The 56,850-nt window shown below is 72.4% G+C and carries 51 protein-coding genes and 1 pseudogene (2 of these 52 only partly in view); 25 read left to right on the forward strand and 27 right to left on the reverse strand.

Annotation, left to right across the window (positions count from 1 at the left end):
* Positions 1-855, forward strand: partial view of a phosphotransferase gene (locus ACN27G_RS14530; protein WP_421493353.1) — the 3' portion only. The gene continues 183 nt to the left of window position 1, outside the view; only the last 855 of its 1,038 coding nucleotides appear in the window; its start codon lies beyond the left edge, outside the window; the stop codon is at positions 853-855.
* 151 nt (positions 856-1,006) lie between these two features.
* On the opposite strand, the gene ACN27G_RS14535 is transcribed toward ACN27G_RS14530, so the two are convergent.
* Positions 1,007-1,378: a GDSL-type esterase/lipase family protein gene (locus tag ACN27G_RS14535; RefSeq protein WP_421497323.1), complete on the reverse strand. Its 372-nt coding sequence runs from the start codon at positions 1,376-1,378 to the stop codon at positions 1,007-1,009.
* Between ACN27G_RS14535 and ACN27G_RS14540 the strand changes: the two genes are divergently transcribed.
* A complete protein-coding gene (locus ACN27G_RS14540; RefSeq protein WP_421497621.1) occupies positions 1,289-1,876 on the forward strand; it encodes a hypothetical protein in 588 nt (195 codons plus the stop codon). The two genes, ACN27G_RS14535 and ACN27G_RS14540, sit on opposite strands and share 90 nt — an antisense overlap.
* 48 nt (positions 1,877-1,924) lie before the next feature.
* Here the strand turns inward: ACN27G_RS14540 and ACN27G_RS14545 are convergent, their stop codons facing one another.
* The 7 genes from ACN27G_RS14545 to ACN27G_RS14575 all read right to left on the reverse strand — a co-directional run bounded on the left by ACN27G_RS14545 (position 1,925) and on the right by ACN27G_RS14575 (position 9,949).
* A complete protein-coding gene (locus tag ACN27G_RS14545) occupies positions 1,925-2,926 on the reverse strand; it encodes a twin-arginine translocation signal domain-containing protein (RefSeq protein ID WP_421493354.1) in 1,002 nt (333 codons plus the stop codon).
* A gap of 130 nt (positions 2,927-3,056) precedes the next feature.
* Positions 3,057-4,301, reverse strand: coding sequence for an SGNH/GDSL hydrolase family protein (locus ACN27G_RS14550; protein ID WP_421493355.1), 1,245 nt, complete (start codon positions 4,299-4,301; stop codon positions 3,057-3,059).
* Positions 4,302-4,430: 129 nt separating this feature from the next.
* Complete coding sequence (smpB, locus tag ACN27G_RS14555) at positions 4,431-4,949, reverse strand: SsrA-binding protein SmpB (protein ID WP_421493356.1); 519 nt, start codon at positions 4,947-4,949, stop codon at positions 4,431-4,433.
* A 134-nt stretch (positions 4,950-5,083) separates the two neighbouring features.
* Positions 5,084-6,016 carry a diacylglycerol/lipid kinase family protein gene (locus ACN27G_RS14560; protein WP_421493357.1) on the reverse strand — a complete coding sequence of 311 codons (933 nt, stop codon included), beginning with the start codon at positions 6,014-6,016 and terminating at the stop codon, positions 5,084-5,086.
* A gap of 42 nt (positions 6,017-6,058) precedes the next feature.
* A complete protein-coding gene (gene htpG, locus ACN27G_RS14565) occupies positions 6,059-7,972 on the reverse strand; it encodes a molecular chaperone HtpG (protein ID WP_421493358.1) in 1,914 nt (637 codons plus the stop codon).
* 131 nt (positions 7,973-8,103) lie between these two features.
* Positions 8,104-9,477 (reverse strand): helix-turn-helix domain-containing protein, encoded by a 1,374-nt coding sequence (locus ACN27G_RS14570; RefSeq protein WP_421493359.1) that lies wholly within the window; start codon positions 9,475-9,477, stop codon positions 8,104-8,106.
* 232 nt (positions 9,478-9,709) lie between these two features.
* Positions 9,710-9,949 carry a hypothetical protein gene (locus ACN27G_RS14575; RefSeq protein ID WP_421493360.1) on the reverse strand — a complete coding sequence of 80 codons (240 nt, stop codon included), beginning with the start codon at positions 9,947-9,949 and terminating at the stop codon, positions 9,710-9,712.
* A 175-nt stretch (positions 9,950-10,124) separates the two neighbouring features.
* Between ACN27G_RS14575 and ACN27G_RS14580 the strand changes: the two genes are divergently transcribed.
* The 4 genes from ACN27G_RS14580 to ACN27G_RS14595 all read left to right on the forward strand — a co-directional run bounded on the left by ACN27G_RS14580 (position 10,125) and on the right by ACN27G_RS14595 (position 17,659).
* Positions 10,125-11,339 (forward strand): helix-turn-helix domain-containing protein, encoded by a 1,215-nt coding sequence (locus ACN27G_RS14580; protein ID WP_421493361.1) that lies wholly within the window; start codon positions 10,125-10,127, stop codon positions 11,337-11,339.
* A 229-nt stretch (positions 11,340-11,568) separates the two neighbouring features.
* Entirely contained in the window at positions 11,569-13,314 is a 1,746-nt protein-coding gene (locus tag ACN27G_RS14585) for an N-6 DNA methylase (protein ID WP_421493362.1), read from the forward strand.
* A complete protein-coding gene (locus ACN27G_RS14590) occupies positions 13,311-14,522 on the forward strand; it encodes a hypothetical protein (RefSeq protein ID WP_421493363.1) in 1,212 nt (403 codons plus the stop codon). Before ACN27G_RS14585 ends, ACN27G_RS14590 begins: the two co-directional genes overlap by 4 nt.
* Entirely contained in the window at positions 14,522-17,659 is a 3,138-nt protein-coding gene (locus ACN27G_RS14595; RefSeq protein ID WP_421493364.1) for a type I restriction endonuclease subunit R, read from the forward strand. The genes ACN27G_RS14590 and ACN27G_RS14595 overlap by 1 nt, the downstream gene beginning before the upstream one ends.
* Positions 17,660-17,819: 160 nt before the next feature.
* Here the strand turns inward: ACN27G_RS14595 and ACN27G_RS14600 are convergent, their stop codons facing one another.
* Entirely contained in the window at positions 17,820-19,106 is a 1,287-nt protein-coding gene (locus ACN27G_RS14600) for an alpha/beta hydrolase family protein (protein WP_421493365.1), read from the reverse strand.
* A gap of 315 nt (positions 19,107-19,421) precedes the next feature.
* Between ACN27G_RS14600 and ACN27G_RS14605 the strand changes: the two genes are divergently transcribed.
* The 7 genes from ACN27G_RS14605 to ACN27G_RS14635 all read left to right on the forward strand — a co-directional run bounded on the left by ACN27G_RS14605 (position 19,422) and on the right by ACN27G_RS14635 (position 25,912).
* Positions 19,422-19,649 (forward strand): hypothetical protein, encoded by a 228-nt coding sequence (locus ACN27G_RS14605; protein ID WP_421493366.1) that lies wholly within the window; start codon positions 19,422-19,424, stop codon positions 19,647-19,649.
* Between the two features lie 10 nt (positions 19,650-19,659).
* The gene (locus ACN27G_RS14610) at positions 19,660-20,847 is read left to right on the forward strand and encodes an AAA family ATPase (RefSeq protein WP_421493367.1); all 1,188 of its coding nucleotides are present in this window, start codon (positions 19,660-19,662) and stop codon (positions 20,845-20,847) included.
* Positions 20,844-21,821, forward strand: coding sequence for a DUF58 domain-containing protein (locus ACN27G_RS14615; protein ID WP_421493368.1), 978 nt, complete (start codon positions 20,844-20,846; stop codon positions 21,819-21,821). The genes ACN27G_RS14610 and ACN27G_RS14615 overlap by 4 nt, the downstream gene beginning before the upstream one ends.
* Positions 21,822-21,837: 16 nt before the next feature.
* Positions 21,838-22,797: a VWA domain-containing protein gene (locus ACN27G_RS14620; protein WP_421493369.1), complete on the forward strand. Its 960-nt coding sequence runs from the start codon at positions 21,838-21,840 to the stop codon at positions 22,795-22,797.
* Positions 22,798-22,877: 80 nt separating this feature from the next.
* On the forward strand, positions 22,878-23,792 hold the full coding sequence (locus ACN27G_RS14625; RefSeq protein WP_421497324.1) for a S1C family serine protease: 915 nt from the start codon (positions 22,878-22,880) through the stop codon (positions 23,790-23,792).
* Between the two features lie 9 nt (positions 23,793-23,801).
* The gene (locus ACN27G_RS14630) at positions 23,802-24,482 is read left to right on the forward strand and encodes a response regulator transcription factor (RefSeq protein ID WP_421493370.1); all 681 of its coding nucleotides are present in this window, start codon (positions 23,802-23,804) and stop codon (positions 24,480-24,482) included.
* A 92-nt stretch (positions 24,483-24,574) separates the two neighbouring features.
* Positions 24,575-25,912 (forward strand): HAMP domain-containing sensor histidine kinase, encoded by a 1,338-nt coding sequence (locus ACN27G_RS14635; protein ID WP_421493371.1) that lies wholly within the window; start codon positions 24,575-24,577, stop codon positions 25,910-25,912.
* Positions 25,913-26,017: 105 nt separating this feature from the next.
* Here ACN27G_RS14635 and ACN27G_RS14640 read toward each other — a convergent pair whose 3' ends face one another.
* Positions 26,018-26,758 (reverse strand): D-Ala-D-Ala carboxypeptidase family metallohydrolase, encoded by a 741-nt coding sequence (locus tag ACN27G_RS14640; RefSeq protein ID WP_421493372.1) that lies wholly within the window; start codon positions 26,756-26,758, stop codon positions 26,018-26,020.
* Positions 26,759-26,937: 179 nt separating this feature from the next.
* Here ACN27G_RS14640 and ACN27G_RS14645 point away from each other — a divergent pair, with 179 nt between their 5' ends.
* From ACN27G_RS14645 to fmdA, 3 genes are all read left to right on the forward strand, one after another.
* Positions 26,938-27,222, forward strand: a complete 285-nt coding sequence (locus ACN27G_RS14645; RefSeq protein WP_421493373.1) for a DUF427 domain-containing protein — start codon at positions 26,938-26,940, stop codon at positions 27,220-27,222.
* A gap of 101 nt (positions 27,223-27,323) precedes the next feature.
* A complete protein-coding gene (locus tag ACN27G_RS14650; protein WP_421493374.1) occupies positions 27,324-27,605 on the forward strand; it encodes a zinc ribbon domain-containing protein in 282 nt (93 codons plus the stop codon).
* A gap of 20 nt (positions 27,606-27,625) precedes the next feature.
* Complete coding sequence (gene fmdA, locus ACN27G_RS14655) at positions 27,626-28,879, forward strand: formamidase (protein WP_421493375.1); 1,254 nt, start codon at positions 27,626-27,628, stop codon at positions 28,877-28,879.
* A gap of 6 nt (positions 28,880-28,885) precedes the next feature.
* On the opposite strand, the gene ACN27G_RS14660 is transcribed toward fmdA, so the two are convergent.
* The 5 genes from ACN27G_RS14660 to ACN27G_RS14680 form a co-directional block, all read right to left on the reverse strand.
* Positions 28,886-29,887, reverse strand: a complete 1,002-nt coding sequence (locus ACN27G_RS14660; RefSeq protein WP_421493376.1) for a hypothetical protein — start codon at positions 29,885-29,887, stop codon at positions 28,886-28,888.
* A gap of 28 nt (positions 29,888-29,915) precedes the next feature.
* Positions 29,916-30,971, reverse strand: coding sequence for an SPFH domain-containing protein (locus tag ACN27G_RS14665; RefSeq protein WP_421493377.1), 1,056 nt, complete (start codon positions 30,969-30,971; stop codon positions 29,916-29,918).
* A gap of 91 nt (positions 30,972-31,062) precedes the next feature.
* Positions 31,063-31,818 (reverse strand): ABC transporter permease, encoded by a 756-nt coding sequence (locus ACN27G_RS14670; protein ID WP_421497325.1) that lies wholly within the window; start codon positions 31,816-31,818, stop codon positions 31,063-31,065.
* 158 nt (positions 31,819-31,976) lie between these two features.
* Entirely contained in the window at positions 31,977-32,969 is a 993-nt protein-coding gene (locus tag ACN27G_RS14675) for an ATP-binding cassette domain-containing protein (protein WP_421493378.1), read from the reverse strand.
* A 371-nt stretch (positions 32,970-33,340) separates the two neighbouring features.
* Positions 33,341-36,730 (reverse strand): AfsR/SARP family transcriptional regulator, encoded by a 3,390-nt coding sequence (locus ACN27G_RS14680; RefSeq protein ID WP_421493379.1) that lies wholly within the window; start codon positions 36,728-36,730, stop codon positions 33,341-33,343.
* Between the two features lie 135 nt (positions 36,731-36,865).
* On the opposite strand from ACN27G_RS14680, the gene ACN27G_RS14685 reads away from it, so the two are divergent.
* From ACN27G_RS14685 to ACN27G_RS14695, 3 genes are all read left to right on the forward strand, one after another.
* Positions 36,866-37,441 carry a 2Fe-2S iron-sulfur cluster-binding protein gene (locus ACN27G_RS14685; protein ID WP_421493380.1) on the forward strand — a complete coding sequence of 192 codons (576 nt, stop codon included), beginning with the start codon at positions 36,866-36,868 and terminating at the stop codon, positions 37,439-37,441.
* Positions 37,438-38,427 carry an FAD binding domain-containing protein gene (locus ACN27G_RS14690; RefSeq protein ID WP_421493381.1) on the forward strand — a complete coding sequence of 330 codons (990 nt, stop codon included), beginning with the start codon at positions 37,438-37,440 and terminating at the stop codon, positions 38,425-38,427. The genes ACN27G_RS14685 and ACN27G_RS14690 overlap by 4 nt, the downstream gene beginning before the upstream one ends.
* A 131-nt stretch (positions 38,428-38,558) precedes the next feature.
* Positions 38,559-39,398 carry an aldo/keto reductase gene (locus ACN27G_RS14695; RefSeq protein ID WP_421493382.1) on the forward strand — a complete coding sequence of 280 codons (840 nt, stop codon included), beginning with the start codon at positions 38,559-38,561 and terminating at the stop codon, positions 39,396-39,398.
* Between the two features lie 11 nt (positions 39,399-39,409).
* Here the strand turns inward: ACN27G_RS14695 and ACN27G_RS14700 are convergent, their stop codons facing one another.
* The 3 genes from ACN27G_RS14700 to ACN27G_RS14710 form a co-directional block, all read right to left on the reverse strand.
* Positions 39,410-39,877: a hypothetical protein gene (locus ACN27G_RS14700; protein ID WP_421493383.1), complete on the reverse strand. Its 468-nt coding sequence runs from the start codon at positions 39,875-39,877 to the stop codon at positions 39,410-39,412.
* A 275-nt stretch (positions 39,878-40,152) separates the two neighbouring features.
* Entirely contained in the window at positions 40,153-40,767 is a 615-nt protein-coding gene (locus ACN27G_RS14705) for an FMN reductase (RefSeq protein ID WP_421493384.1), read from the reverse strand.
* On the reverse strand, positions 40,764-41,882 hold the full coding sequence (locus ACN27G_RS14710; protein ID WP_421493385.1) for an LLM class flavin-dependent oxidoreductase: 1,119 nt from the start codon (positions 41,880-41,882) through the stop codon (positions 40,764-40,766). Before ACN27G_RS14710 ends, ACN27G_RS14705 begins: the two co-directional genes overlap by 4 nt.
* A 221-nt stretch (positions 41,883-42,103) precedes the next feature.
* Between ACN27G_RS14710 and ACN27G_RS14715 the strand changes: the two genes are divergently transcribed.
* From ACN27G_RS14715 to ACN27G_RS14730, 4 genes are all read left to right on the forward strand, one after another.
* Positions 42,104-43,459, forward strand: coding sequence for a sensor histidine kinase (locus ACN27G_RS14715; protein WP_421493386.1), 1,356 nt, complete (start codon positions 42,104-42,106; stop codon positions 43,457-43,459).
* Positions 43,456-44,172 carry a response regulator gene (locus ACN27G_RS14720; protein ID WP_421493387.1) on the forward strand — a complete coding sequence of 239 codons (717 nt, stop codon included), beginning with the start codon at positions 43,456-43,458 and terminating at the stop codon, positions 44,170-44,172. Before ACN27G_RS14715 ends, ACN27G_RS14720 begins: the two co-directional genes overlap by 4 nt.
* 231 nt (positions 44,173-44,403) lie before the next feature.
* Complete coding sequence (locus ACN27G_RS14725) at positions 44,404-45,288, forward strand: ABC transporter ATP-binding protein (protein ID WP_421493388.1); 885 nt, start codon at positions 44,404-44,406, stop codon at positions 45,286-45,288.
* A gap of 92 nt (positions 45,289-45,380) precedes the next feature.
* The gene (locus tag ACN27G_RS14730) at positions 45,381-46,430 is read left to right on the forward strand and encodes an ABC transporter permease (RefSeq protein WP_421497326.1); all 1,050 of its coding nucleotides are present in this window, start codon (positions 45,381-45,383) and stop codon (positions 46,428-46,430) included.
* 18 nt (positions 46,431-46,448) lie between these two features.
* Here the strand turns inward: ACN27G_RS14730 and ACN27G_RS14735 are convergent.
* From ACN27G_RS14735 to ACN27G_RS14760, 6 genes and pseudogenes are all read right to left on the reverse strand, one after another.
* Positions 46,449-47,386 (reverse strand): annotated as a pseudogene (locus ACN27G_RS14735) (CapA family protein).
* Positions 47,387-47,525: 139 nt separating this feature from the next.
* A complete protein-coding gene (locus tag ACN27G_RS14740; RefSeq protein WP_421493389.1) occupies positions 47,526-48,149 on the reverse strand; it encodes a bifunctional 4-hydroxy-2-oxoglutarate aldolase/2-dehydro-3-deoxy-phosphogluconate aldolase in 624 nt (207 codons plus the stop codon).
* Complete coding sequence (locus ACN27G_RS14745; RefSeq protein ID WP_421493390.1) at positions 48,146-48,961, reverse strand: IclR family transcriptional regulator; 816 nt, start codon at positions 48,959-48,961, stop codon at positions 48,146-48,148. The genes ACN27G_RS14740 and ACN27G_RS14745 overlap by 4 nt, the downstream gene beginning before the upstream one ends.
* 17 nt (positions 48,962-48,978) lie before the next feature.
* Positions 48,979-50,151: a sugar kinase gene (locus ACN27G_RS14750; protein WP_421493391.1), complete on the reverse strand. Its 1,173-nt coding sequence runs from the start codon at positions 50,149-50,151 to the stop codon at positions 48,979-48,981.
* 83 nt (positions 50,152-50,234) lie between these two features.
* The gene (locus ACN27G_RS14755; protein ID WP_421493392.1) at positions 50,235-50,591 is read right to left on the reverse strand and encodes an ArsR/SmtB family transcription factor; all 357 of its coding nucleotides are present in this window, start codon (positions 50,589-50,591) and stop codon (positions 50,235-50,237) included.
* A 165-nt stretch (positions 50,592-50,756) separates the two neighbouring features.
* Complete coding sequence (locus ACN27G_RS14760) at positions 50,757-51,821, reverse strand: DUF2332 domain-containing protein (protein ID WP_421493393.1); 1,065 nt, start codon at positions 51,819-51,821, stop codon at positions 50,757-50,759.
* A gap of 332 nt (positions 51,822-52,153) precedes the next feature.
* On the opposite strand from ACN27G_RS14760, the gene ACN27G_RS14765 reads away from it, so the two are divergent.
* Entirely contained in the window at positions 52,154-53,377 is a 1,224-nt protein-coding gene (locus tag ACN27G_RS14765) for a multidrug effflux MFS transporter (protein WP_421497327.1), read from the forward strand.
* 136 nt (positions 53,378-53,513) lie between these two features.
* Here ACN27G_RS14765 and ACN27G_RS14770 read toward each other — a convergent pair whose 3' ends face one another.
* The 3 genes from ACN27G_RS14770 to ACN27G_RS14780 form a co-directional block, all read right to left on the reverse strand.
* Entirely contained in the window at positions 53,514-53,900 is a 387-nt protein-coding gene (locus ACN27G_RS14770; protein ID WP_421497328.1) for a VOC family protein, read from the reverse strand.
* Positions 53,900-54,205 carry an ArsR/SmtB family transcription factor gene (locus tag ACN27G_RS14775; protein ID WP_421497329.1) on the reverse strand — a complete coding sequence of 102 codons (306 nt, stop codon included), beginning with the start codon at positions 54,203-54,205 and terminating at the stop codon, positions 53,900-53,902. Before ACN27G_RS14775 ends, ACN27G_RS14770 begins: the two co-directional genes overlap by 1 nt.
* 75 nt (positions 54,206-54,280) lie before the next feature.
* Complete coding sequence (locus tag ACN27G_RS14780) at positions 54,281-55,138, reverse strand: pentapeptide repeat-containing protein (RefSeq protein WP_421497330.1); 858 nt, start codon at positions 55,136-55,138, stop codon at positions 54,281-54,283.
* 372 nt (positions 55,139-55,510) lie between these two features.
* Between ACN27G_RS14780 and ACN27G_RS14785 the strand changes: the two genes are divergently transcribed.
* A protein-coding gene (locus ACN27G_RS14785) for an Hsp70 family protein (RefSeq protein ID WP_421493394.1) crosses the window boundary here: on the forward strand, positions 55,511-56,850 show its 5' portion. It continues 883 nt past the right edge of the window; the window shows 1,340 of its 2,223 coding nt (coding positions 1-1,340); the start codon lies at positions 55,511-55,513; the stop codon falls past the right edge of the window.

The raw sequence follows: 56,850 nt of genomic DNA on the forward strand, positions 1-56,850 counted from the left end.
TTCAAGGCGAACGTGCCGACGAACGGCTTCGAGGCGGTCGTGGTCGAGGCGCTGGCGGAGTGGGTGCCGGAGCTCGTCGTACCGCCGCTCGCCGTCGACCGGCACCGGGGCTGGCTGCTCGGACCGGACGGCGGGACGATCCTGCGGGAGGCGACGGCGGAGCGGCCCGATCCGGACCGGTGGGCGGAGCTGCTCCGGGCGTACGCCGGACTGCAACGCGCGGTCGCGCCGCACGGCGACCGGCTGGTCGGGCTCGGCGTGCCGGACCTGCGGCCGGAGCGGATGCCGGCGGTGCTGGCCGGGCTACTGGCCGATCCGGCGGTCCGGCTCGCCGAGCCGCACCGCTCCGCCCTGGTCGCGCTCCTGCCCGAGTACGACCACTGGTGTGCCGACCTGGCGGCGGACGGGTTGCCGGCGTCGATCCAGCACGACGACCTGCACGACGGCAACGTCTTCGTCGACGGGTCGCGGATGCGCTTCTTCGACTGGGGTGACGCCGGCCTGGCCCATCCGTTCGGCAGCCTGCTCGTCGCGCTACGCGTCGCCGCCGACCAGCTCGGCGCCGACCCGGGCGGCCCGGAGGTTGCCCGACTCAGGGACGCCTACCTGGAGCCCTGGACCGACCTGTGCGACCGCGCCGACCTGCTCCGCTCCGTCCGGCTGGCGCTGCGGGTGGCCAGGGTCGGCCGGGCCGTCTCGTGGCGGCGGGCGCTACAGGGCGCCGCCGCGCCGCAGTGGCAGCGCGCCCTCGGCGGACCGGCGCCGATCGCCCCCGAGCACGAGACCGCACCGGCCGCCTGGCTGGAGACCCTCACCGAACCCGACACCGCGCCGGCCGACGCCCCCGCCGGTTGACACCTCGGCCAAGCCCAAGGCTGTGCCATCTCGTGGACACCGGGACGCGGTCGGGCCCGCACTCGACGTTGTCGACGGCATGCACCACGTGAGCCGGGTCGGGTCAGCCGCCGGTTGCGGAGGCCGGCGACGGTCGACCCGGTGGCCGGGGTCACTCCGCGAAGAGCCGGGCGGGCACGGCGTCGGCGAGCAGGCGGTAGCCGGCCGGGTTGAGGTGCAGGTGGTCACCGGTGTCGGCGACCGGCAGCAGGTGGCGAGGGCGCGCCGGATCCCGGACGGCCAGGTCGAAGTCGATCACCGCATCGAACCGGCCGCTGCCTCGGATCCACCCGTTGACCGTCTGCCGGGCGGCCTCCCGGGTGCCGGCCGGATCGTCGTACCCGTTGCCGCCGAACGGGGTCAGCGTGGCGCCGTACACCCGGATGCCCCGGGCGTGTGCCCGGGTGACGATCTGGTCGTACGCGGTGATCAGGTCCGTGGCGATCGCCTGCTGGGCCGCTTCGGTGGCGTCAGCCGTGCCAATGTCGTCGGGGTACGGCTGGACGGGGTGCTGGTGGCCGGCGACATGGTCAACGTCGCGGACCGGGCCAGCGACTGGTTCGACGCCGGCACCGGTCCCGCCTTCTTCGCCGCGATGACCGGTCGGGCCCGGACACCGATCGCCGGACGGACCTATCGAGGCGCGCCGCTGCTCCAGCACACCCCGCTCTTCCCGGCGCTCGGCAACCACGAGGTGATGGGTCGGTGGTCCGGGACCGCCAGCCTGGAGAGCCAGTTCCACGACCCGCAGCCCAGAGAGCTGGCCCGCGAGCGGTGGCGAGCGGAACGGTCCGCCGGGCGGGTCGGGCCGGACGGGTCGGGGGGACCGGAGAGCGTCCGGCAGGGTGATCCGGGCGGGCTGACCCCGGTCGTACCGACGGTCGCACCGCTGACCGGGCCGACCGGTGCCCCCCTGCCCTATGTGGCGAGCAACGACATCACGGTCTTCTCAGGCGCCGTGCTCCATGCCCCACCACCCTGACGGAGTATCGGCGGAGACCTCGGCGGAAGAGCAACGCCCAGGGTGGTGTCAGAACGTGATAGACCGCCAGAAGATTCGCGAGTGCGGGTTCGCGGTGACGGCGTACAGCCGCTCGCCCTTCATGCTGTGAGCCAGCACGGGGGATGCGATCACCTGGTCGTTGGTGACCTTCCACGATCCGCCGATAACGGGTCCTGACGCGTCCGCCAACCAGATGCCGTTGTCAAGGCCGCGGACAACGGCATAGGCCCTCTTGTTGTTGTCCGCCACATAGAGGTGGGGCTGCGTGTTCGCGTACATGCCGCTTGTGAACCACGGCCACCCGCCGCTTCCGAGGTTCGTGCTCTGCGGAATGCGCGTCGTCCTGAGCCTTCCGTCCTGCAGTCGGCTGGCCACGATGACGTTGCCGTGGTGGTCGGCCACGATCGCGGGGGCGTCTGGCGACGTGATGTGGCCGTTGTTCCAGTCCCGTATGCTCGCCCGGCCGAGAGGTCGGCCGTCGATGACACGCTGGATGGAGAGGCTGCCGTTGTCGCTGTGGCGGAGCGCGATCCACAGTTGGTTCGGGCGGCTCGGGAGCACGGTCACGGCGACCGACTGCTGTGGGTGAACGTTCCCCCAATTGTTGGTCTCCGTCCAGCGAGACCAACCGACACCGTTGTACGTCGCGTGGTAGACGGCCCGGTTCTGTCCGGTGTGGAAGAGCCAGATCTGACCCTGGTATACCACGGCGGCGGGGGCCGCTTCGGTCCTCGGCGCGGCATCGCCCGGTGCATAGGCCGGGACCTCCACCCACTTCCTCTGGTAGTTCCAGAAGATGCGGTTGTCGAGACCGCGGATGAAATTGTGGTCGTTCCCGTTGAAGGCGACCACCGCTGGGGCGCTCGTCGTCATTCCGCCGTCGGAGATCTCGGTCCAGCCCCCGTCGAGGGCGAAGGCCCGTCCGGGCAGCAGGGCGCCCGCGGCCACGGCTGCCGATGTGGCGGCGGCTCCGGTCAGCAGTCCGCGTCGGCTGATGTGCAGCGGCCGCGCACCCGAAGTGGCACTCATTCTGGTCCCTTTCGTCGTCGTTACGGGTGCGAGCTTAGGAAGGCGCACCTCTACAGCCGATCGACGCCGGGTAGACGCCACGCCGAACGGCGGCGCCGGCGAACCGCACCGGCGTCGCCGGCTGGAGGGATCACCCCGCGAAGAGCCGGGCCGGCACGGCGTCGGCGAGCAGGCGGTAGCCGGCCGGGTTGAGGTGCAGATGGTCGCCGGTGTCGGCCATCGGCAGCAGGTGGCGAGGGCTCACCGGATCCCGGACGGCCGCGTCGAAGTCGATCACCGCATCGAACCGGCCACCGCCCCGGATCCATCCGTTGACCGCCTGGCGGGTGGCTTCCCGGATGCCCGCCCGGTCGTCGTAGTCGCTGCCGCCGAAGGGGGTCAGCGTCGCTCCGTACACCCGGATGCCCTGGGCGTGTGCCCGGGTCACGATCTGGTCGTAGGCGGTGACCAGGTCGGTGCCGACCGCCCGCTGAGCCGCCTCGGTGGGCTCGGCGGTGCCGATGTCGTTGACCCCCTCGAAGACGACCAGCCAGGTGACCCCGCTCTGCGCCAGCACGTCCCGGTCCAGTCGGGCCAGCGCGCTGGGCCCCAACCCGTCGTCGAGCACCCGGTTGCCACCGGTGGCCTGGTTCGCCACCGCCACGTGCGCGGTCGGGCCGTACGCGTGCAGCCGGTCGACGAGCTGGTCAGGCCAGCGGTCGTTCCCGTCGGTGGTGGAGCCGCGCCCGTCGGTGAGTGAGTCGCCGAGCACCGCCGCGACCCTGGTGGCGGGCCCGGCCGGCACCTCCAGGCCGCTGAGGAAATACCAGTGTTCGACCGCAGTGGCGCCGGGCAGCGCCGCAGCCGTCGCGTGGTCGCCGGGCAGCAGGTGCGAGGTGGTCCGGGAGCCGGGATGCGAGGTGATCCGATGCGAGGCCTGGCCCTGCGCGAGATAGATCGACACCGTCAGGTTGCTGCGGGCCGCCACGGGCAGGGCGATCGGGTCGGAGACCAGGTGCGCACCGACCGGCACGACCACCGAGGAGCGTCCGCTGAAGGTCACCGGGCATGCGCTGTCCCGCCGGATCGCGCTGGCTCCGGCCCGGCCGCCCTCGGGCAGCGCCACCGAGGCCGCGGTGATCGGCAGCGGTGCTCCGCCGAACGCGTTGGAGAGGCGTAACCGGATCCGCTCACCCGGCACCGAGACCCGGATGGTCTGCCGGAGTGTGCTGTCGGCCAGCACCCCGCCGCCCCAGATGAAGGGTGTCGGCGGCAACTGCTCCGGCGCGGCCTGCTGCGGCGTCGACGTCCAGCTCACGGCCCAGCGTTCGGCCCCCGGGGGCGCGCCCGCGACGGCCTCGGCGGCGGACCCTCGCACCGTCACCGCGCTGGACAACGACCACCTCCGGCTCGCACCGCGGCCTTCCTGCCGGCTGCCGCGACCGCTCCCGTGCGGCCGGCTGCCGGCCGGACAGACATCCCGGGACAAATATAGGGTTGGACCGGCCCGGCGGTGCTTCCGGCGCTAACGAGCGCGGGGCGACGCGCCCTTGAGGTGCCGGCCCAGCTCGCGGGCGATCTCCCGGTTCGCGTCCCGCTCGGCCAGGGCCTGGCGCTTGTCGTACGAGCGCCTGCCGCGCGCGACAGCGAGCTCGACCTTTGCCCAGCCGCCCGCGAAGTAGAGCGACATCGGCACCAGCGTCAGCCCGGGCTCGCGGATCCGGTCCAGGATCCTGGCGATCTCCACTCTGCGCAGCAGCAGCTTCCGCATCCGCCGGGGCTGGTGGTTGGTCCAGGTCCCGTAGGCGTACTCCGCGATGTGCAGCCCGTAGAGCCAGAGTTCGCCGTCCCGCTCCTGGGCGAACGCGTCCACCAGCGAGGCGTGGCCGGCGCGCAGCGACTTGACCTCGGTGCCGCGCAGCACGAGCCCCGCCTCGTACGTCTTCAGGATCGCGTACTCGTGCCGCGCCTTCCGGTTCGAGGCGACGAGTCTGCGCTCCGTCTCCCTGGCCGCGACGACCTCCCCGGTGTCCGGACCCGGCATCCGCCGGGCCGCCCGACCCGCGCCGGGCAGCCAGACTATACGCAGCCTGCGGGGTCCGGCCCGACCAGTTTTCGGCGGGCGTGCCGTCCAAGCGCCCGTTCGTCGACCGGTACGGCGCCGGCCCCGCCACCGGGTCAGGAGGTCCGGCCGGGCACGCAGACCGTCAGCGCGCCGGGGGTGACCCGGGCCTTCAGCCGGGTGACGTCGTCGCGGGCGCCGCCGTCCAGCTCGTACGTCATCGGCTCGGCGAACCGGACGTCGATCTTCCGGCCCCGGGTGATCCGGACGAACGGCGACTCGTCGGAGCGGCCGACCGCCATCCGGCCGAGGGTACGGACCCAGTCCACCACGCCGCTCGCGGTGGCCACGCCGACCTCCAGGCAGCCGTCGTCGGGGCGGGCGTCGTCGAAGGCGGGGATGCCGCCGGTGATCGTGCCGACGTTGCCGAGGAGCACGCAGCTCGCCTCGCCGTCGAACCAGTCGGCGCCGTCGACCCGGACCCGCATCCGGGTGGTCTCGCTCCGGACGTGCCGCAGCCCGGTCCAGACGTACGCCAGCCGGCCCAGCCGGTCCTTCAGGTCGCGGTCCGCCTCCCGGATCAGCTCGCCGTCGAAGCCGGCGCCGGCCATCACCGCGAAGTGCTCGCCGTCCAGCCGCCCGAGGTCGATCCTGCGGCGCGGCCCGGTCAGCCCGATCCGGACCGCCTCGGCCAGGTCCTGCGGGATGCCGAGGTTGGTGGCGAGCAGGTTGGCCGTGCCGGCGGGCAGGATCGCCAGGGCGACGTCCGAGCCGGCCAGCGCGTCGGAACAGCGCTGCACCATGCCGTCCCCGCCCCAGACGAAAATCAGCTCGGCGCCCCTGTCGACCGCCCTGCGGACCTTCTTCGGCGCCTTGCGGCTCTTCGGCACCTCGTACCAGAGCAGGTCCTCGATCCCGGCGCCGCGCAGCCGGGAGCGGAGTTCGTCGAGCCCGCCGCCGAGGGACTTCTTCCGGTGCGCGACGACCGCGACCCGGCCCACCCGGGCCGGGGTCGCGGCGTCCGGCTCGACGGTCAGTGTGCTGGTCATGGCCCGGGTCTTACCCAGCGACCCGGGCGGCCATGCGGGTGCTCAGAGGGTACGGGCCAGCCGGTCGGCGAGCAGCCGGGTGAACCGGGCCGGGTCGCCGAGTTCGCCGCCCTCGGCGAGCAGCGCCATCCCGTACAGCAACTCGGCGGTCTCGGCGACGGTCTGGTCCTCCGCGTGACGCTCGTGCGCCTCCCGCAGCCCGGTCACCAGCGGGTGCGTCGGGTTGAGCTCCAGGATCCGCTTGACCGCCGGCATCTCCTGCCCCATCGCCCGGTACATCTTCTCCAGCGTCGGGGTCATGTCCTGGGCGTCGCCGACGATGCAGGCCGGCGAGGTGGTCAGCCGCGACGAGAGCCGCACCTCCTTGACGTTCTCGGCGAGCTGGGTGGTGAGCCAGCCGAGCAGGTCGGCGAAGTCCTTCTCCTGCTGCTCGCGCTCGGCACCGGCGTTCTCCTTCTCCTCGTCGCTGTCGAGGTCGACCTGCCCCTTCGCGATCGACTGGAACTTCCTGCCGTCGAAGTCCGGCACCGAGGAGACCCACATCTCGTCGATCGGGTCGGTCAGCAGTAGTACCTCGTAGCCCTTTGCCCGGAACGCCTCCATGTGCGGCGAGTTCTCGATCGTCGTCCGGGACTCGCCGGTGGAGTAGTAGATGTCGGTCTGGCCCTCCCTCATCCGCTCGACGTAACCGGCCAGCGTGGTCGGCTGCTCCGGGTCGTGGGTCGAGGCGAAGGAGGAGATCTCGAGGATCGTCTTCTGGTTGTCGAAGTCGTCGAGCAGCCCCTCCTTGACCGCCTTGCCGAACTCCGACCAGAAGGTCCGGTAGCGCTCGGGGTCGTTGGTCATCATCTCCTTGACCGTGGAGAGCACCTTCTTCACCAGGCGGCGGCGCATCAACTGGATGTGCCGGTCCTTCTGGAGGATCTCCCGGGAGATGTTCAGCGACAGGTCCTGGGCGTCCACCACGCCCTTGACGAAGCGCAGGTACTCCGGCATGAGTTCCTGGCAGTCGTCCATGATGAAGACCCGCTTGACATAGAGCTGCACGCCCCGCTTTGCCCCGCGCATGAAGAGGTCGTACGGTGCGCGGGACGGGATGAAGAGCAGGCTCTCGTACTCGAAGGTCCCCTCGGCCCGCATGTGGATGGTCTCCAGCGGGTCGGTCCAGTCGTGGCTGAGGTGGCGGTAGAACTCCTTGTACTCGTCCTCCTTGACGTCGTCCTTCGACCGCGCCCAGAGCGCCTTCATCGAGTTGAGCGTCTCGACCTCGGTGGTCGTCTCCCCCTCGCCGGCACTGCGTTCGACAGCCATCCGGATCGGCCAGGCGATGAAGTCCGAGTAGCGCTTGACGATCTCCCGGATCTTCCACTCGGCGGTGTAGTCGAAGAGCTGGTCCTCGGAGTCCTCCGGCCGCAGGTGGAGGGTGACCGAGGTGCCCTGTGGCGCGTCGTCGACCGTCTCGACCACGTAGGTGGCACCGCCGTCGGACTCCCAGCGGGTCGCCGTGGCCTCGCCGGCCCGCCGGGTGAGCAGGGTGACCTTGTCGGCGACCATGAAGCTGGAGTAGAAACCGACCCCGAACTGCCCGATGAGTTCCTGCGAGCCGACCGCGTCCTTCGATTCCTTGATCTTTTCCAGGAGTTCCGCCGTGCCGGACTTGGCGATGGTGCCGATCAGGATGACCACCTCGTCCCGGGACATCCCGATGCCGTTGTCTTGGACGGTGAGCGTGCGCGCCTCGCGGTCGACCTCGATCGTGATGTGCAGGTCGGAGGTGTCGACCGCCAGCTCCTTGTCGGCGAACGCCGCCAGCCGCAGTTTGTCCAGCGCGTCCGAGGCGTTGGAGATGAGTTCCCGCAGGAAGATGTCCTTGTTCGAATAGATCGAATGGACCATCAGCTGAAGTAGCTGACGCGCCTCGGCCTGGAACTCGAAGGTTTCGGTCCCGGTGCTCATGTGATCCTCCACGAAATGCCCACTGCGGTGGTCAGGGAGCGACGCCGGTGATCGGTGATCATTACCGCGTTACGCTCCGGATAGCCGGCGCCATCGTAAATGACTCTGACACGGTGGCTGCGAAGGCCCGGTCAGACGGTGACGCCGAGGGCTTCGGCGAGGCGAGCCACCGACGGTTCGGGACGATCCGCCGCGCGCAGCACCGCGCCGAGCAGCCCCCGGGCGGCAGGCCGCGCCCGTACCTCCGCCGCCGCGGTGCGCTCCGCCGCCACCACCGCCCGCCCGGCCGCGACCGGATCACCCGCTTGCAGGTGGGCGCGGGCCAGATCGAGCAGGTACGCCGCGCGTACGGCGATCGGCAGCCGCTGGTGATCCCGGTCGGCGGCCCGTTCCGCCGCTCCGGCGCGGGTCTGCTCGCCGTCCCCCAACTCGACGGCGACCGCCACCCCGACGATCTCGACCAGGGCCGGCCCGAAGCAGGTGCGGTAGTGGTCGTGTCCCGGCCCCACGGTGCGCGCCACCGCCCTGGCCTGGTCGAGCAGTTCGATCGTGCTGGCCCGGTCACCGAGGGCCGCCGCGCTCAGCGCCGCGTGCAACAGCAGCGTCCCGTAGACCGAGAGGTGTTCGGCGGGGGCGGGCGGCGGGTTCGGCCCGACGGTGCCGGCCGGCGGATTCGGGCTGGCGGCGGGCTTCAGGGACAGACCGGCGGTGCCGGCGAGGCGGTGCGCGGTCACGATGCAGAGCTCGTACGCGTGCCGGGGCCGGCCGATCTCGCGTACCACGTCGGCCAGGGGGATCGCGGCGCGCGCAGCCCACCAGGGTTCGTCGGAGTCCGCGCCCACCCCCATGGCCCGGTCGGCGGCCAGCCACGCAAGATCGGGCACGTCGAGCCGGCGCAGCACCTCGGCGGCGATCTGATAGACCTGCCCGAGCAGTACGTCCGACCGCCGATCCGGGCCGTCGGCCCGCGCGTCGGCCGGTGCGTCGGTCTGTGCGTCGGTCTGTGTGTCGGCCGGTGCGTCGGTCCGTGCGTCGGTCCGTGCGCCGGCTCGGCGCCACTGAGCGGCGCAGATCAGCTCCGGCAGGCTACGCAGCAGCGGCGTGTAGTCCGCTCGGCCGAGGGAGAGCCAGGCGTGCGCCACCGCCTGCTCCAGTTCGGCCGCGCTCGGCACGCGCACCGGCCGCCGGCCGAGCCGCACCTCGTACCGGGTCAACGCCGCGCGCAGCGCCGCCACCTCCGGTGTGGGGCCTGGCCGGTCGCGGCCGGCGTCGGCAGCGCCGATGAGCTGGGCGGCGGAGATCCGCAGCACGTCGGCGATCTCGCGCAGCACGGAGAGCTTGTCGAGTGTGCGTACGCCCCGCTCGACCTTGTCGACCCACGACTTCGACTTGCCGAGCCGGTCGGCGAGGACCTGCTGCGACATCCGGCGCTGGCCACGCCAGTACGCCACCCGGCGCCCCACCGGCAGGTCGTCGGAGAGTCCCGGGCCGGTCAGCCGGTCCATCGCACGAACCTTTCGAACAGGTCGGCCGGGGTCGCGGCCGGCAGTTCCCGGGCAGCGTGGGACAGCAGACTCATCATGTGCCGGGCCAGCCCTGTCCGGTCCGAGCCGAGCCGCTCGGCCAACTGGACCCGGGCGACGTGGCACGGCCACGACTGGTCACACCGCTCGCAGTGCCACCCGGGCCGGCACGGCGGATGCGGTGGCCCCCACGCCGGCTGCGGCCTGTGCCGAGTCATCGCCACCCGGGCGGGTAGCCCCGATCCGCCCCGCACTCCATCCGGAACCGGACGGAGCGGTTGGCCGGGGCGGACGGGTTCGACCGGTCGATGCTGGATTGCTCGTCGGTGGGCTCGGTCGTCCGGTCGGGCGGCGTCTCCTTGGCGTACGCGCCTCGGCCGGCGGCGAACATCGTCGCCGGACCCAGCCACCGCTCCGGCCCGCTCCGGTTGCCGCTTCCACTCCACCGGCCCACAGGTGCCTCCCAAGCCTGCTGGGGTGGGGGCCCACACGGGGGAAATGAGCCCCCACCCGACCTTGGTGTGCCGGCCATTACGGGACTGCACAGGAGTAGCGTCGCCGCTACCCTCGGGCATAAATAGCGCTGAGTAGTCGGCCCACGCCTTTGCCGACATCTGCCAGGGGGATTCATGGAGACCTTCGGAGTGCTGCTCCGGCGCCTGCGGACCGCCGCCGGGATGTCCCTGCGGGACCTCTCCCGGAAGGTCAACTACGACCACAGTTACCTGTCGCAGATCGAGCGCGGGGCCAAGCCTCCGACACCGGTGCTCGCTGCGGCCTGCGACCGGGCACTGGACAGCGGTGGCATGCTGGTAGAGGCATACGAACGCCACGCTGGTGAGGTCGATATGCAAAGGCGAACTGTTCTACGTGCGCTCAGCGGGCTCGCCGCTTCCGCGCCCGTCCTGACCCAACTGGAAGCCCTCCGACACGGCATGGGCGCCGCGATCGGGGCCGACGCAGACGAGTGGCAGCAGGTGGTGGCCGACTACGGCTACGCCTTCTACCGGCAGCCGCACGCCCTGCTCATGGAGCAGTTGACGTCGGATCTGACCGTGCTCCAGACGCTGATCGCCAACACCACCGGGGCGCGGCGGGCACGGCTGTCGGACGTGGCGGCACACCTCTCCGTCGTCGCTGCGGCGCTGCTCTTCGCTGGCGGACAAGCCGCCTTGTCCCAACGCTGGCAACGGACCGCCCGCCAGGCCGCCGCCGACTCCCACGACAGCGACACGGCGGTGAAGGTGCGGGCACAGGAGATCGTCAACGGCTGCTATGACGGCCAGGATCCCCAGGCGGTATTGCGATTGTCTGAGGAAGCGGTCAGTCTCGCTGCCGGCCGGGTCTCCCCCGCCGTCGCCAATCTGCACGGCGGACGGGCGCAACTCCTGGCCATGCAGGGCAGGGCTGAGGAGGCGCGGGCCGAGATGCGCCGGGTTGTCGACATCACCGCACAGCTCCCCGCCGTCCCTGCCGGCGAGGACGACTCACTCTGGATATGGCCCGAGCAGCGGCTTCGCCACACCGAGTCGTTCGTCTACACCCACATCGGGGATACTTCGGCCGCCTCGGCGGCACAGGACCGAGCCGTGGCGCTTTATCCGAGCAGCCAGGCGCGGCTGCGTACCCAGGTGGAGTTGCATCGGGCCTGTGGCCTGATCCGCGACGGCTACATTCCCGACGGGCTCCGGCACGCCGCAGACGTACTGGACCGCCTCCCCGCCGAACAGCACACCGACACCCTGCGCAGCGTGGCCCACCAGGTGCTGGCCGCCGTACCCGAACGAGAGATGCACCGCCCAGCCGTCACCGACCTGCGAGCACGAATCATCACCACCCCGTAGTCGCCCAGCGTGCTTGCCTGCCGTCGCTGGACCGATCCGGGCACTTCCAATCAACCAGGTGGCCGTCGAGGATATCCGCCACCGGGCTTATGGCATGCCGGTCTCGTGATGCGCGATGATGTCCCACGACGCACCGACTGCGACAAAATGTGCGACGCCACCTGCTCGGACGGCACGCGCGGCTTTGCGCTGGGTGTCCAGCACTGTCGTTGACTGATCAAGGAGCCTTGTGAGCACCCTCGGTAGTTTCATTTGGTCGATCGCCGACCAGCTTCGGGGCCCCTACCGCCCCAACCAGTACGGCAACGTGATCCTCCCGCTCACAATCCTGCGACGCCTCGACTGCATCCTTGAGCCCGACCGGGAGACTGTGCGCGCGCTGGCGGCGAAGTACGACAACCCTGTCCGGCTCAAGATCGAGATCAAGAAGGCGACCGGCAGGCCGTTCTACAACACCTCGAACTACTCCTTCGCCAACCTGCTGGCTGACGCCGATGGGCTGGCCGACAACCTGGCCGATTATATCGACCGGTTCTCGCCCGATGTCGACGTGTTCCAATACTTCGACTTCAAGAAGGAAATCATCGCCCTGGAGAAGGCGGAGCTGCTGCGCGAGGTCATCAAGTCCTTCCAGGCTGTCGACCTGCATCCAGACGTCGTCTCCAACGCCGACATGGGCGATGCGTTCGAGTACATCATCCGCAAGTTCAACGAGGCCGCGAACGAGACCTCCGGTGATCACTACACCCCACGGGACGCGATCCGGCTGCTGGTCGACCTGCTCTTCGCCGAGAAGGACGCCGAGCTGGCCGAGGCCGACATCGTCCGCTCGCTGTACGACCCCACGGCGGGCACCGGCGGCATGCTCGCCCTGGCCGAGGAGCACCTGCTCGCACACAACCCCGACGCGGGGCTGAGCCTGTACGGCCAGGAGTACAACCCGCAGTCGTACGCGATCTGCAAGTCCGACCTGCTGGCCAAGGGGCACGACGCGACCAACATCGCCTTCGGCAACACCCTTACCGACGACGCGTTCAAGGGCCGCCAGTTCGACTTCTGCATGTCCAACCCGCCGTACGGCGTCGACTGGAAGCAGTACGCCAAGGCGGTCACGAAGGAGCGCGACGAAGCCGGCCCCTACGGCCGGTTCGCCCCTGGCCTCCCGGCGACCTCGGACGGGCAGATGCTCTTCCTGCTCCACCTGGCCCACAAGATGCGAAAGCCGGAGGACGGCGGCGGCCGAGCCGGCATCGTGATGAACGGCTCGCCGCTCTTCAACGGCGCCGCCGAGTCCGGCCCCTCCAACATCCGCAAGTGGCTGCTGGAGAACGACCTGGTCGATGCCGTCGTCGCGCTGCCGACGAACATGTTCTTCAACACCGGCATCGCCACCTACATCTGGATTCTCGACAACACCAAGCGCCCGGACCGCAAGGGCTTGGTCCAGCTCATCGACGGCACGTCGTTCTGGACCAAGATGCGGAAGAACCTCGGCGCCAAGGGCCGCGAGATCAGCGATGCCGACCGGGCCAAGGTGGTGAAGTTGTACGCCGACTTCACCGACGCCGATCCGGACTACTCCAAGGTGCTGCGCACCGACGAGTTCGGCTACTGGACCGTCACCGTCGAGCGCCCCCTTCTCGACGAGGACGGAAAGCCTGTCGTCGACCGCAAGGGAAAGCCCAAGCCGGACACCAAGAAGCGTGACACCGAGAACATGCCGTTCACCTACGGCGGCTCGACCGCCGGTGCGGCCGGCAAGATCGAGGTCATCCGGGCCTACTTCGAGGCCGAGGTGAAGCCCCACGTCCCCGACGCCTGGATCGACTGGACAAAGGTCAAAACCGGCTACGAGATCCCCTTCACCCGCCACTTCTACAAGTACGTCCCGCCCCGCCCGCTTGCGGAGATCGACGCAGACCTTGAGAAGCAGGTTGCCAAGATCTTGGACCTCCTGCGGGAGGTCGAGGGATGACCCGATTCGGTGCAGCACTGCAGAAGATTGATGAGCGGATCCCGGGCGTTGGCCTCCCGCTCATGTCTGTGTCACAGACCAAGGGCGTGGTGCCACGCAGCGAGCTGACAAACACACCTCAACGTGCAGAGTCACTCGACGCCTACAAGGTGTGCCGCAAAGGGGACGTCGTCTTCAACAAGATGAAGGTCCGTTCTGGGGCGATGGGCGTCGCCCCAGAGGATGGACTGGTCACCTATCACTACGAAGTGATGCGTCCTCGGGAGGGCATGGACGCGCGCTACATCGTCCATCTTATGAAGTCTTCGTGGTTCACCAGCGAGCTCATCGCACGTGAGCGTGGGATCTCAGCCGGAGGTGAGCACGGCGGCATCCGCACGACCGAGGTCCCCTTTACCGTCCTTCGGACGATCGACGTACTCCTTCCAGAGATCGCCGAGCAGCGTGCCATCGCCGACTACCTCGACCGCGAGACGGCCCGCATCGACACGCTCATCGAGGAACAACAGCGCCTGATCGAGATGCTCCGCGAACGGCGAGCAGCAGCGATCGAGGAGGCAGCAGAGGCCGTTCAAACCAAAGGTCAACGGCTAAAGCATATTATTCGATCGGTCAGGCAAGGATGGAGCCCGCAGTGCTACGCGTGGCCAGCAGACGGTATCGAGACTTGGGCGGTTCTCAAGGCCGGGGCGGCGAACGGCGGCTTGTTCCGCCCGATGGAGAACAAGGAGCTTCCTGAGACCGAGACTCCCCGTCCTGAAATCGTCGTGTCCCCAGGCGATCTCATCGTCTCGCGGGCGAACACTCGCGATCTGGTCGGAAGCGCAGCGGTGGTCGATGGTGACTGGCCACGGCTCATGCTCTGCGACAAACTGTACGCGTTCACTCTTGACGAGACTCAAGCGCTCCCGAGATTCGTTGCTGTGGTTCTCGGGAGTCGCAGGTGGCGGGATATGATCGAGCTGGAGGCGACAGGCGCGAGCCCTTCGATGCTGAACGTCAGCCAGGCCGACATCGTCAACCTTCCGATGACCCTCCCCGCTCTTGATGACCAACGCCAGATTCTCTCCAGACTCGACGAGCAGACAGCGAAGATCGACGCGCTCATTGCCGAGACCGAGCGGTTCATTGAACTCGCTCGTGAGCGCCGGGCGGCGTTGATTACGGCGGCGGTGACGGGGCAGATCGACGTACGAGAGATGGTGTGATGGCCGACCACCACGAGGTCGTCTTCGAGTCCGAGATCTGCGCGTACCTGGAAGCCCACGGGTGGCTCTACTCGGCGAGCGACACCGGCTACGACCGGGAGCGGGCGCTCTTCCCCGAGGACCTGTTCGCGTGGCTGGAGGAAACCCAGCAGGCGGCGTACGCGAAGGCTTTGAAGGCGGCGGGGTCGGCGGCGAAGTTCCTCGACGTGCTGACCACGGCGCTCGACAAGCCTCTCGAACACGGTGGCGGGACGCTGAACATCCTGCGCAACGGGGTGCAGTACATCAGCGGTGGCCGGTTGAAGATGGCGCAGTTTCGCCCCGAGACCAGCCTGAACGCGACCACCAACGAGCAGTACGCGGCGATGCGGGTGCGGGTGATGCGGCAGGTGCGCTTCTCCACCGCCGACCGGCGCAGCATCGACCTGGTCTTCTTCGTCAACGGGCTCCCGGTGGCCACCGTCGAGTTGAAGACCGACTTCACCCAGTCTCTCGACGAGGCGATCAACCAATATCGCAAGCATCGGCTGCCGCTGACCAACGGGCGGCCGGAGCCGCTGTTGTCGTTCGGGCATCGGGCGCTTGTGCATTTCGCGGTCTCCAACGATCGGGCCGCGATGACCACCAGGTTGGAGGGCGACAAGACGCAGTTCCTGCCCTTCGACATGGGGTACGAGAGTGGCGCGGGGAATCCGCCGGCTGAGGGCGGGCGGTCGGCGACGGCATACCTGTGGGAGCGGGTCTGGGAGAAGGATCCCTGGCTCAACATCATCGGCCGGCTGATGATCGTGGAGACCAGGGAGGAGTGGGACGTCGCGACCGGGACGTCGGTGCGCCGTACGAGCATGCTCTTCCCTCGGTTCCACCAGTGGGAGGCCGTGACGAAGATCGTGGCAGCGGTGCGCGAGGAGGGGGTGGGGCATCGCTACCTGATCGAGCACTCGGCAGGGTCGGGGAAGACGAACACCATCGCCTGGACCGCGCACCGGCTGGCACGGCTGCACGTCAACGATGAGAAGGTCTTCGACTCGGTGATCGTGGTGGTGGACCGCAACGTGCTCGACGGGCAGCTCCAGGAGGCGATCCGGCAGATCGACGGGTCGGGGAGGATCGTGGCCACGATCAGCCCGGAGGATGTCCGCAAGGCAGGAGCGAAGTCGAAGTCCGGGCTGCTGGCGACCGCGTTGAAGAACGGCGAGCTGATCATCGCGGTGACGGTGCAGACCTTCCCGCACGCCCTCGACGAGATCCGGGCCAACAGGAGCCTGAAAGGTAAGCGGTTCGCGGTGATCGCCGACGAGGCGCACTCCTCGCAGTCCGGCCAGATCTCCGCCAAGCTGAGGGCCGTGCTGACCGCAGAGGAAATCAAGGAGATCGAGGACGGCGGCGAGGTCGACGTCGAGGCGATCCTGGCTGCGGAGATGACCGAGCGGGCCGAGTCCAGGCACATCTCCTACTTCGCCTTCACGGCGACGCCGAAGAACAAGACCCTGGAGCTGTTCGGCCGCAGGGGTCCTGACGGGACGCTGGTCGAGTTCCACCTCTACTCGATGCGGCAGGCGATCGAAGAGGGCTACATCCTCGACGTGCTCAGGGGCTACCAGTCCTACGACACCGCGCTGAAGATCGCCGGCCGAGCCGAGAGCGGCGACGGCGACAAGGTGGTGGAGGAGGCCGCAGCACGCAAGGGGCTGATGCGGTGGGTGAAGCTGCACCCGACCAACATCAGCCAGAAAGTGCAGATCATCGTCGAGCACTTCCACGCCAACGTCGCCCACCTGCTGGAGGGCAAGGCGAAGGCGATGGTCGTGACCGACTCGCGCAAGGCCGCGGTGAAGTACAAGAAGGCGATCGACGCCTACATCGCCAAGCGGGCCGCCAAGGACCCCTCGTACAGCTACCGCACCCTGGTCGCCTTCTCCGGCTCGGTGACCATGGCCGAGGACGAGAAGTGGGCTTCGGACTGGGGGCCGCAGCCGAGCAGGGACGACGAGTTCACCGAGGCCAACCTCAACCCCGGCGCTGGCGCGGACCTGGCCGCCGCGTTCAAGGGCGGGACATACAAGATCATGTTGGTCGCCAACAAGTTCCAGACCGGGTTCGACCAGCCGTTGCTCTCGGCGATGTACGTCGACAGAAAGCTGTCCGGGGTCACCGCCGTGCAGACGCTGTCCCGGCTCAACCGCACCCACCGCACTGCGGGTGGGGAGCAGAAGCACAAGACGTTCGTCATCGACTTCGTGAACAAGCCGGAGGACATCCGGACCGCGTTCGAGCCGTACTTCACAAACGCCACGCTGGAGACCGAGACCGACCCGTACATCGTCGTCCACCTCGCCAACAAGCTCGCCCAGGCCGGGATCTACCCGCCTGAGCAGGTGCGCGAGGTCGCCGAACTGTGGTACGCCCGCAAAGGCAACAACGCGCTCTCGGCCGCGATCAGCCCGGCCAAGAACGACTTCGCCCGCCGCTACGCGGCGGCGATCGAGGCCGACGACAAGGTCACCCTCAACACCCTCGACCTGTTCCGCAAGGACGTCTCCACCTACGTCCGGCTCTACGACTTCATGAGCCAGATCGTCGACTACGGCGACCCGTACATGGAGATGTTGTCGATCTTCCTGCGGCTCCTGGAGAAGGTCATCGCCGAATCCTCCTGGGCCGCGGAGGTCGACCTGTCCGACGTGGTCCTCGTCGGGGTCAAGCACACCAAGGCGACCGCAGTCGACATCTCGCTGACCGGTGACGGCCAGCTCAAGGGCATCGGCGCCGCCGGCACCGGCGCGCGAAAGGAGCCGAAGTACGTCGCACTACAGGTCGTCATCGACAAGATGAACGACCTGTTCGGCGCCGAGTCGTTCGCCGAGTCCCAGGTCCGTGAGTTCGTGCAGGGACTGTTGCAGCGGCTGCTCGCCCACCCGGACCTGGTCAACCAGACCAAGGTGAACTCGAAGAAGCAGTTCATGGAGTCGCAGGACTTCCAGGCGGCGGTCACCGAGGCAGTGGTCGAGAACCAGGAGGCCCACAACACCATGGCCGACTACTTCTTCAGCGACGGCCCTGGCATCAACGGTGTCATCGTGGCGCTCGCGGACGCCTTCTACGAGGCGGCGATCGACCAGCGGACCGCCGTTTGAGCAGGGCGCGGAGTGCTGCTCGACCTGCTCGCCACCGGCGACCGGTCCGGCACCGACGCCGCGCTGGAGGCGTTCGCCGCCGGCTACCAGGCGGGCCTGCCGACCGGCCCGGCCGAGAGCGCGGGTGCCCACCCGACGGGACGGACACCCGCACGGCAGGTCAGGGTCGCACGAAGGTCACGTCAGGGTGCCGGGGCGACGGGTCCCGCAGCAGCGGCTGCGGCCGACCGCGCAGGTGCTCGTCGAAGAAGGCGGTCAGATAGGCCCGCAGCGACCTGACGACCCGGTCCGGGTCCACCGTGCCAATCGAGCCGGCGACCAGGCCGGGTGGCAGCGGGTATGCCTCGGCGAGCTGCGGCAGCAGAGCCTGGTGGTCGGCGAAGGTGAAGTGCTCGCCCTCGGCCACGTAGAGGTCCCGCTTCCAGCCGGTCGAGTTCGCCCAGAACCCCGCCCAGTCCTGAGCGTGCCGGTGGGTGTGCGGCACTCCGCCGCTCTCACCCGCCCCGATCAACAGGAACGGCCGGTCGAGTCCCTGGTGCACGACATCGCCGAAGTCCCCGGCCAAGAAGCTGTACGCCAGGCTGCCGTCCATGTCCACCCCGGCGTCCAGCCGGCGGTCCGACAGCATCGTCTCGGCCGCCGTGAAGCCGCCGGCCGAGTGGCCGAACATGCCGGTCCGGGACAGGTCGAGCCCGGCGCCGAGCCCGGCCGGCAGTCGCCGCTGCCCGGCATCCGGGTTGCCGCCCCGGGCGAGCACGGCGAGCCGGTCGAGGACGAACCGGGTGTCCCGGACCCGGGTGTCGAGCAGCCGGTGGTTCAGCTCGGTGGGGTCGATGTCGGGCAGCCGTTGCAGCTCGACCCGCCCGCCGGGAAACTCGACCTCCGGCGTCTCGTAGGTGTGGTCGATTGTCACCACCACATAGCCCTGGCTGGCCAGTTCGGTGACCAGCATCGTGCCGAGGGCCCGGGGTACCCCGCCGCCGGGCGAGAAGAGCACGACGGGGTGGCCGCCGCGCCGGGGGCGTACCGGCACTCCGGTGCGGGCGTGGGTGACGGTTCCGGCCCAGTCGACCTGACCGGCGTCGAGTCCGAGCTGCGGATCGGTGCGCTCGGCGAAGTGCTGACCAGCGACTGGCGGCAGGTACGGCGCGGGGCGCCCGCCGTGAGCGGTCGACGCCGGGTACCAGAGGCTCACCATCAGCTCTCGGGGCCGGCCGTCGGGAAGCCACGGGTCGGTGCGGCTCTGGTCGACCAGGTGCAGTTCGGTGCTGCCGACCGGGAACGGGCCGGTCGGTGCGGGCAGGCTCAGCCGCAGCGGCACTGCCGGCGGCGCGGTCCGGGCTGACGCGGCTGACGTGGCGGGCACGGCTGACGCGGCGGCCGGGACCGACACCGTCAGCAGCCCGGCGAGTCCGGCGAGCAGCACGCGCCGAGTAGGTGTACGCATACCCGCAGCCTGGCCGGCGACCGTCCCTCGGCACATCTGTCGAAGGTGGCCGGCGGCACCCGGAGAAATCTCAGGGTACGCGCGCCACCCGTCAGGGCCGTCCGTCCGGAGGCGTCAGGGTCGGCGGGCCGGGAGGTCGCGGACGAAGCGCCGCCACGCCACCGGGCCGAAGGCAAGCCGGCCCGCGTCCTCGGCTCTCGACCTTCGGCTCTCTTTCGGCCCGTCCTGATGTCATGGCCTCCTGCGGGCGTCCGGCCACTCTCCCCGGCCGGGCGCCCGTCCCGAGAAACAGCCTCGACGGAAGGAACTCGGACCATGCGGATCAAGCGGATCGCCGGGCTCACCCTTGCCGGTGCTGCGGCCGTCACGGCCGTCGGCCTCGCCACGGCGGCGTACGCCGACGACCCGGCCGGCCCGGAGAAGACCGTACGGATCGTCACCGAGAACAACGGCAACGTCTTCGGCAGCACCGTCGACCGGTCGGCGAAGGACTGCCCCGAGAAGGACGGCGGGGCGGGAACGCCGGCCGAAGCCGGCCTGTGAGGGACCGCCGATGAGCATCACGGCAGCCGGACCGGAGAGGCCGGACATCGCGACGCACGGACCGGACGGGCCGCACGCACCGCACGTACACCACGGGCCGGACGCACCGGGGGCCGCGCGGGAACTGGAACAGGCCCTCTTCGAGGTCAAGCGGGTGATCGTCGGGCAGGACCGGCTTGTGGAACGGCTCTTCACCGCGCTGCTCGCCGACGGGCACTGCCTGCTGGAGGGCGTACCGGGAGTGGCGAAGACCCTCGCCGCACAGACCCTGGCGGTGGCGGTCGGCGGGCGTTTCTCCCGGATCCAGTTCACCCCGGACCTGGTGCCGTCGGACATCGTCGGCACCCGGATCTACCGGGCCTCGACCGAGAACTTCGACGTGGAACTGGGCCCGGTGATGGCGAACCTGGTCCTCGCCGACGAGATCAACCGGGCACCGGCGAAGGTGCAGTCCGCGCTGCTGGAGGCGATGGCCGAGCGGCAGGTCTCGATCGGCGGGCGCAGTTACCCGGTGCCGGAGCCGTTCCTGGTGCTGGCCACCCAGAACCCGATCGAGTCGGAGGGGGTCTACCAGCTCCCCGAGGCACAACGCGACCGCTTCCTGCTCAAGATCCTGGTCGACTACCCGAGCGACGCCGAGGAGCTGGCCATCCTCTACCGGATGAGCAGCGCCCGGCCCGAGCCCCGCCGGGTGTTGGACCCGACCCGGCTGCGTGCCCTCCAGGCGGCTGCCCGCGCGGTGTTCGTGCACCACGCTGTCGCGGAGTACGTGGTGCGGCTGGTGGTGGCCACCCGGCATCCGGACCGGTTCGGCGCGGACGACCTGTCGGCACGGCTGGCGTACGGGGCGAGTCCCCGGGCCACCCTCGGGCTCGTCGCCGCCGCCCGCGCACTGGCCCTGCTGCGTGGCCGGGAGTACGTGCTGCCGTCCGACGTCACCGAACTGGCCGTCGACGTCCTGGCGCACCGGCTGGTGCTGTCGTTCGACGCGGTGGCCGACGGGATCACGGCGGAGGCAGTGGTGCGCCGGCTGGTGGCAGCGGTGCCACCACCGCAGATCGCCCCGCACCAGGCAGAGCAGGCGGAGCGCGCAGAGCTGCTGGGGCAGGCGGAGCAGGCAGAGCTGCTGGGGCAGGCGGAGCAGGCAGCACAGGCGCAGCGGCGGACGGGCGGGACCGACGGAGGAGGCACCCGATGAACGAGGGACATGCCACCGTGCACCAGCTCGCGCCGCACCGGCGGCTGCGCCGGCTGGAACTGGCGGTGACCCGGCGGCTCGACGGGCTGCTGCACGGCCAGCACCTCGGCCTGCTGCCGGGCGCCGGCAGCGAACTCCACGGCAGTCGCGAGTACCGGCCCGGCGAGGACGAGGTGCGCCGGATGGACTGGGCGGTGACCGCGCGTACCGGTGTGCCGCACGTCCGGCAGGTGGACGCCGACCGGGAACTGACCACCTGGATGCTCGTCGACGCGACTCCGAGCATGGACTTCGGCACCGCCGAGTGGGAGAAGCGGGAACTCGCGGTGGCCGCGACGGCGGCGATCGGACACCTGACGGCGAGGTTCGGCAACCGGCTCGGCGGGCACGTGCTCGACGCGGACGGGATCCGGCGCTTTCCGGCGCGTACCGGCCGGGAGCATCTGCTCGGCCTGCTGCACATCCTGCTGGCCACGCCGCGCGGCCCGGCCGGTTCCCGGCCACCCGCACTGGCGCAGGCGCTCGCCGGCCTGGGCCGCGCGGCACCGCGTCGGGGACTGGTGGTGGTCGTCTCGGACTGGCTGGACGGGTTGCCTGCGGACGAGGGCGGCACGCCGGACTGGGAGCGGGCCGTGCGCCGGCTCGCCGTCCGGCACCAGGTGCTGGCGGTCGAGGTGACCGACCCGCGCGAACTGGAACTGCCGGACGTCGGGCTGATCACCCTGGTCGACCCGGAGAGCGGACGGCGCCGCGAGGTCTCCACCGGCAGCCGGCGGCTACGCGAACGGTACGCCGCCGCCGCACGCCGGCAACGCGTACTGGTCCGGGCGGCGCTGCGCCGGGCCGGTGCCGCACACCTGGGCCTGCGTACCGACCGGGACTGGGTGACCGACATCGTCCGGCACGTGTACGCCCAGCGCCGCCTCGCGGCAGCGGCCCGTACTCCCGCCGGTCCGGCCGGCGGCGCGGCGTGACGGTGAAGGAGGAGCGATGACGCTGGAGAGTCCGGGACGGCTGTGGCTGCTGGCCGGCGTGGCGGCCCTGGCAGTGGGCTACCTGGTGATGCAGCGCCGCCGCAGTAGGTACGCCGTCCGCTTCACCAACCTGCGACTGCTGGACCGGGTGGCCCCGAGCCGTCCGGGCTGGCGGCGGCACGTGCCGGCCGGCCTCTTCCTGGCCATGCTGGGGCTGCTGGTGGTCGGCTTCGCCCGCCCCAGCGACGAGGTACGGGTACCGCGCGAACGTGCCACCGTGATCGTGGCGGTCGATGTGTCGCTCTCCATGCTCGCCGACGACGTGCCGCCGGACCGGCTCAGCTCGGCCAAGGCGGCGGCCCGGGAGTTCGTCGACGGGCTGCCCGAGGACTTCAACGTCGGGCTGGTCGCCTTCGCCGGGAACGCCTCGGTCTTCGTCGCACCGGTCACCGACCGGTCGGCGCTGGTCGCCGGGATCGACCGGCTGGCCGAGGGGGGCACCGGGGAGCAGGGCACCGCGATCGGGGACGCGATCGCCACCGCGCTGGAGACGGTCGCGACCCTGGACGACCGGGCCGCCGAGGATCCGCCGCCGGCCCGGGTGGTGCTGCTCTCCGACGGTGCCAACACCTCCGGCAGCGACCCCGAGGAGGTCGCGGCGGAGGCCCGGAGTGCCGACGTCCCGGTGGACACCATCGCCTTCGGCACCTCGGACGGGGTCATCGAGCAGGGCAGCCGGCCGCTGACCGTGCCGGTGGACGGCGAGACGCTGCGGATGGTCGCCGAGCGGACCGGCGGCGGCTACCACGAGGCGGGCAGCGGCGACGAGCTGCGGGCCGCGTACGCCGACATCGGCAGTTCGGTGGGCTACACGACCGAGCGCCAGGACGTGTCGGCGCGGTTCATCGGGATCGGTCTGCTGCTGGCACTGCTCGCCGCCGCCGCGTCGATGTTCTGGTTCGCCCGGATCCCGTGACCGGGCAGGTGTTCCACCGGGTGAGCGATTCTACAGTGGAGGGAGTGGCCGTGATGGAGCGGGCAGAGGCGACGGCGACCATGACGGTGGCGACACCGACCGGGGTGGCGGCGACACCGACCGGACTCGGCCGACCCCGGGGGCCCGGGTTCGTATCCCCGGCGCTCGCGCCGTCGGCGGCACCGGGCGGGCCGGCCGGCGTACCCGACATGCGGCCGGCGGCCGGGGCGGCGCGCTGGCGGCGGATGTTGCTGGCCGGGCTCGCCGTGGTGGCGCTCTCGGCGGCCTCCGGCGCGGTGGCCGGCGGCTACGTCGCGTCGGACGGCCCGGCGCCGGAGGCGGCCGCCCCGCTGCCGGCTCCTCCCGGGTCGACGCCCGGCCCCGCACCGGGCGGCGGGACGGTGCCGAACGACCTGGTGGGCGCCGCCGCGACCGCGCTACCGGGGGTGGTCTCGGTGCGGGCCGGCCGGGCCGGTGGTTCCGGTTTCGCCGTCGACGAACGGCACGTGATCACCAACAGTCACGTGGTGGCCGGCGCGGGCACGGTGAGCGTGGTCGGTCAGGACGGCCGGCGCCTCGCCGCCGAGGTGGTCGGCCGGGACCCGGGCAGCGACATCGCGGTGCTCCGGGTCACCTCGGCCGGATCGCCGCGACCGCTGCGGATCGCCGCCGCCGGCCCCGAGGTCGGCGAGGCGGTGCTCGCGGTCGGCTCACCGCTGGGGCTCTCCGGCACCGTCACCGCCGGGATCGTCAGCGCCCTCGACCGGCAGGTGCGGCTCGGCGACAGCGGCGCCCGGCAGAGCGCGATCCAGACCGACGCCTCGATCAACCCGGGCAACTCCGGCGGCCCGCTGGTGAACGCCCGGGGCGAGGTGGTCGGCGTGAACACCGCGATCGCCACCCTGGACGGCAGCGGCAACATCGGCATCGGCTTCGCCATCCCGATCGACCGGGCGCAGCGCGCGGCCGAGCGGATCATCAGGAACGGCGGTTAGCGTCGGATCATGCGGCTGCTGGTGGTGGAGGACGAGGAGGACCTGGCCGAAGCGGTGCGGCTCGGCCTGGTCCGGGCGGGCTACGCGGTGGACGTCGCCACGGACGCCGGACAGGCGTACGAGCGGCTGGCGGTGAACGCGTACGACCTGATGCTGCTCGACGTCAACCTGCCCGACGGCGACGGCTTCGCGGTCTGCCACGCGATCCGCCGCGGCGAGGTGCCGGTCGAGGGCGGCAGCCAGCTACGGGTGCTGATGCTCACCGCCCGGGGCGCGCTGCACGACCGGGTGCGCGGCCTCGACGAGGGCGCCGACGACTATCTGGTGAAGCCGTTCGCGCTGGCCGAGCTGCTGGCCCGGGTACGCGCCCTGCTGCGCCGGGACACCGGTGGCGGCTCGGCCGTGCTGCGGGTCGGCCCGTTCCAGCTCGACGTGGCACGGCAGGAGGCGACCCGCGACGGAGCCCGGCTGCACCTGACCCGCAAGGAGTTCGGGGTGCTCGAATACCTGATGACCCGCCCCGGTCACGTCGTCTCGGCGGAGGAGCTGCTCGAACACGTCTGGGACGCCAACGCCGACCCGTTCACCCAGACGGTCCGGGTCACCGTCGGCACGCTGCGCCGCAAGCTCGGCGGCGAGGCGATCGAGACCGTGGTGGGACGCGGCTACCGGCTCCGGGAGCTGCGGTGACGCCGGAGACGGGAGGTCCGGACATGCCGGCGACGGGAGGTCGGGACATGCCGGCGAGGGGAGGTCGGGACATGCCGGCGAGGGGAGGTCGGGTGCTGGGGGCGACGGGTCGGATGCTGCGGGCGGGGTTCCGGCCGCGCCGGTGGGTGCCGTTCGTGCAGTCGATCCGGTTCCGGCTCACCGTGCTCTATTCCACGCTGCTCTTCGCGCTCGCCGGGGCCGGGCTCGCCGTCACCTATCTCGCGGTGCAGCACAGCACGAACCCGAAACCGATCACCACCCAGTACGAGGCGGACGTGGTCAAGCACGGTCGCACGGTCGGGACCCTGACGGTGGCCGAGGTCGACGAGATCGAGTCGGAGGTCAACTTCCGCACCCTGGAGACGCTGCGCAACTATTCGCTGATCGCGCTCGCCGGCCTCTTCGTCGCCAGCCTCGGCATCGGCTGGGTGCTCTCCGGGCGGGCGCTGCGCCCGGTCGGCGCGATCGCGCGTACCGCCCGGGAGATCCAGGCCACCGACCTGTCCCGGCGGATCCGGCTGGCCGGCGCCCGCGACGAACTGCGCGAGCTGGGCGACACCATCGACTCCATGCTGGACCGTCTGGAGGAGGCGTTCCGCACCCAGCGCCAGCTGATCGACGACGCCTCGCACGAGTTGCGCAGCCCGCTCGCCATCATCCGGGCCAACCTGGACGCGTCGCTGCTCGACGCCCCGGACGCCACCGACGCGGAACGGACCCGGGCGGTCGCGGTGATCGACCGGGCCACCACCCGGATGTCCCGGCTGGTCGAGGACCTGCTCGCCACGGCCCGCCGCCGGGCGGACGCGCTCGCCGACACCGACGTGCTGCTCGACGAGGTGGTCCGGGAGGCCGGCGAGGAGTTCGCCGCGGTCGCCGCCGCCCGCCAGGTCTTCGTCGCGTACGACGTCCGGCCGGGCCTGGTGCTGACCGGCGACCACGACACGCTGCGCCGGGCGGTCGGCAACCTGCTCTCCAACGCGGTGCGGCTCTCCCCGACCGGTGGCACGGTCACCGTGGCGGCGGGTCGGGTCGGTGGCTGGCTCTGGGCCGGCGTCGCCGACGAGGGGCCCGGCATCCCCGTCGCCGACCGGTCCCGGGTCTTCGACCGCTTCTGGCGCGGTCCGGCGACCCCGCCGGAGGGTCGGGCGGGAGACGCGGGCGGTCGGGCGGGCGGCGCGGAGGGTCGGGCGGGCGGCGCGGAGGGTCGGGCGGGCGGCGCGCTGGGGGGCCCGGAGCGGCGTACCGGGCTGGGGCTGGCGATCGTCCGGCAGATCACCGAGTCGCACGGTGGACAGGTGGCGCTCTTCTCCTCGGTCGGGCGGGGCAGCACCTTCCTGCTCTGGCTGCCGGCGGCGGACCGCACCGACGACACCGAGCCGCCGGCACACTCCCCGCTGGGTAGGTAGGGAAGGGCCCGTTCCCGCCTCCTCTGGGCAGGGCCCCTCCCCACCACGAACGCTTCGAGTGCCCGATGCCCGTCCCGCCGCCGACGGGCTCCCGGCCTCCTCCGGTCAGGAGACTCCGCAGGAGCTGGCCGACCAGGTACGGCTCGACTTGTGCGCGACGTGGGTGTGGTCGCTGTGTCCGGGGTAGCCGGGGCCGAGGATCTCGCGCCAGCCGTGGTTGCGGGCCTGCTGGGCCAGCCGGCACAGGCTGTGCGGGCTGACGCCGAGGTCGACGGCGTCGCCGTAGAGGTGCCGGCTGCTGGCCGAGCCGCCGACGGCGTTGTTGCAGGCGTGGCTGCGGAAGGCGCTGGTGACCCGGATGGGCTGGTCGCCGAGGGCGTGCCGCATGGCCTGGAGCTTCCACATGTTCACCAGGGCGTTGGCCCGGGCGGTGGCGGCCGAGACGGCGCCGCCGGACCAGTTCGAGTTGCAGTTGTTCAACTCCGCGTAGCTGAAGTTGACCGGGGTGCAGTCGTTGTCCTGGAGGTCGTAGATCTTGCCGAACGTCTGGGGGCCGGCGATGCCGTCCGCGCCGAGCCCGTACGCCTGCTGGAAGCGGACCACCGCGGAGCGGGTGGCGGGCCCGAAGGCGCCGTCGATGACGAGCACCGCGTTGTAGCCGGGGTAGCCGGCGACGCGGATCTGCAACTGCCGCACGTCCTCACCGGACATCCCCTCCGAGAGGGTCCGGCCCCAGGTGTAGCAGCCGTCTGCCTGTGCGGGGGCGGAGGTCGTCACGGTGGTGACGAGAGTGGCCGCGGCCGCCATGGTGAGCGCCGCGAGGATTCTGACGGTACGTCTGAACAAGGGGTCCTCCATACCGAGCGGGGGTTTGAATATCGACGAGGATGGCTGCCCGGAGACCTTAAGTCAATATCTTCCATGGATCCTGTCCGATCTGGCAGTTTCCTTCATACGCCCGGAACACGCCGTTCACCGCCGCGCCTCCGCCGGGCGGGGCGGGCGGCCGGCATACTCTGGGTGGCATGCCGAAAGCCATCTGGAACGACCTGGTCGTCGCCGAGAGCACGGACACCGTGGTCGTCGAGGGAAACCACTACTTCCCGCGCGGCGCGCTCCGGGACGACCTCGTCCGCGACTCCGACACGCACACCGTCTGCCCGTGGAAGGGCACCGCGTCGTACTACACCCTGGAGCACGAGGGGCGACGCAGCGTCGACGCCGTCTGGTACTACCCGGAGCCGAAGCCGGAGGCCGAGATGGTCCGGGACCGCGTCGCCTTCTGGAAGGACGTCCAGGTCGTGGACTGACGCGGGTCGCGCACGCCCCGACCGTGGCGATCGGCCACCCGAAAGGTGACGGTCGGGGCATAAGCCTGCGAAGCCGCTTCCTCCGGCCGGATCCTTGGGCCGTGACGACGTACGAGTACCGGTGCCCCCGCGACGGCGTTCTCGCGGCGCGGTTCCCGATCGGGGAGGCTCCCGGACGGCTCCGCTGCCCGACCTGCGCCGCGGAGGCGGTCCGGGTCTTCTCCGCACCGTCGCTACGTGCCATGCCGCGGCCTCTGGTCGCGGCCCTCGACCGGGCAGGCCGGAGCGCCGAGGCACCGGAGGTGGTGACCCGGATACCCGGCCGACGCGGCGCGGCGCCCCGGCGGACCCGTCCCGGGCACGCCGGCCTGCCACGACCCTGACGGGTGAAAGGGAAGCCGCGATGCCCGAGGTGTTGTTTCCGCTGGACTCGACGAAGTCGTTCACCGAGCAGGAGCTGACCGGCCACAACCGATGGCATCCCGAGATACCGCCGGTCGCCACCGTCCGGCCCGGCCAGACGTTCCGGGTGCACTGCCGGGAGTGGTTCGACGGCGCGATCCACAACGACGACTCCGCCGAGGACATCCGGGACGCCCCGCTGCAGATCGTGCACGCGCTCAGCGGACCGTTCGCGGTCAACGGAGCCGAACCCGGCGACCTGCTGGTCGTCGACATCCTCGACGTCGGGCCGATCCCGCAGGAGGACTCGGGCCCGCTGGCCGGGCAGGGCTGGGGCTACACCGGCATCTTCCCCAAACAGAACGGCGGCGGCTTCCTGACCGACCAGTTCCCGGACGCGTACAAGGCGATCTGGGACTTCAGCGGCCAGCAGGCGACCTCCCGGCACGTCCCGGGGGTGACCTTCACCGGGATCACCCACCCCGGGTTGATGGGCACCGCCCCGTCGGCCGCGCTGCTGGCGAAGTGGAACGAGCGCGAGGGCGCGCTGCGGGCCACCGACCCGGACCGGGTGCCACCGCTGTCGCTGCCGCCGCTGCCCGACGGCGCGATCCTCGGCACCCTGACCGGCGGCGACTTCGCCCGGGTCGCGGCGGAGGCGGCCCGGACCGCGCCGCCCCGGGAGAACGGCGGCAACCAGGACATCAAGAACCTGACCAGGGGAACCCGGATCTTCTATCCGGTGTACGTCCCCGGCGCCAACCTCTCCGTGGGAGACCTGCACTTCTCCCAGGGGGACGGCGAGATCACCTTCTGCGGCGCGATCGAGATGGGCGGTTTCGTCGACCTGCACGTGGACGTCATCAAGGGCGGGATGACCATGTACGGGGTCTCGGAGAACGCCATCTTCCTGCCCGGGATCGTGGCACCGCAGTACAGCCAGTGGCTGGCCTTCTCCGGCATCTCGGTGAGCACCGACGGTGAGCAGCGCTATCTCGACTCGCAACTCGCCTTCCAGCGCGCCTGCCTGCACGCGATCGAGTACCTGACGCGGTTCGGCTACAGCCCGGAGCAGGCGTACCTCCTGCTCGGCGCCGCCCCGATCGAGGGGCGCTTCTCCGGGGTGGTGGACATCCCGAACTCCTGCGCCACGGTCTACCTGCCGACGGCGATCTTCGACGTCGACGTACGCCCCTCGGCCGACGGGCCGACCCGGGTCGCCCCGGGGCAGGGCGCCCCGAAGGCGACCTTCTGACCCCTGCTACGGCGCCGGCCGACCCTGCTGTGACGCCGGCTCCACCAGGCGGAGCCGCCGGCCGGCCGGGCCGACCGTCAGCCGCTGCCCCCAGGACATGGTCAGGTGGTCGGCCTCCAACCCGTCGGCGAAGACCACCAACCGCTCCCGTTCCGCCACGATCTCCAGCGTCTGGTCCGGGCCGAGCCGCCCGGCGGTCAGCGAGGCCCCGGTCGCCGGGGACGGCCAGGCCTCCCGGACGAACCAGCAGAGCGCCGGCTCGTCCGGCGCCGGCGGCGACGGCGCGGCGGCGCGCTCCCGGGCGATCGAGGCGCACCAGCCGGTGGCACCGGTGCCGGTGCCGACCACCAGCCCGGACGAGGACTGGCGCTCCCTCCGGCCGTCCGCAGTGGAGAGCAGGTAGCGGGCCGACTGGTGGCCGGGATCACCGGCGTAGATCTCGTTGAGCCCGATCAGCTCCTGACCGTCGTCGAGCGCGGCCCGCACCATGGTCCGGTCACGCACCGGCGCGCGTCCGGCGACCACCTCGGGAAGCAGCCGGGCGATCGCGGCGGGCCGGAACCGGACGAGGACGCCCGCGTTCCGGCCCGGCTCGGGATCGACGCCGATGACCGGCTGCCCGTCGAGGTACTTGGCGACGTTGGCGACGAGCCCGTCCTGACCGACAGCGATCACGACGTCCTCGGGGGCGAACGGGAACCGGGCCAGGTCCGCCCGGTCCGCCCGGCCACGCCGCCAGTCGGCCGGGATCGCCGCCCCGACCGTGGTCAGCGCCGCCTGGAGCGCCTCGTGCCGGGCGACCACCCCGGCGAGGTCCCGGCCACGCTGCCGGAGGTAGTAGCCGGCGGCGGCCCGGGTGCCGTGGTGGGCCAGCAGCTCGTCCAGCTCGCTGCGCCGGCTCACCACGACGACCCTGGGCGCGAGGGTGGCACTCATCGCACCCGTCCCGCCGGTGGTCATCGCACCCGTCCCGCCGGTGGTCATCGCGCCCGTCCCGCCGGTGGTCATCGCGCCCGTCCCGCCGGTGCCGAGCCGGTCACCGGGACAGCCGACCCAGCAGGCCGGTCAGCACGTCCGGGGTGACGGTGAGCTGGCCGATCTCGGGAAGGTGCCCCGCCACCTCGCGGACCGCCAGCGCGTGCAGCACCTCCGGCGGCAGATCCCGGTACGCCGCCAGCCGGGCCGCCTCCGCCTCCGCCTCGGCCAGCCCGACCGCGCGTACCCCGTCGGCCTTTGCCCCGGCGAGGACGCGCTCCTTCTCCGCCTCGGCGGCGGCCAGCACCCGGGCGCGCTCGGCGGCCGCCGCGTTCGCCACCTTCTCCCGCTCGGCCCTGCCCTGCGCCACCGCCAGCTCGGCGGTGGCCTCCAGCTCGACCTTGCGGCGCGAGTTGGCACCGCGCTGCTCGACCAGCTGCTGCTCCCGGCGCGCCAGTTCGATCTTGTTCTGCAGCTCGTTCTCGGCGATCGCCCGCTCCTGCTCGACCGCCTGCGCCCGGCGGGCGTAGGTGGCCCGGTCGGCCTCGACCTGCACCGTCTCCCGGGTCGGCGTCTGGAGCGCGCGCTCCATCTCCGGCTCCGGCCGCACCGCCACGACCCGGGCGCTCACCACCGCGACCCCGACATCGGTCAGCCGCGCCTCGTCGCGCAGCGCCACCGAGACCGCCTCGCGGACCGCGGCGATGTCGGTCAGCGCCTCGGCCAGCGGCACCTGGGCCAGCAGGTCGAGCGCCGGCTGCTGGGCCAGCTCGGCCAGGAGCGTGGCGACCTGGTCGAGCGGACGGGCCCGGGCGACCCCTCGGTGCGGGTCGACCGAGAAGTCCAGCCGGCCGGCCGCCACCGCCGGGTCGGCGATCCGGTACGTCACCGTCGCCTGCACGGTGACGTCGGCGAAGTCGCTCGTCCGGGCGTGGAACATCAGCGGCAGCTCGCGATCGTCGACCGGCACCTCGCTGAGTACGCCGACCAGCGGCCGGTACCAGAACGACTGCCCGACCCCCTCGTGCCGGACCCGGCCCCGGACATGGTGCCGGATCCACGTGGTCGGCGTCCCACGCAGGTGTCGCAGGAACAGCCGCCTGGTCACGTCCGCCATGACACATCCCTCCCCCTGTTTTCGTCATGGAGACGATAAAGGGAAGATCTATTTCGCGTCAAGCCGCCGATAAAGCCCGCCGTCCCGGGAGTCAGCGGCTCAGCCGCTGGTAGCGCCGGACGGCCAGCGGCGCGAAGACGGCGATCAGCAGCAGCGGCCACCCGACCGCGAGCAGCAGCGGGTGCTGCGCCGCCCACGAGTCGCCGCCGGTGCCGGGGTTGCCGAAGAGATCCCGGCTCGCCGCCACCGTCGCGGAGAGCGGGTTCCAGGACGAGATGGCGCCGAGCCACTGCGGCATCAGGTCCGGCGCGACGAAGACGTTGGAGAGCGCGGTCAGCGGAAAGGCCAGCGGGAAGACGATCACTCCCACCGTGTCCGGGTTCGGCACCAGCAGGCCGAGGAAGATGCCGACCCAGGTGAGGGCGAGCCGCAGCAGCAGGATCAGCCCGACCGCGGCGAGCGCGTCGAGCAGACCGTTACGCCACTGCCAGCCGACCAGCAGGCCGCAGACGACCAGGATGGTCATCTCGAGCAGCGCGCGGAGCAGGTCGGCACCGGTCCGGCCGGTGAGCAGGGCGGTCCGGGCCATCGGCATCGACCGGAACCGGTCGACGACCCCGCGACTGACGTCCATGGCGATGCCGCTGGCGGTGGCGCCGAGGCCGTAGAGCATCGTCATCACGAAGACGCCCGGCAGCAGGTACTCGCGGTAGCTGCCGGCGCCGGGCACCGCCATGCCGCTGCCGAAGACGTAGCCGAAGACCAGCACGAACATGATCGGCAGGCTGAAGTAGATCACGATCTCCTCGGGCGACCGGATCACGTGCGCCATGTTCCGGCCGGTCATCACCCAGCCGTCGGCCGCCGCCCACCGCAGCCGGCCCACCGGCCCGTCCGGCCGGCCCGGGTCGACGCCCCGGCCCGCCGACCCGGCTCGCCTCCCCTCGGTCCGCGCCACCTCGGCCGTCATGCCACCGCTCCCCTCGGTCCGCGCCACCTCGGCCGTCATGCCACCGCTCCCCTCGGCCGTGCCGCCGCCGGACCCGGCCGGCCGGGCTGGTGGCCGGTCAGATGCAGGAAGGCCTCGTCGAGGGTCGGCCGGCGCAGCCCGATGTCCTCGACCGCGATGCCGGCGTCGCGCAGCGCCCGCATCACGTCGCCGAGCGCCGCGACCCGGTCCACGACCGGCGCGCTGAGCTGCCGGATCTCGGCATCCACCGCCACCGGACCGGCGGCGGAACGCTCCACGATCCCGGCGGCGCCGCCCAGCTGCGCCGCCTCCCGGACCACCACCTCGATCCGGTCCGCCCCGATCCGCGCCTTCAGCTCGGCCGAGGTGCCCTCCGCGACCACCCGCCCGGCGTCGACCACCAGGATCCGGTCGGCGAGCTGGTCCGCCTCCTCCAGATACTGGGTGGTGAGCAGCACGGTGGTGCCGTCCGCCACCATCTCCCGCACCGCCGCCCAGAGCTGGTTGCGACTGCGCGGGTCCAGGCCGGTGGTCGGTTCGTCGAGGAAGAGGACCCGAGGTGTCATGATCAGGCTGGCCGCCAGGTCCAGCCGGCGGCGCATCCCGCCGGAGTACTCCGCCGCCGACCTCGCCGCCGAGCCGGTCAGTCCGAACCGCTCCAGCAGCTCGTCCGCGCGGCGCCGCGCGGCGCGGGCCGACAGGTGGTGCAGCCGACCGAAAAGGATCAGGTTCTGCCGCCCGCTGAGCACCTCGTCGACCGCCGCGTACTGGCCGGTCAGCCCGATCACACCGCGGACCTGCTCGGGCTGGCGGACCACGTCGTAGCCGGCCACCCGGGCACGGCCGGCGTCGAAGCGCAGCAGTGTGCAGAGGATCCGGACCGCGGTGGTCTTGCCGGCACCGTTCGGGCCGAGCAGGCCGCAGACCGTCCCGGCCGGCACGTTCAGGTCGAATCCGTCGAGGGCTGAGGTCCGGCCGTACCGCTTGCGCAGTCCCTCGGCCACGACCGCTGTCGTCTCTGTTGTCATGCCCCGACGCTCGCCCGACGCGCTGACCGGCCACGCACCGGCAGCGCACCGGCCACGCACCGCAACCTGACCGCCCTCCTGACCGTCACGCATCGGCCGCTGACCGCCGCGCCCGGCCGCCCGATTCACCCGAGCAGGTCGGCGGCGCCCGCAGCAGGTCAGGCCGCCTCCAGCAGACCAGCCAGGCCGGCAGCGGGTCAGGCCGCCTCCAGCGGGTCAGGCCGTCTCCAGCAGACCAGCCAGGCCGGCAGCGGGTCAGGCCGCCCCCAGCGGGTCAGGCCGTCTCCAGCAGACCAGCCAGGCCGGCAGCGGGTCAGGCCGCCCCCAGCGGGTCAGGCCGTCTCCAGCAGACCAGCCAGGCCGGCAGCGGGTCAGGCCGTCTCCAGCAGGGCGAGCGCATCCTGCCGGGTCAGCGCCGCGCCCCGGGCCAGCGCCCGCCGGTACGCCGGATCGCCGAGCCGGCCCCGGGTCGCGGCGCCGACCCGCGCGGCATCGATCGCCCCCCGACCGCCGGGCTGCAGTGCCGCAATCGCGCCGAGCAGCAGGGCGGCGCGCTCGATGTCACCGTCGCGCAGCACCGGCCCGACCAGGCCGTCGACCGCGATCGTGAGCGTGGAGAACTCCCAGACGCTCGTCGCCGCGCCCAGCACCTGGCGGAACCGGGTACGGGCCGCACCCCTGTCACCGGTCGCGGCCGCGATCTGGCCGAGGGCGACGAGGATGGCGAGCCGGATCCCCTCCGCCCCGAACCACCCGGTCGGGCACTCCGCCAGCGCCCGCTCGCAGAGCCGTCGGGCCCCGGCGAGGTCGCCCCGGTGCCGGGCGATCTCGCCGAGCCCCAGATGGGCGGCGGCGAGCAGTTCCGGCGCACCGGCCGGCGTCGCCAGCTCCACCACCCGCCGGTAGTCGTCACCCGCCCCGGCCAGGTCACCGGCGCCGAGCCGGCCATCCCCGCGAGTGCGCAGCAGCTCGGCCATGTCGAGCACCGAGCCGAGCTCGTCGGCCAGCCGCAGCGCCTCGTCGACCAGTTCCGCGGGTGCCCGGTCACCGCGCCGGTACGCCAGCTCGGTCATGGTCGTCAGCACCAGGATCGTCCCCCAGCGCTCCCCGATGCCCCGAAAGTCCGTCAGCGCCTGGTCAAGGCTGGCCTGCGCGTCGTCGTACCGGCCCTCGAGCATCGCGATCAGCCCGAGGCCGAGCGCGGCCAGCGCCCGGCTCCAGGGTTCGCCGCCGAGCACCTCGGCCCAGCCCTCCATCGTGGCCAGCAGGCTCTCCGCCGGCTGGGCCGGTGGCCCGTTGGCGACGCCGGAGAGATAGAGCAGGAACGGCTGCCGGGGCGGCCGACGCAGGTCCCACAGGATCGCACCGGCCGGCGCGAGACCCTGCGGCCCCGAGCCGTAGCCGCCGAGCGAGGCGTGCAGCAGGCAGAGCGCGTACTCCTCGGCGAGGCCGGGTGGCGGCGTACCGCCGAGCCGTTCGACGAGCCGGCCGGCGAGCGCGGCCCCCTCCCCCCGCAGGCCGCGCAGCCACCAGTAGAACGACAGGGCGGCGACCAGCTCCAGCGCCGTACCGGTGTCGGCGCCGGCCGCCGCCCGGCGCAGCGCGGCGTGCAGATCGTCGCGGTCGGCGTCCAGCCGGCGCAGCCACTCCAGCTGTGCCGCGCCCCGCAGCCGTTGGTCGGCGGTGCGGGCCAACTCCAGGAAGTACGCCGCGTGCGCCCGCCGCAGCTGCTCCGCCTCGCCCGCCTCGGCCAGCCGTTCCGCCCCGAACGCCCGCACCGTCTCCAGCATCCGGAACCGGCCGCCGGCCGCCTCCACCAGGGACTTCTCCACCAGGCCGGAGAGCACGTCGAGGACGGGCACGCCTGAGGCGTCCGCATCCAGCGGGCCGCAGACCCGCTCGACGGCGTCCAGCGTGGCGCCACCGGCAAAGACCGTCAGCCGCCGCGCCAGCCGCTGTTCGACCTCGTCCAGCAGGTCCCAGCTCCACCGCACCACCGCGCGCAGGGTCTGGTGCCGGGGCTCGGCGGTCCGGCTCCCCCGGGTCAGCAGCCGGAACCGGTCGTCGAGCCGGGCCGCCACCTCCGACACCGGCAGCGCGCGGAGCCGGGCCGCCGCCAGCTCGATCGCGAGCGGCAGCCCGTCGAGGGTCCGGCAGATCCGCAGCACCGCCGCGAGGTTGTCGGGGTCGAGGACGAATCCCGGCGAGACGTCCCCGGCCCGCTCGACGAAGAGCCGGACGGCGGCGTACCCCGGTGCGGTCCCGGCTGTCGCCTCCGCCGGCGGCAGCGCCAGTCCGGAGACCGGGCAGAGCGTCTCGCCGGTGAGCCCGAGCGGCTCCCGGCTGGTGACCAGCACCCGCACCTTGGGGCACGCCCCGAGCAGCCGCGCGACGAGCCGGGCGGCGTCGGCCACCAGGTGCTCGCAGTTGTCCAGCACGAGCAGCAGACTCCGGTCGGCGAGCGCCGTGACCAGCCGGTCGGCGGCGTCCCGGGGGCCGCCCTGCGCCCGTAGCGCGGCGTCCCGCAGGCGCAGCGCGGCCAGCACCGCCGAGGCGATGTCGGCACCGGCGGCCACGGCCGCGAGTTCGACCATGCGGACCTCGCCCGGCTGCCGGGCGGTCGCCTCGATCGCCAACCGGGTCTTGCCGGCACCGCCGGGACCGTGCAGGGTCACCAGCCGCGCCTCGCCGAGCAGCTTGCCGACCCGGCCCAGCTCCTCCTCCCGCCCCACGAAGCTGCTCACCTGCGCCGGCACCCCGCCGCCTACCGGTAAGGAAGGGCCCCCGCTTATCGTTTTCTGTTGTAGCGGGGGCCCTTCCTCACCGTCGTCGCGGAGCAGGGCGACGTGCAGCGCGGCGAGCGCGGCGGAGGGGTCGCTGCCGAGCTGTTCGGCGAGGAGCCGCCGGGCCTCCTCGTAGCTGGCCAGCGCCTCGGCCCGCCGGCCCCCGGCGTGCAGGGCGCGCATAAGCTGGCCGCGCAGTCGCTCCCGCAACGGGTACGCCGCCACCAGCTCCCGCAGCTCGGCCACTGACGGTACCGCGCCGGCCGGCCCGGACGATCCGGTGCCACCGAGGCCGGACAGTCCCACGCCACCCGGACCGGACAATCCCACGCCACCCGGGCCCGACGGTCCCACGCCACCCGGGCCCGACGGTCCCACGCCATCGAGGCCGGAGAGTCCCGCGTCACCGAGGCCGGAGAGTCCCACGCCACCGAGGCCGGAGAGTCCCGCGCCCGCCAGTTCGAGTTCTGCCTCGACGCGCTCCTCGACGGCGGTCAGCCGCAGTTCGTCGAGGCGGATCGCCTGGGCTCGGGCGAAGGGTGCCTCCCGAACGTCCGCCAACGGCTCGCCGCGCCACAACCGGAGCGCCGCACGCAGCAGGTCGATGCCGTGCCGGCGGTCGCCACCGGCCAGCACGCGGCGCCCCTCGGCCACCAGCCGGGTGAACCGGTGCAGATCGACGTCCTCCGGGTCGACCGCGATCCGGTAGCCCGCCGGATGGAACTCGACAAGCGGCTCGGCCCCGCCGCCCCCGGCGAGCATCTGGCGCAGCCGGGAGATCTGCGACTGCAGGGCGTTGCCGGCCCGGCCCGGCGGATCGTCGCCGTAGAGACCGTCGATCAACCTGTCGGCCGAGACCGTCCTGCCGGCGTCGAGGAGCAGCAGCACCAGCAGGGCGCGCAGGCGGGGACCGCCGACGGGAAGCCGCCGGCCGTCGCTCGCGTACGCCTCGGTCGCGCCCAGGATGCCGAACCGCATGCCGTCGATTGTCGCCCACCTCGCATCCGGCGATCGGCAGCCGCTACCCAGCGTGAGTTTTGCCGTTCCAGCGCTCTTTTCGACTGCTATGGCTAGCTTTGGAGGCGTTCGCCGGAACTCGCTCGCAGGGAGGCCGTGACCGTGGACGCCGAGGTCAGCATCCGGGTGGACGGGACGGATCACCGGATCGTCGTCGACACCCGGACCACGCTGCTGGACGCCCTGCGCGAGCGGCTGGGCAACACCAGTCCGAAGAAGGGCTGCGACCACGGCCAGTGTGGCGCCTGCACCATCCTGCTGGACGGCCGGCGGGTGAACAGCTGCCTCGCCCTCGCGGTGGCGCACGACGGCGCCGAGATCGTCACCGCGGCCGGCCTCGCTCCCGACGGCGACCTGCACCCGATGCAGCGCTGCTTCATCCAGTACGACGCCTTCCAGTGCGGCTACTGCACGCCCGGCCAGATCGTCTCGGCGGTGGCGATGCTCCGCGAGGCCGAGGCGGGCTGGCCGAGCGCGGTCACCCCGGTCGGGGCAGTGCCCGACGGCGGGGGCGGAGGTGCCGGCGGGGGCGGAGGTGCCGGCGGGGGCGACGGCGGGGCGCGGCGGAGTCTGGACGCCGACGAGATCCGGGAGCGGATGAGCGGCAACCTCTGCCGCTGCGCCGCGTACGCCAACATTGTGCCCGCGATCCTGGAACTGGCCCGGCGGTGAAGCCGTTCCGGTACGCCCGCGCCGAGAACGTCTCCCGGGCGGTCGCGCTGCTCGCCGAGGCGCCGAACGGTGCGTACCTCGGCGGTGGGACCAACCTGGTGGACCTGATGAAGCTCGAGGTGGCCACCCCCGACCTGCTGGTGGACGTACGCCGACTCACCTCCGACCGGGTCGAGGAGGCGCCCGGGGGCGGAATCCTGATCGGCGCCGCCGTACCCAACAGCGACCTGGCCGCGCATCCGCTGCTCCGGCACGGCTATCCGGTGCTCTCCCAGGCGCTGCTCGCCGGCGCCTCCGGGCAGCTGCGCAACCTCGCGACCGCCGGCGGAAACCTGCTGCAGCGCACCCGCTGCGTCTACTTCCAGGACGTCACCACGCCCTGCAACAAGCGGGAACCCGGCACCGGCTGCTCGGCCATCGAGGGGTACCACCGCGAGCTCGCCATCCTCGGCACCTCGCCGGAGTGCGTCGCCACCCATCCGTCGGACTTCGCGGTCGCGCTGGCCGCGCTGGGCGCCATCGTGCACACGGTGGGCCCGGGCGGCGGGCGGCGCATCCCGCTCACCGACCTGCACCGGTTGCCGGGCGGCGAACCGGACCGGGACACCGTGCTGGAACACGGCGAGTTGATCACCGCGATCGAGGTTCCCCCGTTGGCCTTCGCCACCCGGTCGCGCTACCGCAAGGTACGCGACCGCGCGTCGTACGCGTTCGCACTGGTGTCGGTGGCCGCGGCGATCGACGTGTCGGGCGGTACGGTCCGGGACGTACGGATCGCGCTCGGCGGGGTGGCGCACAAGCCGTGGCGGGCCAGCCGGGCCGAGGAGCTGTTGCGGGGCGGCCCGGCCCGGGAGGAGATGTTCCGGGCGGCCGCCGAGGCGGAGCTCGCCGAGGCCCGGCCGCTGCCGGAGAACGCCTTCAAGGTGCCGCTGGCCCGCAACACGGTGACCCGTACCCTGCTCGACCTGGTCGACGGGCCCGCCTGACTCCGCCCAGGTGACTCAGGGTCCGGCCGGCCGGGGCCGGCCGTGCGGGTAAGTTGATCTAAAGGAACGTCGCACCGACCCGCGCCAGCGGGCCGCACCCGGACCCGGACCACCCGCAGGAGATCATCCACATGACCACAGAGCCCGCCGTGCCCACCCGCCGCCTGGCGAACGGCGCCCGGATCCCGCAGCTCGGCTTCGGCACCTGGCCGCTCGACAACGACGAGGCCGAGCGGGCCGTTGCCGAGGCGATCGGGATCGGCTACCGGCTCGTCGACACCGCCTACAGGTACGGCAACGAGGTCGGCGTCGGCCGTGGCCTGCGCGCCTCCGGGGTGCCCCGGGAGGAGCTCTTCGTCACCAGCAAGCTCAACGGCGAGTGGCACGGCCGGGACAGGGTCCAGGAGGCGTTCCGGGACAGCGTCGGCAAGCTCGGCCTCGACTACCTCGACCTCTATCTGATCCACTGGCCGATGCCGTGGCAGGACCGGTACGTCGACGCCTTCCTCGGCCTCACCGACCTGCTCCGGGAGGGCCGGGTACGCGCCATCGGCCTCTCCAACTTCACGCCCGCGCACATCGACCGGATCCGCGCCGCGACCGACGTGACGCCGGACGTCAACCAGATCCAGTTGGACCCGAGCCTGACCCGGGACGCCGCCCGGGCGTACCACCGGGAGCACGGAATCGCGACCCAGTCCTGGGGCCCGATCGGGCACGGCGGCGAGCTGCTCGGCCAGCCCGTGGTGACCGACCTGGCCGACCGGTACGGCCGCACCCCCGCGCAGATCGTCCTGCGCTGGCACCTGGAGCTGGAGCTCATCCCGATTCCGAAGACCGCCAACCCGGCGCGGATGAAGAGCAACATCGACGTCTTCGACTTCACCCTCACCCCCGAGGAGGTCGCCGCGCTCTCCGCGCTCGACCGGGGCGAGGGCGCCGCCGTCGACTCCGAGACGAACGGGCACTGAACCCGGGCGGCCTACGGCAGTTCCATCGTCTCGGCGACGGCGATCTCGGAGAGCGCGGCGGCGAGGTGGTCGCCGGCCGCTCCGCCGGTGACGGCGAGCAGGTCGGCGACGAGCAGCGGCGCGTGCCTGGCCACCGCCGCCGGGTCGGCCGGTGGCGCCTGCTCGGCCATCTCGTGTACGCCGAGCGCCCCGGTCAGCAGCATCGCCAGGGTCCCGACGTCCAGCCCGGGCAGCCAGCCGGCGTTTGCCCGGGCGCACCGGACCAGTACCGCCTGCACGTCCTCACCGGCCAGCCCGTCGGGGTGGGCCTGCTCCAGCAGCAGCCGCAGCACCGTGCCGAGGACCCGTCCGACCTGCTCGGCCGGGAGCAGGGCCAGCTCGGCTGCGGCGGAGTCGAGCGCGTCGCGATCCTGTGCGCGGGCCGCCTCCACGGCGCGGAGGGTGGCCGACGTGATGGCCCGGGGTACCGGTGGGGTCATCGGCACATTCAACCGGACGCGCCCGCGCCGGCCCGGCACACCCCGCACGCCGGCACGGCAGCGGGCCGGCCGGCCCCCACCCGTAGGCACGGCTACGCATCGGTCGCCCCTCGCCCGTAGGCACGGCCACTGAGCAGCTCGCCGCCCTGATCCGCACGATTCAGGCTTACGCATCGGTCGCCCCTCGCCCGTAGGCACGGCCACGGACCGGTCGCCCCTCGCACGTTGGCGCGGGTGCGGCTCGGTCGCCCCTCGCACGTTGGCGCGGGTGCGGCTCAGTCGCCGGTCAGCAGCTGGTCGAAGGTGGTGGTGAGCCGGAACGGGTCGGCGACCTCGGCGGACCCGCGCCGGGCGACCTGCTCGGCGAGTTCCCGGGCGGCCCGCTCGATCCGGCCGCGCAGGCTGCCCTGGGCGGCGCCCCCGGCCCAGTCCTCCGGCGCGGCGAAGACCGAGGTCGGCATCACCACGGCACGCAGATAGCTGAACATCGGCCGGAGGGCGTGTTCGAGGGCGAGGGAGTGCCGGGCGGTGCCGCCGGTGGCGCCGATCAGGACCGGCCGGTCGACCAGGGCGTCCTCCCCGAGCAGGTCGAAGAACGACTTGAACAGCCCGCTGTACGAGGCGTTGAAGATCGGCGACACCACGATCAGCCCGTCGGCACCGGAGACGGCGTCGACGACCTGCTTCAGCGCCGTCGGCGGAAAGCCGGTGAGCAGGTGGTTCACGATGTCGTGTCCGTGGTCGCGCAGCTCGACCTGCTCGGTGTGGACCGGCACACCCCGGCGCTCGAGTTCGGCGCCGGTGGCTGCGGCGAGCTGGTCGGCGAGGAGCCGGGTGGACGACGGCACCCGCAGGCCCGCCGAGACGACCGCGAGAGTCCGCTCCGTCATCGGGTGGCCCCCGCCTCGGCGCCGGCCCCGGCCTTCGCCGCCGCGTCCCGCTCCGCCCTCATCGAGGCGTGCGTCGGCGCCTCCGGTACGTGTGCGGGACGCCGCGCGGCGAACTCCTCGCGCAGCACCGGCACGACCTGCTCGCCGAGGATGTCGAGCTGCTCCAGCACCGTTTTCAGCGGCAGCCCGGCGTGGTCGACCAGGAAGAGCTGCCGCTGGTAGTCGCCGACGTACTCCCGGAAGGTCAGGGTCCGGTCGATCACCTGCTGCGGACTGCCGACGGTCAGCGGCGTCTCCCGCATGAAGTCCTCCAGTGCCGGGCCGTGCCCATAGACCGGTGCGTTGTCGAAGTAGGGCCGGAACTCGGTCACCGCGTCCTGCGAGTTGCGCCGCATGAAGACCTGCCCACCGAGGCCGACGATGGCCCTGTCGGCGGAGCCGTGGCCGTAGTACTCGAACCGCTGCCGGTAGAGGCCCACCATCCGCTGGGTGTGCTCCTTCGGCCAGAAGATGTGGTTGGCGAAGAACCCGTCGCCGTAGTACGCGGCCTGCTCGGCGATCTCGGGGCTGCGGATCGAGCCGTGCCAGACGAACGGGGGGATCCCGTCCAGCGGCCGGGGTGTCGAGGTGAACGACTGCAACGGGGTGCGGAACTTCCCCTGCCAGTCGACGACGTCCTCCCGCCAGAGGCGGCGCAGCAGGTCGTAGTTGTTGATCGCCAGTGGGATGCCGTTGCGGATGTCCTGCCCGAACCACGGGTAGACCGGTCCGGTGTTGCCCCGTCCCATCATCAGGTCGACCCGGCCGTCGGCCAGGTGCTGCAGCATCGCGTAGTCCTCGGCGATCTTCACCGGGTCGTTGGTGGTGATCAGCGTGGTCGCGGTGGAGAGCAGCAGCCGGCTGGTCCGCGCCGCGACGAAGCCGAGCATGGTGGTGGGCGAGGAGGGCACGAACGGCGGGTTGTGGTGCTCGCCGGTCGCGAAGACGTCCAGTCCGACCTCCTCCGCCTTGAGCGCGATGGCCACCATGGCCTTGATCCGCTCGGCCTCGGTGGGCACCCGCCCGTTGGTCGGATCCGGGGTCACGTCACCGACACTGAAGATCCCGAACTGCATCGCCCGCTCCGTTCTCGTTCTCCGGCGTCGATCCCCGGATCGCCCCGCACAACATACTTGCAGAGTCAAGTATTCCAGGTACTTGCCGAGTCAACTATTCGCCGCCGCGTGGTCCGCCGTACCCGGCAGGTAGCCGTACCCGGCAGGTAACTGTCGGTGATTCTCGCCATGCCGGCACGTCGGAGATGCGCGGGACGCGGCGGATACGTTATTCATGTCGGATGGCGGCTGGCAGAGCAGCGCAGGACGACCCGATGCCGGGCGGCGCTCCGGGTGACGACGCCACGGCGTGCCCGTGGGTCCGCCCCGGTCCCGGTTTGCGGGGACGGCGCCGGGACCTCTACCTGGGCCTCTCGATGGCCGCGCTCGCCCTGCTCAGTGTGGTGCTCTCCAACAGCATGGGCAGCTTCCCGCTCGGCCCGCCGCCACCCTGGCCCGAGCAGTTGGCCTGGGCGGTGGCGGTGGGACTGCCACTGATCTGGCGGCGTACCCATCCGGAGATCAGCACCAGCGTGCTCGCCGCGGTCTTCATCGCCGCCCAGCTCCGGAGCTCGCCCGAGACCATGGTCTCCTCCGCGAGTCTCTTCATCGCCGTCTACAGCCTCGGCGCGTGGGGGCGCGACCGCCGGCTCGCCGCCCGGATCAGGATCGGCGTCATCGCCGCGATGTTCACCTGGCTGGCGATCGCGGTGGGGCTCAGCATCGCCTCGCAACAGTCGGAGTTTCCGGGGGCGACCGGTCCGATCTCCCCGCTGTTCGCCGCCGCGGTCGCCACCGTCCTCCTCAACGGCGCCTACTTCCTCCTCGCCTACCTGCTCGGCAACCGCACCTGGACCTCCGCGCTGCGCCAGCACGAGCTGGAGGTGCAGGCCGAGGAGCTGCGCCGGTCCCGGGCCGAGAACGCCGAGCGGGCGGTGAACCAGGAGCGGGTACGCATCGCCCGCGAGCTGCACGACGTCGTCGCCCACCACGTCTCGGTGATGGGCGTGCAGGCCAGCGCCAGCCGGCGGGTGATGGACAAGGATCCGGCGACGGCGAAGACCGCCCTCGCCGCCGTGGAGCAGAGCGCCCGGACCGCCGTCGACGAACTGCGCCGGATGCTCGGGGTGCTCCGCAACGCGGGCGCCACCGACGGGGCACTCGGCTACGGACTGGAGCAGGTCGACAGCCTGCTCCAGGGCGCCCGGGACGCCGGACTCGCCGTCGAGTACACCGTCTACGGCACCCCGGTGCCGGTACCGGAGTCGGTCTCCCAGGCCGGCTACCGGATCGTGCAGGAGGCGATGACGAACACGATCAAGCACGCCCGGGCCAGCGCGGTCGACATCCGGATCCGCTACCTGCGCCGGGAGGTCGAGGTGGAGGTGACCGACGACGGCCGGAGCGTGCCGTTCGCCGTCCCGGCCCGGTCCCCCGCCGGGCTCGGCCTGATCGGCATGCGCGAGCGGGTCGCCGCGCACGACGGCAGCCTGGAGGTGGGTGCCCGGGCCGGCGGCGGTTTCCAGGTCCGGGCCCGCTTCCCGATCACCCAGGCGGGTGCCCCCGGCGACACCCGCCTGCCGGTGGTGCCGGCGTGACGGGGCGGATCCGGGTCCTTCTCGCCGACGACCAGCAGCTCGTCCGGGCCGGCCTGCGGATCATCCTGGAGACGGAGGACGACGTCGAGGTGGTCGGCGAGGCGGCGGACGGACGGCGGGCCGTCGAGTTGGCCGTGGCCGAGCGCCCCGACGTCGTACTCCTGGACGTGGAGATGCCGCACCTGGACGGGTTGGCGGCGACCCGGCAGATCGTCGCGGCCAGCGGCTCGGCCGGGCCGGCGGTGCTGATCCTGACCACCTTCGACCGGGACGACTACCTCTTCGCCGCCCTCCGGGCCGGGGCCAGCGGGTTCCTGCTGAAGAACGGTTCCCCGGAGGAACTGGTCGAGGCGGTGCGGATCCTCGCCCGGGGCGACGCCCTGCTGGCCCCGCAGCTCACCCGGCGGGTGATCGCCACCTTCACCGCCGCGGCCACGGCGGCGGCCGGAGCACCCGATCCCGCCACCGGCGGCCCCGACGAGCTCGACCGGCGCCGGCTCGCCGAGCTGACCGAGCGGGAACGGGAGGTGCTGATCCAGCTCGCCGGGGGCGCCTCCAATGCCGAGATCGCGCAGCGGCTGGTGCTCGGCGAGGCCACCGTGAAGACCCACGTCTCCCGGGTGCTGATGAAACTCGGCCTGCGCGACCGTACCCAGGCGGTGGTCTTCGCGTACGAGCACGGCGTGGTGACCCCGGGCGGTGCCGGCGGCTGACCGGCTCCGCACGCACCACGCACCACGCACCCCGCACCACGCACCCCGCGCCGGCCGGGCGGCTCCGGCGGCGGCGTGGCGTGGCCTGGCGTGGCGTGCGTGGCGTGGCGTGGCCGAAGTCGATCATCCCTGCGGTTCCGCCACACGGCGGACGCCGCCGCGCCGGGGGCGAACTAGCCTCGACCCCGCCGGGCAGGGTGCCCGGGTGCGGGACACGGCGGAGGAGGGCGGATGCTGCGCGTGGCGTCGGTCGATCGGTCGTTCGGCGACCGGAGAGTGCTCGACGACATCTCGTTCGAGGTGGCATCGGGCAGGATGACCGGATTCGTCGGTGCCAACGGCGCCGGCAAGACCACCGCGATGCGGATCATCCTCGGCCTGCTCTCCGCCGACTCCGGCACGGTGACCTGGAACGGCGGGCCGATCACCCGGGCCGTCCGGCAGCGCTTCGGCTACATGCCGGAGGAGCGCGGCCTGTACCCGAAGATGAAGGTCCGGGAACAGCTCGTCTACCTCGGCCGCCTCTACGGTCTGACGGCGCCGGCCGCCGGGCGCAGCGTCGACGAGCTGCTCGACCGGGTCGGCCTGGCGGAGCGGGCCGACGACCCCGTGGAGAAACTCTCCCTCGGCAACCAGCAGCGGGCCCAGATCGCGGCCGCGCTGGTGCACGACCCCGAGGTGCTGATCCTGGACGAGCCCTTCTCCGGGCTCGACCCGATCGCCGTCGAGGTGGTCGCCGGGGTACTGCGGGAGCGGGCCGGGCGAGGCGCGCCGGTACTCTTCTCCAGCCACCAGCTCGACGTGGTGGAACGGCTCTGCGACGACCTGGTGATCATCGCCGCCGGTGCGGTATGCGCGGCCGGCAGCCGCACCGAGCTGCGTACCAGACACGCCACCCCGCGCTACGAACTCGTCCTCGACGGCGACGCCGGCTGGATCCGCGACCTGCCCGGCATCTCCGTCGTGGACCTCGACGGGGCGCGGGTCGTGATCGACCTCGCCGATCCCGCCGACGACCAGACGGTGCTGCGGGCGGCGCTCGCCCGGGGCCCGGTACGCGCCTTCGCCCCGGTCGTCCCCTCGCTCGCCGAAATCTTCCGGGAGGTCACCCAGTGACGACGCTCGCCCCGCCCCGCACCCCGCCGCAGGCCGGGCCGGCCGGCAGCACCTCGCTCTGGGCCGCGACCAGGCTCGTCGCCGGCCGGGAGATCACGGTCAAGCTGCACGACCGGACGTTCCTGATCAGCACCGTCATCTTCCTGCTGATCGCGGTCGCCGGCACGGTCCTGCCGGCGATCTTCGGCGGCAGCGGCTCGACGGCGGTCGCCGTGGTCGGCTCCGGCGACGCCGCCACCACACTGGAACAGGCCGGCATGGAGGTGGTGCGCGCCACCGACCCCGGGCAGGCCGAGCAACTGGTCCGGGACGGCGAGGTCGAGGCGGCCGTGGTGCCCGGCGACGGCGCCGCCGGCATCCAGGTGCTGGCGATGGAGCGTGCGCCGAGCTCCGTGCTCCGGGCGCTGAGCACCGCTCCCCCGGTGCAGTTGCTCGACCCCGACGCGCTGAGCCCGGCGCTCTCCTTCCTGGTGCCGGCGTCCTTCGCGATGGTCTTCTTCTTCGTCTCCATCGCCTTCGGCGTGCAGATCGCGCAGAGCGTCACGGAGGAGAAGCAGACCCGCATCGTGGAGATCCTGGTGACCGCCGTGCCGGTCCGGGCTCTGCTCGCCGGCAAGGTACTCGGCAACGGCGCCCTCGCCCTCGGCCAGGTGGTGCTGCTCGCGGTGGTCGCGGTGGCCTCCATGCAGGTCGCCGGGAGCGACGCCCGGCTGCTGGGCCAGCTCGCCCCGGCGATCGCCTGGTTCGTGCCGTTCTTCGTCGTCGGCTTCGTGCTGGTGGCGTCGATGTGGGCGGTGACCGGAGCGCTGGTGAGCCGGCAGGAGGACATCGGCGGAGCCTCCACCCCGGCCCAATTGGTGATCATGGCGCCGTTCTTCCTGGTGATCTTCTTCAACGAGAACCCGGTGGTGATGACGCTGCTCTCGTACATCCCGTTCTCGTCGCCGACCGCGATGCCACTGCGGCTCTTCTCCGGTGACGCCGCCGGCTGGGAGCCGATCCCGGCGCTACTGATCCTGGTCGGGGCCGCCGCGCTCTTCCTGGCGCTGGCCGCCCGACTCTACGAGGGGTCGCTGCTGCGCACCAACGGCAGGACCACGCTGCGGGCCGCCTGGCGGGAACGCGAGACCCGGATCTCCTGACCCGCCTCGCGGCGAACCTCAGGATCGTTCGGCAGCAAGGCCGGAGCAGCGTTGCGCCGAGGCGATCCGGCCGGCGATCCGCTGCCGGGCCGCCCCGGAGACGAGTACCGGCTGCCCGGTGCGGGAGACCGTGCCGGGCAGGAACTCGTTGCGGACCACCGTACGGCCCCGGACCGTCAGCCGGAGCACGCCGGAGTCGGCGCTCTTCGAGTCGCCGTACCAGAGAAAGTTGCCCAGCCCGTAGTGCACGTAGGTGCGGCCGAGCCAGCCGTCGGCGAGCAGGGTGTGCGCGTGCGTACCGAGCACGACGTCGGCGCCGGCCCGGGCCATCCGGCCGGCGAAACTCCTCATCTCGCCGCCCGGGCAGGAGCTGCCCTCGATCCCCCAGTGCATGAAGACGATCACGAGGTCGGCCCGGCTCCGGGCGGCCCGGACGGCGGCGGTCGCCCGCTCGGCGTCGAACGCCATCGCCACCCCGGGCCGGGTCGCGGTCGGCTTCCACTGCGCGGCCAGCTCGTGCACCTGCGACATGCCGAGCACGGCGACCCGCACCCCGCGCACCGTGGTCAGCCAGGGCACGTACGCGGCGTCGGCGTCGCGGCCCGCGCCGAAGACCGGGAACCCGCCTCCGCCGCCGCGTCGAGGGTGTCGCGGAGTCCCACCGGCCCGTAGTCGAGTACGTGGTTGTTGGCGATCGACGCGGCGTCCACCCCGGCGGCGCGCAGGGCCGCGTACGCGCTCTCCGGCGCCCGGAAGTGGAACCGTTTGGGCTGCGGCGTGCCCCGCCCGGTCACCGCCGTCTCCAGGTTCAGCAGGGTCAGGTCGGCGTCCCGCAGGGTCGACGCGATCCGGCCGAACGCGGTCTCCGGATCGTCCAGCAGCCGCAGCGTACGTCCGGTGAAGTGGACGTCACCGGCGAACGCGAGGCGCAGCTCGACCGGTGCCGCCGGACTCACCGACCCGCCCGCCGGTGTGCCGGCCGTCGGAGACGCCGCAGTGGTCGACGGTGCGGCGTCCGGCGCCGACGCGCAGCCGGCCCACAGGTGTAAGGAAGGGCCCCCGCATATCGTTTTCTGTTGTAGAAGGGCCCCCTCCTTACACCCCGAGCCGGGCGAGCAGGTCGAGTTGGCGGGGGTCCTGCAACGCGGAACCGACCGCGACCACCCGGCAGCCGGCGGCGAGGAAGGCCGGGGCGTTGTCGGCGTCGATGCCGCCGGTGCCGACGAACCTCACCGTGGGGAAGGGGGCGAGCTGGGCCCGGATCCAGTTGGCGCCGAGGTCGCCGGCTGGGAACGCCTTCAGCCAGGTGTGTCCGGTGCGCAGCGCCCGGCCGATCTCGGAGGAGGTGGCGACCCCGGGCAGGTGGGCGAGGCCGAGCCGGGCGCACTCGGCTGCCACCTCCGGGTCGTAGCCGGGAGCGACGGTGAAGACGGCACCGGCCTCGTACACGGTGTGGGCCTGTTCCGGGGTGACCACCGTGCCGGCGCCGACGGGGCGGTCGCGGTCCCGGCCGGCCGCGATCGCCGCGCGCAGCGAGGGAAGGGCGTCCGGGCTCTGCACCGGTACCTCGACCGCCTCGATGCCGGCGTCCCAGGCCCGCTCGCAGAGTTCCACCGTCCGGTCGGGGTCGAGGCCGCGCAGGATGGCCATCACCGGGCGGCCGGTGAAGAGGTCGTCGAAGTAGGCGGTCGACGGGTTGGGCATGGTGGTTCCCTTCATGGTCGATGCTCCCCGCTCGGCCCGGTGCCCGCGAAACCGCTGGTGCCCGGGGAGCCGCTGGCGCCCGGGGAGCCGCTGGTCCAACCGAGGTCCCGGGAGATCGCGGCGCAGGTCCCGGTCAGCTCCGGCAGGAGGTCGCGGAGGCGCTCCAGCGGGGTGGCGGCGCGTAGCGCGGTCAACGAGACCGCACCGGCGACCCGGCCCCGGGCGTCCCGGACCGGTACGGCGACGCAGGCGACGAAATCCTCGAACTCGCCGTCGTCCTCGGCCCAGCCCCGCTCCGCGATCCGGGCCAGCTCGGTGCGGAAGGCGGCCGGGTCGGTGATCGAGGTGGCGGTGTGCCGGGGGTACGTGAGCCGGGCCAGGAAGCGCTCCCGCGTCGGCTCGTCGAGGTGGGCCAGGATCGCCTTGCCCACCCCGGAGGTGTGCGGGTCGACCGGCTGGCCGACCCGGGAGCGCATCCGCAGCGCCCCTCGGCCGTCCACCTTGGTCACATAGACGATCTCGTCCTCGACGATCTGGGCGAGGTGCACGGTGTGGCCGTACCGGTCGCCGAGCCGGAGCAGGTGCGGGTGCGCGACCGGGTGCAGGTCGAGCTGCTCGACGGCGTGCTGTGCGATCGCCACCATCCGGAACCCGACGGTGTAGCGGCCGTCGACCGGCCGGGCGAAGCCGCCGCGTTCGAGGGTCTGCACCAGCCGCAGCGCGGTCGACCGGTGCACGCCGAGATCGGCGGCGATCTCGCCGAGCGAGTGTGGGCGCTGGGCGAAGAGCTCGATGATGCGCAGTGCGCGCTCGACGGTCTGGGACATCGGTCGTCGCTCCCGAGTCAGCCCTTGGCAGCGGCGCTACCGCCGGCGGCCGTGTCGGCGGGGAAACCGGCGGCCATGCCGGCGGAGCGACCGGCGACCATGCCGGCGGAGGGACTGCCGGCGGAGCGACCAGCGGCCATGCCGGCGGAGCGACCGGCGGCCATGCCGGCGGAGGGACCGGCGGCGGCGTGCCAGGAGTCGGGGGGGATCTCCAGCGCGGCGCAGATCGCCGGCACCGGGGGCAGGGCGGCGAAGTCCGAGACGGAGCCGAGCGCGGCACCGGCGACCAGGTGCCCGAGCCGCAACCGGGCGGTCTGGTCGAGGCCGCGTAGCGCGCCGGAGAGCCAGCCGGCCGCGAAGGCGTCGCCGGCACCGACCGGCTCCACCACCTCGACCGGGCGGGCCGGCACGACGGTGACGCCGTCAGCGGTGAAGGTGACCGCCTCCACCGCACCGTTCTTCACCACCAGGGCCGCCGGCCGGTCCACGAGGGCGCGGACCTGCTCCGGGGTGGTGACGTCCCAGAGCCGCGCCGCCTCGTCCAGCCCTACGAAGACCACGTCGGCGGCCTGGGCCAGCCGGAGCAGTTCGGTCGCGGCGGCGGACCGGTCGGACCAGAGCGCCGGTCGGTGGTTCACGTCGAAGGAGACCAGTCCTCGCCCCGCCGGCCGGAAGCCGACCAGGTGGTCGACGAGCGCGCGGCAACTGTCGGAGAGCGCCGGGGTCACGCCGCTGAGGTGCAGGACGGTCGCCGGCACCGCGTCGATCCGGTCGGCGTACTCCGGGTCCATGCCGGCGGCGGCGGAACCGCGCCGGTAGTAGTAGACCCGCGTGCCGTCCGGGCCGGGATCCTTGAGGTAGACGGCCGTCGGGCGGGCCTGGTCCACCTCCACCAGCGAGGTGTCCACCCCGGTCCCCCGGACCTGTTCGACGACCAGGTCACCGAGCGGGTCGGCGCCGACCCGGCCGGCCCAGCCGACCCGGTGCCCGAGTGCGGCGAGAAACATCGCGACGTTCGACTCGGCGCCACCGGCCCGCAGCACGAAGGTCGACCCGGCGTCCAGCCGGCCGCCGGGGGTCGGCGTCACCATCACCATCGTCTCGCCGACGCAGAGCGCGTCGAGCCATGCTGCCGGCCGGTCTGTCGGCTGGTCGGCCCGTTCGCCGTCGACGGCACCGATCGGGATCACGCGTCTCCCATCTGGTGCACATGTTGCACCACGTGCTTGATATCTGCACCACCTGCTGACGACGCCACCCTACGCCAGGGCGGTCAGTCGTGATCGGGGGCACCGGTGACGTGGTGGTCGGCGGCGTAGAGGACCTCGGCGACCAGCCGGCGGACATGGCCGCCCCGCGCCCGGTAGAGCGCACGCCGCCCGTCCCGCCGCACCCCCACCAGGCCGGCCAGCAGCAGCTTGGCGAGGTGTTGCGACACCGCCGGCCGGGCGGCACCAACGGCCAGGGCGAGGCTTCCCACGTCGTACTCGCCGTCACGGAGCAGCCAGAGCAGGCGGAGCCGGGTCGGCTCGGCGAGCATCCGCAGCGCCGTCACCGCCGCGTCGATCTGGGCGCCCGTGGGCAGGTCCGGGCCGTTGCCGGCGGAGGTCGAGTCGTCGGGTACGTACACGGGCACCTAGTCTGGCGCCGGCCGCCGCCCCCGTCCACCGCGTCCGCCCGGGGCGAATGCGGTACGCGAGTGACCGCCGCCCGACGGACCGCGCCCGGCTGACCGCCGCCCGAGTGACCGCCGCCCGGCTGACCGCCGCCCGAGTGATCCGCGGGATTCGGCCGGTCAGGCCGACGCGTCCAGCGGGGCGAGCCAGCGGAGGTGGCCGTCGACCCGGAGCAGCGGCACGACCACCTCGACGTCCGGACCGTGCATCGCCAACTCGCCGCGCGGATCGGCGACATGCCCCCGGTGTGGTGCCGACGGTGGCTCCTGCCAGACGTGATAGAGCGGGCCGCCGTCGCCGATCGAGTCGATCGCCCGGTCGAACTCGGCGCGCCGGTCGGTCGGCACGTGCATCCGGGTCGCCGCGTGGAAGACCACTCTCGGCTCGCCGGCCGGCAGACGCCGGCCCAGCTCCGGGCAGACCTCGACCGCGTCGCCGGCGATCATGACCGGCGGCTCCGCCGCCACCGCGTCGAGCGCGGCCTCCAGCAGCCTTGCCGCGCCCCGGTTCTCGGGCCAGACCAGCGCGCGCAGCCAGCGTCGGTCGCGCTCGTCGGCGACGTCGACCGGATGCAGGTCCACGCCGGTCCGGCTGGCGATCGCCGGTACGTCGTCCAGGTCCGGCAACGGCGACCGGCCCAACCACCGGCTGTCGAGCGTGATCGTGGCGTCGGCGGGTCCGAAGACCTGCTCGCCGAGCAGATACCGGTAGCGGTCGACGTAGAGGTGGATACCGGCGCTGGCGCCGACCTCGACCAGGTGCACCGGTCCGGGGCAGCGCTGCCCGACCGCCCAGAGTGCGTACCGCAGCGCGACCGCCCGGCGTACGACGTTGGTCTGCACCAGTCGGCTGCGGACGAGCCGACCGAGCTCGACCCGGAAGCGGTGACAGAAATCCCGGAAAACCGGCCCGGCACCGGCCGGGTCGGCGGCCGCCGGACCGACCAGTGACGGATAGAATTCCCGCACGGGGTGCTCCGCCCCGCCGAGCAACAGATAGTGTGCGGCCCCGAAGAACAGATACGACGCCTGCTGCCCCAGCCGCCGGCCGGCCAGCAGTTCCAGCGTCGGCCGATCCCCTGCCACCACCGGGCAGAGCGCCCGGTAGAGCGGGGAGGTGGTGAAGGTCCTCGGCGCGTCCCGGAAGTGTCCCGCGAGTTCGTCGATTTCCCGCGCCGTCGCCATCACCCAAGTATCCGAACCGAAGCGGCCCGGGTCCGGTGTGCGCCGGGCGCGGCGGATGTGAGCTGAGGCACCTCTTGATCAACCGGGAATGCCCGGCAGCGCAAGCGGTTGGAGGCAGATGTGATCTCCGCTGTCCGCGCCCGGATCTCCATCTCCGGTCGCCGTGTCCAGAACACCGATCGCCAGGCGGTCGCCCCGTACCACCGCCGGGCGGCCTCGCCGTACGACCGCCCGGCGATCGCGCCATATCTCTACCAGCCGGGAAGGGCCGCATGACCGCCACCGCCGAGCACGTCGAGGCCGCCGTGCCGTCCGACACGCCGGGCGACGCGATGACCGCCCGGGAGCGCCTGCGGCTCGTCCTCGTCCTCGGCGCGCTGATCGCGATCGGGCCGCTGACGATCGACATGTACCTGCCGGCGCTGCCGGCGATCACCGCCGACTTCCAGACCGCCGAGGCCGCGGTCCAGTTGACCCTCACCGGCACCCTGGCCGGGCTCGCCCTCGGCCAGTTGCTGATCGGGCCGCTCTCGGACGCGCTGGGCCGGCGCCTTCCGCTCCTCGCCGGCCTGGTGCTGCACGTGATCGCCTCGGCGCTCTGCGTCGTCGCCCCGAACATCGGGGTGCTCGGCCTGCTGCGGGTGCTGCAGGGCCTCGGCACCGCCGCCGCGTCGGTGGTGGCGATGGCCGTGGTGCGTGACCTCTTCACCGGAACCGCCTTCGCCAGGATCTTCTCGCGGCTGATGCTGGTGATGGGTGCCGCCCCGGTGCTGGCGCCCACGCTCGGCAGTGCGGTACTCGGCTGGACGGACTGGCGCGGCGTCTTCCTCGCGCTCGGTGTCCTGGGGGTCGTGCTGGTCACCCTCGCGGCGTTCAAGCTGCCCGAGACGCTGCCGGCGCACCGGCGGCGCGGGGGCGGCGTCCGCGGCACCGTCCGGGTCTACCGGACGCTGCTGCGGGACCGCATCTTCGTCGGGCTCGTCCTGGTCGCCGGGCTGGCGATGGCGGCGCTCTTCGCGTACGTCTCCGGCTCGTCCTTCGTCTTCCAGGAGGAGTACGGCCTCGACGAGCGGCAGTTCGGGATCGTCTTCGGCGCCGGTGCGGTGGGGCTGATCGGAGCCTCCCAGCTCAACGTCCGGCTGCTGCGCCGCTACACCCCGCAGCGGATCCTGGTTTCCGCGCTGGCCGCCGGAGCGCTCGCCGGACTGGCACTGCTCGGCTTCGCCGCGACCGGATTCGGCGGGCTGCCGGCCGTGCTGGTGTCGCTCTGGGGAGTGCTCGCCGCGTCGGGACTGGCCATGCCGAACGCTCCGGCGCTGGCACTGAGCCGGCACGGCGAGGCGGCCGGCACCGCCGCGGCGCTGCTCGGCGCGATCCAGTTCGGCATCGGCGCGATACTGGCACCGCTGGTCGGCGTGCTCGGCAACGGCAGCGTGGGCATGGGCACCGTGATCTTCGCCGCCATGGTGGCGGCGCTCGCGATGCTGCTCCTGGTGGTCCGCCCGGCGCGGCCCGGCGCGGGCACCCCGGAGGCGGTACCGGTCGCCGCGCACTGACGGCGGCAGCGGCGAGGTACCCGCGGACACGACCCACGTCCGCCGAGCCGCCCGCCCTCCGCCCGTCCGGTCCTCGATCAGGAGGACCGGACGGGCGGCTCGGACCGGCGGCGCCGGGGCTGCCTGCCCGACGCCGCTACTTCATGGCGGCGATCTGGATCAGGTTGCCGCAGGTGTCGTCGAGGACGGCGGTGACCACCGGCCCCAGGTCGGTGGCCTCCTGAATGAACTCGACGCCCAGCTCCTTGAGCCGCTCGACCTCGGCGTACACGTCGTCGACGGCGAACTGGGTGAGCGGGATGCCGTCGGCGACCAGGGCCTGCTTGAACGGCTTGGCCGCCGGGTGGCCGTCCGGCTCCAGCAGCAGCTCGACACCGTCCGGGTCGGCGGGAGACGCCACGGTGAGCCAGCGGGCCTCGCCGGCGGGCACGTCGGTCTTCTTGACGAACCCCAACTTCTCCGTGTAAAAGGCGAGCGCCTTGGCCTGGTCGTCGACCAACACGCTGGTGATGTTGATGCGGATCACGGGTCTGGTTCCTCTCGGTCAATGGGCCACCGCTCGACGATCGAGCGAAGCGGGGCCGTGTCGATGTGGTGGAACTTGTAGCGGCCGTGCCGCCGGGTGTGCACCAGGCCGGCCAGTTCGAGCACCGCGAGGTGCTGCGAGATGGCCTGGCGTGAGGAGGCCAGGCCATGTTTCATGGTCAGCCGGCCACAGATCTCGAACAGCGTCTGGCCGTCCTTGTCGATCAGCTCGTCCAGGATGGTGCGTCGCGTCGCGTCGCCGATCGCCTTGAAAAGGTCGGGGTCTGCGTCCACGGACGCCATCATAGGCAAGTGGTTACTTGCCTATCAAGTCACGGCTCGTCTGTCGAATGGTGATTCCGGGAAGATGTCCCCAGGTCAGCGGCGGCGGGGCGGGGTACGGCGCCGCGGGCCGGACGGGCCACCCGGACCGATCGACAACCGCCAGTGGCCGGGGTGGCGCAGCGCCGACGGTAACGTGGTGCGCACGTCTCCGGTGGCCCCGTCGACCTGGGCCTGGGTCAGGAAGATCGCCCGACCGAGGTCCGCGCCGCGCAGGTTGGCTCCCCGTAGGTCCGCCCCGGTCAGGTCGGCCATGGTCAGGTCCGCGTCGCGCAGGTCGGCGCCGATCAGGTACGTCCCACGCAGGTTCGCGTTGCGCAGGTCGGCCCGGCGCAGGTTCGCCCCGACCAGGTCGGCCCCCCGGTGATCCCGCCCGGTGCGCCCGGTGCGGGCCAACTCGCTGGCCCGGGACAGCAGGGTGTTGATCTCGTCGCGCCGGGCCGTCACGTCCACCCTGGCCAGCAGCTCCGGGCCGGCGTCGCCGAGCCGGTCGATCTCGTCCCGAGCGGCGGTCAGCTCGGCGCGGAGCGGCTCGGGCAGGCGCAGCGCCAGCGCCTCGGTCAGATACCAGAGCAGTTCGTGCAGGGCCCGCATCACCGGAAAGACCTCGACCATCCGGGCCGCGGTCTCCGGGTGGTCACGCCAGTCCCGACCGCCGAAGGTGATCTGGGAGATCCGCTGGCCGGCGCCGAGGCAGTCGAAGACCGCGCAGCCGGTGAAACCTCGCTCGCGCAGGTCGCGGTGGATGCCGCAGCGGAAGTCGGCGCCAAGGTGGGGGCAGGCCCGGCCGGCCGGCTTGTCGATCGCGAAGTCGGCGGAGGCGGCGAAGGCCGGCGCCACGCAGCAGAGCCCGAAGCAGCGTTCGCAGTCGGCGCGGAGCGACCGGCCGCTCAACCGCTCCCCCGGATGCGTCCGGCCGCTCAACCGCTCCTCCGGATGCGTCCGGTCCACCCGCCCCGGGTGGCCGGTCGCACTCGCCGCCACGAACGGATGATCGGAGCTGGTGGACACGGCAGCGGCTCCTCTCCCGGTCGTAGGTCAGGCGGAGTGGTCGGGCAGGGCTGTCGGTTCGGGCGGGTGGTTCGGGCGGGTGGTTCCGGCGGGTGGTTCGGGTGGTTCGGCGGGCGGTTCGGACGGGCTCGCCGGAGGCCGGCCCGCCCTGGCTGAGCTGCACCGCAGCGTACCCGCCGATGCGCGCCCGCCCGTCCTGGCGGGGACGACCGGCGGGTGCGCCGGAGGCCGTGCCGCGCGCCGTACGGTTGACGCGTGGCCACGGACGGGTACGGACTGGGCATCGATTTCGGCACCTCCACCACGGTGGCGGCACTGGCCTGGCCGGACGGCCGGGTCCGGCCGCTGCTCTTCGACGCCTCTCCGCTGCTGCCGTCGGCCGTCCACGCCGGACCGGAAGCGGCGGCGATCCTCACCGGCGCGGATGCCGGACGCGCCTCGCTGGCCCACCCCGCCGGGTTCGACCCGAACCCGAAACGACGGATCGACGACGGCACGGTGTGGCTGGGCGGTCGCGAGTTCGCCGTCGTCGACCTGATCGCGGCGGTGCTCGCGCGGGTCGCCGCCGAGGCGCACCGGGTCGCCGGGCAGCGCCCCGGGACGGTGGTGCTGACCCATCCGGCGAACTGGAGCCGTACCCGGCTCGGTGTGCTCGGCGACGCCGCGCACCGGGCCGGGCTGCCCGGCGTGACGTTCGTCGCCGAACCGGTCGCCGCGGCGGCGTACTTCCGGACCGCGCTGCGCCGGCCGGTCCCGCCGGGGCGGTGCATCGTCGTCTACGACCTGGGCGCCGGCACCTTCGACGTCAGCGCGGTACGCGTCTCGGCGGAGAGTTTCGACGTGGTCGCCTCGGCCGGACTGGACGACGTCGGCGGTCTGGAACTCGACGCCGCCGTCGTCGCACACGCCCGGGCTGTGACCTCGACCGCCCGTGCGGCGTGGCAGCGGCTGGACTGGCCGGAAACGGCCGAGGAGACGCTTGCCAGGCACACCCTGTGGTGGGGCGCACGATCGGCGAAGGAGCAACTGTCCCGGCACGCGACGGCCACCGTACGGCTGCCGATGGTCGAGAGCGACCTGCTTCTCACCAGGGAGGAGTTCGAGAAGGCCGCACGACCGCATCTCGACCGCACCACGGCGTTCACGGTGAACCTGTTGCGCGAGGCCGGAATCGCCCGGGAGTGGATCGGCGGCGTCTTCCTGGTCGGCGGCTCGTCCCGGATCCCGCTTGCCGCGGCGCTGCTGCACCGGACCCTCGGGATCGCCCCGGTCGCGGTCGAACAGCCCGAGCTCGTGGTGGCGGAGGGAAGCCTGCTCGCGCAGCGCCCGCTGCCACCGGCTCCAGTGCTCGGACCGGTCTCCGGCGTGCCGGTCGGACCGGGCGCTGGCCGGGACGCCCCCGCGCCGGGCGGGGGGCGGCGCCGCCTTCACCGGCGTACGGCCATCGTCGGTGGCGCCGCCCTCGCCCTGGCCGCCGGCGGCGGTGCTGCGGCGGCGGCGTTCCGTCCCGATCGCCGGAGGCAGCCGGCGGGGCCGCGGGCCTCCGACCCCGCCCCGGTGACCGGCGCCCGCTTCCTGGCCGAGCTGACCGGGCA

The sequence above is a fragment of the Plantactinospora sp. WMMB334 genome (assembly GCF_049179095.1).
In the GTDB taxonomy this organism is placed as follows: Bacteria; Actinomycetota; Actinomycetes; order Mycobacteriales; family Micromonosporaceae; genus Plantactinospora.

Excerpts from the sequence above, each read along its gene's own strand:
- ACN27G_RS14545 (WP_421493354.1), bottom strand. The coding sequence starts at position 2,926 with ATGAGTGCCACTTCGGGTGCGCGGCCGCTGCACATCAGCCGACGCGGA.
- smpB (WP_421493356.1), bottom strand. The coding sequence starts at position 4,949 with ATGCCGGGTCCGGACACCGGGGAGGTCGTCGCGGCCAGGGAGACGGAG.
- ACN27G_RS14560 (WP_421493357.1), bottom strand. The coding sequence starts at position 6,016 with ATGACCAGCACACTGACCGTCGAGCCGGACGCCGCGACCCCGGCCCGG.
- htpG (WP_421493358.1), bottom strand. The coding sequence starts at position 7,972 with ATGAGCACCGGGACCGAAACCTTCGAGTTCCAGGCCGAGGCGCGTCAG.
- ACN27G_RS14570 (WP_421493359.1), bottom strand. The coding sequence starts at position 9,477 with ATGGACCGGCTGACCGGCCCGGGACTCTCCGACGACCTGCCGGTGGGG.
- ACN27G_RS14580 (WP_421493361.1), top strand. The coding sequence starts at position 10,125 with ATGGAGACCTTCGGAGTGCTGCTCCGGCGCCTGCGGACCGCCGCCGGG.
- ACN27G_RS14590 (WP_421493363.1), top strand. The coding sequence starts at position 13,311 with ATGACCCGATTCGGTGCAGCACTGCAGAAGATTGATGAGCGGATCCCG.
- ACN27G_RS14595 (WP_421493364.1), top strand. The coding sequence starts at position 14,522 with ATGGCCGACCACCACGAGGTCGTCTTCGAGTCCGAGATCTGCGCGTAC.
- ACN27G_RS14600 (WP_421493365.1), bottom strand. The coding sequence starts at position 19,106 with ATGCGTACACCTACTCGGCGCGTGCTGCTCGCCGGACTCGCCGGGCTG.
- ACN27G_RS14605 (WP_421493366.1), top strand. The coding sequence starts at position 19,422 with ATGCGGATCAAGCGGATCGCCGGGCTCACCCTTGCCGGTGCTGCGGCC.
- ACN27G_RS14610 (WP_421493367.1), top strand. The coding sequence starts at position 19,660 with ATGAGCATCACGGCAGCCGGACCGGAGAGGCCGGACATCGCGACGCAC.
- ACN27G_RS14615 (WP_421493368.1), top strand. The coding sequence starts at position 20,844 with ATGAACGAGGGACATGCCACCGTGCACCAGCTCGCGCCGCACCGGCGG.
- ACN27G_RS14620 (WP_421493369.1), top strand. The coding sequence starts at position 21,838 with ATGACGCTGGAGAGTCCGGGACGGCTGTGGCTGCTGGCCGGCGTGGCG.
- ACN27G_RS14625 (WP_421497324.1), top strand. The coding sequence starts at position 22,878 with ATGACGGTGGCGACACCGACCGGGGTGGCGGCGACACCGACCGGACTC.
- ACN27G_RS14630 (WP_421493370.1), top strand. The coding sequence starts at position 23,802 with ATGCGGCTGCTGGTGGTGGAGGACGAGGAGGACCTGGCCGAAGCGGTG.
- ACN27G_RS14645 (WP_421493373.1), top strand. The coding sequence starts at position 26,938 with ATGCCGAAAGCCATCTGGAACGACCTGGTCGTCGCCGAGAGCACGGAC.
- fmdA (WP_421493375.1), top strand. The coding sequence starts at position 27,626 with ATGCCCGAGGTGTTGTTTCCGCTGGACTCGACGAAGTCGTTCACCGAG.
- ACN27G_RS14660 (WP_421493376.1), bottom strand. The coding sequence starts at position 29,887 with ATGACCACCGGCGGGACGGGCGCGATGACCACCGGCGGGACGGGTGCG.
- ACN27G_RS14665 (WP_421493377.1), bottom strand. The coding sequence starts at position 30,971 with ATGGCGGACGTGACCAGGCGGCTGTTCCTGCGACACCTGCGTGGGACG.
- ACN27G_RS14670 (WP_421497325.1), bottom strand. The coding sequence starts at position 31,818 with ATGACCGGCCGGAACATGGCGCACGTGATCCGGTCGCCCGAGGAGATC.
- ACN27G_RS14675 (WP_421493378.1), bottom strand. The coding sequence starts at position 32,969 with ATGACAACAGAGACGACAGCGGTCGTGGCCGAGGGACTGCGCAAGCGG.
- ACN27G_RS14680 (WP_421493379.1), bottom strand. The coding sequence starts at position 36,730 with ATGCGGTTCGGCATCCTGGGCGCGACCGAGGCGTACGCGAGCGACGGC.
- ACN27G_RS14695 (WP_421493382.1), top strand. The coding sequence starts at position 38,559 with ATGACCACAGAGCCCGCCGTGCCCACCCGCCGCCTGGCGAACGGCGCC.
- ACN27G_RS14700 (WP_421493383.1), bottom strand. The coding sequence starts at position 39,877 with ATGACCCCACCGGTACCCCGGGCCATCACGTCGGCCACCCTCCGCGCC.
- ACN27G_RS14705 (WP_421493384.1), bottom strand. The coding sequence starts at position 40,767 with ATGACGGAGCGGACTCTCGCGGTCGTCTCGGCGGGCCTGCGGGTGCCG.
- ACN27G_RS14710 (WP_421493385.1), bottom strand. The coding sequence starts at position 41,882 with ATGCAGTTCGGGATCTTCAGTGTCGGTGACGTGACCCCGGATCCGACC.
- ACN27G_RS14715 (WP_421493386.1), top strand. The coding sequence starts at position 42,104 with ATGGCGGCTGGCAGAGCAGCGCAGGACGACCCGATGCCGGGCGGCGCT.
- ACN27G_RS14725 (WP_421493388.1), top strand. The coding sequence starts at position 44,404 with ATGCTGCGCGTGGCGTCGGTCGATCGGTCGTTCGGCGACCGGAGAGTG.
- ACN27G_RS14740 (WP_421493389.1), bottom strand. The coding sequence starts at position 48,149 with ATGAAGGGAACCACCATGCCCAACCCGTCGACCGCCTACTTCGACGAC.
- ACN27G_RS14745 (WP_421493390.1), bottom strand. The coding sequence starts at position 48,961 with ATGTCCCAGACCGTCGAGCGCGCACTGCGCATCATCGAGCTCTTCGCC.
- ACN27G_RS14760 (WP_421493393.1), bottom strand. The coding sequence starts at position 51,821 with ATGGCGACGGCGCGGGAAATCGACGAACTCGCGGGACACTTCCGGGAC.
- ACN27G_RS14765 (WP_421497327.1), top strand. The coding sequence starts at position 52,154 with ATGACCGCCCGGGAGCGCCTGCGGCTCGTCCTCGTCCTCGGCGCGCTG.
- ACN27G_RS14775 (WP_421497329.1), bottom strand. The coding sequence starts at position 54,205 with ATGGCGTCCGTGGACGCAGACCCCGACCTTTTCAAGGCGATCGGCGAC.